Origin of the sequence: Pseudomonas sp. 273 (genome assembly GCF_029201425.1) — a bacterium.
Classification (GTDB): domain Bacteria; phylum Pseudomonadota; class Gammaproteobacteria; order Pseudomonadales; family Pseudomonadaceae; genus Pseudomonas; species Pseudomonas delhiensis.
Genome location: NZ_CP116775.1, coordinates 4,111,453 through 4,167,762 on the forward strand (window position 1 = coordinate 4,111,453; position 56,310 = coordinate 4,167,762).

The 56,310-nt window shown below is 66.0% G+C and carries 50 protein-coding genes and 6 pseudogenes (2 of these 56 cut by a window edge); 22 read left to right on the top strand and 34 right to left on the bottom strand.

The genetic code is table 11. From position 1 onward, the window contains the following. Both PKO50_RS18695 and PKO50_RS18700 read left to right on the top strand, forming a co-directional pair. A protein-coding gene (locus PKO50_RS18695; RefSeq protein ID WP_275626904.1) for a secretin and TonB N-terminal domain-containing protein crosses the window boundary here: on the top strand, positions 1 to 1,781 show its 3' portion. It extends 1,051 nt beyond the left edge of the window; 1,781 of the gene's 2,832 nt are visible here — the last part of the coding sequence; its start codon lies beyond the left edge, outside the window; the stop codon is at positions 1,779 to 1,781. Positions 1,782 to 1,860: 79 nt separating this feature from the next. Beyond that, complete coding sequence (locus PKO50_RS18700) at positions 1,861 to 2,853, top strand: cytochrome c peroxidase (protein WP_275626905.1); 993 nt, start codon at positions 1,861 to 1,863, stop codon at positions 2,851 to 2,853. 1,772 nt (positions 2,854 to 4,625) lie between these two features. On the opposite strand, the gene PKO50_RS18705 is transcribed toward PKO50_RS18700, so the two are convergent. Continuing rightward, positions 4,626 to 4,889, bottom strand: a complete 264-nt coding sequence (locus PKO50_RS18705; RefSeq protein WP_275626906.1) for a hypothetical protein — start codon at positions 4,887 to 4,889, stop codon at positions 4,626 to 4,628. A gap of 169 nt (positions 4,890 to 5,058) precedes the next feature. On the opposite strand from PKO50_RS18705, the pseudogene PKO50_RS18710 reads away from it, so the two are divergent. Further along, a pseudogene (locus PKO50_RS18710) lies at positions 5,059 to 5,634 on the top strand (LysR substrate-binding domain-containing protein). A gap of 110 nt (positions 5,635 to 5,744) precedes the next feature. On the opposite strand, the gene PKO50_RS18715 reads toward PKO50_RS18710, so the two are convergent. The 22 genes from PKO50_RS18715 to PKO50_RS18820 form a co-directional block, all read right to left on the bottom strand. Then, on the bottom strand, positions 5,745 to 6,959 hold the full coding sequence (locus tag PKO50_RS18715; RefSeq protein WP_109935899.1) for a multidrug effflux MFS transporter: 1,215 nt from the start codon (positions 6,957 to 6,959) through the stop codon (positions 5,745 to 5,747). Positions 6,960 to 7,046: 87 nt separating this feature from the next. After that, complete coding sequence (locus PKO50_RS18720) at positions 7,047 to 7,823, bottom strand: SDR family NAD(P)-dependent oxidoreductase (RefSeq protein ID WP_275626907.1); 777 nt, start codon at positions 7,821 to 7,823, stop codon at positions 7,047 to 7,049. Further along, complete coding sequence (locus PKO50_RS18725) at positions 7,824 to 9,068, bottom strand: MFS transporter (protein ID WP_109935897.1); 1,245 nt, start codon at positions 9,066 to 9,068, stop codon at positions 7,824 to 7,826. Positions 9,069 to 9,164: 96 nt separating this feature from the next. Further along, positions 9,165 to 9,371: a hypothetical protein gene (locus PKO50_RS18730; RefSeq protein WP_275626908.1), complete on the bottom strand. Its 207-nt coding sequence runs from the start codon at positions 9,369 to 9,371 to the stop codon at positions 9,165 to 9,167. Further along, a complete protein-coding gene (locus PKO50_RS18735) occupies positions 9,356 to 9,694 on the bottom strand; it encodes a nuclear transport factor 2 family protein (RefSeq protein WP_275626909.1) in 339 nt (112 codons plus the stop codon). Before PKO50_RS18735 ends, PKO50_RS18730 begins: the two co-directional genes overlap by 16 nt. 38 nt (positions 9,695 to 9,732) lie before the next feature. Further along, on the bottom strand, positions 9,733 to 10,695 hold the full coding sequence (locus tag PKO50_RS18740; RefSeq protein WP_109935895.1) for an NAD-dependent epimerase/dehydratase family protein: 963 nt from the start codon (positions 10,693 to 10,695) through the stop codon (positions 9,733 to 9,735). Next, entirely contained in the window at positions 10,692 to 11,678 is a 987-nt protein-coding gene (locus PKO50_RS18745; protein ID WP_109935894.1) for a fumarylacetoacetate hydrolase family protein, read from the bottom strand. The genes PKO50_RS18740 and PKO50_RS18745 overlap by 4 nt, the downstream gene beginning before the upstream one ends. Beyond that, on the bottom strand, positions 11,675 to 12,133 hold the full coding sequence (locus PKO50_RS18750; RefSeq protein ID WP_245323041.1) for a VOC family protein: 459 nt from the start codon (positions 12,131 to 12,133) through the stop codon (positions 11,675 to 11,677). Before PKO50_RS18750 ends, PKO50_RS18745 begins: the two co-directional genes overlap by 4 nt. Positions 12,134 to 12,150: 17 nt before the next feature. Continuing rightward, complete coding sequence (locus PKO50_RS18755) at positions 12,151 to 12,906, bottom strand: SDR family oxidoreductase (RefSeq protein ID WP_177412108.1); 756 nt, start codon at positions 12,904 to 12,906, stop codon at positions 12,151 to 12,153. A gap of 3 nt (positions 12,907 to 12,909) precedes the next feature. Continuing rightward, positions 12,910 to 14,193, bottom strand: a complete 1,284-nt coding sequence (gene hisD / locus PKO50_RS18760; RefSeq protein ID WP_109935893.1) for a histidinol dehydrogenase — start codon at positions 14,191 to 14,193, stop codon at positions 12,910 to 12,912. Between the two features lie 55 nt (positions 14,194 to 14,248). Further along, complete coding sequence (locus PKO50_RS18765; protein ID WP_109935892.1) at positions 14,249 to 14,797, bottom strand: carboxymuconolactone decarboxylase family protein; 549 nt, start codon at positions 14,795 to 14,797, stop codon at positions 14,249 to 14,251. Between the two features lie 64 nt (positions 14,798 to 14,861). Then, positions 14,862 to 17,264, bottom strand: coding sequence for an MMPL family transporter (locus tag PKO50_RS18770; protein WP_275626910.1), 2,403 nt, complete (start codon positions 17,262 to 17,264; stop codon positions 14,862 to 14,864). A gap of 15 nt (positions 17,265 to 17,279) precedes the next feature. Beyond that, the gene (locus PKO50_RS18775) at positions 17,280 to 18,398 is read right to left on the bottom strand and encodes a YCF48-related protein (RefSeq protein ID WP_109935890.1); all 1,119 of its coding nucleotides are present in this window, start codon (positions 18,396 to 18,398) and stop codon (positions 17,280 to 17,282) included. Between the two features lie 48 nt (positions 18,399 to 18,446). Further along, a complete protein-coding gene (locus PKO50_RS18780; protein ID WP_275626911.1) occupies positions 18,447 to 19,190 on the bottom strand; it encodes an SDR family oxidoreductase in 744 nt (247 codons plus the stop codon). Between the two features lie 228 nt (positions 19,191 to 19,418). Continuing rightward, positions 19,419 to 20,552, bottom strand: a complete 1,134-nt coding sequence (locus PKO50_RS18785) for an FAD-dependent oxidoreductase (RefSeq protein WP_275626912.1) — start codon at positions 20,550 to 20,552, stop codon at positions 19,419 to 19,421. 34 nt (positions 20,553 to 20,586) lie between these two features. Further along, complete coding sequence (locus tag PKO50_RS18790; RefSeq protein ID WP_275626913.1) at positions 20,587 to 21,750, bottom strand: prolyl oligopeptidase family serine peptidase; 1,164 nt, start codon at positions 21,748 to 21,750, stop codon at positions 20,587 to 20,589. A gap of 22 nt (positions 21,751 to 21,772) precedes the next feature. Continuing rightward, the gene (locus tag PKO50_RS18795; RefSeq protein ID WP_109935886.1) at positions 21,773 to 22,156 is read right to left on the bottom strand and encodes a Rieske 2Fe-2S domain-containing protein; all 384 of its coding nucleotides are present in this window, start codon (positions 22,154 to 22,156) and stop codon (positions 21,773 to 21,775) included. Between the two features lie 10 nt (positions 22,157 to 22,166). Continuing rightward, on the bottom strand, positions 22,167 to 23,099 hold the full coding sequence (locus PKO50_RS18800) for a VOC family protein (protein WP_109935885.1): 933 nt from the start codon (positions 23,097 to 23,099) through the stop codon (positions 22,167 to 22,169). 26 nt (positions 23,100 to 23,125) lie between these two features. Then, positions 23,126 to 24,988 carry an NAD(P)/FAD-dependent oxidoreductase gene (locus tag PKO50_RS18805; protein WP_275626914.1) on the bottom strand — a complete coding sequence of 621 codons (1,863 nt, stop codon included), beginning with the start codon at positions 24,986 to 24,988 and terminating at the stop codon, positions 23,126 to 23,128. A gap of 81 nt (positions 24,989 to 25,069) precedes the next feature. Continuing rightward, positions 25,070 to 26,440, bottom strand: a complete 1,371-nt coding sequence (locus tag PKO50_RS18810; protein WP_275626915.1) for a DUF1329 domain-containing protein — start codon at positions 26,438 to 26,440, stop codon at positions 25,070 to 25,072. Positions 26,441 to 26,458: 18 nt separating this feature from the next. After that, on the bottom strand, positions 26,459 to 28,135 hold the full coding sequence (locus PKO50_RS18815) for a DUF1302 domain-containing protein (RefSeq protein WP_109935882.1): 1,677 nt from the start codon (positions 28,133 to 28,135) through the stop codon (positions 26,459 to 26,461). Between the two features lie 66 nt (positions 28,136 to 28,201). Then, the gene (locus tag PKO50_RS18820) at positions 28,202 to 29,188 is read right to left on the bottom strand and encodes an SMP-30/gluconolactonase/LRE family protein (RefSeq protein WP_256595952.1); all 987 of its coding nucleotides are present in this window, start codon (positions 29,186 to 29,188) and stop codon (positions 28,202 to 28,204) included. A 602-nt stretch (positions 29,189 to 29,790) separates the two neighbouring features. Between PKO50_RS18820 and PKO50_RS18825 the strand changes: the two genes are divergently transcribed. Next, positions 29,791 to 30,696, top strand: coding sequence for a LysR family transcriptional regulator (locus tag PKO50_RS18825; protein ID WP_109935881.1), 906 nt, complete (start codon positions 29,791 to 29,793; stop codon positions 30,694 to 30,696). A 255-nt stretch (positions 30,697 to 30,951) separates the two neighbouring features. Next, positions 30,952 to 32,112 carry an HD-GYP domain-containing protein gene (locus PKO50_RS18830; RefSeq protein ID WP_109935880.1) on the top strand — a complete coding sequence of 387 codons (1,161 nt, stop codon included), beginning with the start codon at positions 30,952 to 30,954 and terminating at the stop codon, positions 32,110 to 32,112. Between the two features lie 396 nt (positions 32,113 to 32,508). Here PKO50_RS18830 and PKO50_RS18835 read toward each other — a convergent pair whose 3' ends face one another. From PKO50_RS18835 to PKO50_RS18855, 5 genes are all read right to left on the bottom strand, one after another. After that, the gene (locus PKO50_RS18835; protein WP_089394431.1) at positions 32,509 to 32,826 is read right to left on the bottom strand and encodes a DUF2149 domain-containing protein; all 318 of its coding nucleotides are present in this window, start codon (positions 32,824 to 32,826) and stop codon (positions 32,509 to 32,511) included. Then, positions 32,826 to 33,302, bottom strand: coding sequence for a MotA/TolQ/ExbB proton channel family protein (locus PKO50_RS18840; RefSeq protein ID WP_089394432.1), 477 nt, complete (start codon positions 33,300 to 33,302; stop codon positions 32,826 to 32,828). Before PKO50_RS18840 ends, PKO50_RS18835 begins: the two co-directional genes overlap by 1 nt. Next, positions 33,299 to 37,150 (bottom strand): cobaltochelatase subunit CobN, encoded by a 3,852-nt coding sequence (gene cobN / locus PKO50_RS18845; RefSeq protein ID WP_275626916.1) that lies wholly within the window; start codon positions 37,148 to 37,150, stop codon positions 33,299 to 33,301. Before cobN ends, PKO50_RS18840 begins: the two co-directional genes overlap by 4 nt. After that, on the bottom strand, positions 37,150 to 39,111 hold the full coding sequence (locus PKO50_RS18850) for a TonB-dependent receptor (protein ID WP_275626917.1): 1,962 nt from the start codon (positions 39,109 to 39,111) through the stop codon (positions 37,150 to 37,152). Before PKO50_RS18850 ends, cobN begins: the two co-directional genes overlap by 1 nt. A 179-nt stretch (positions 39,112 to 39,290) precedes the next feature. Then, on the bottom strand, positions 39,291 to 39,812 hold the full coding sequence (locus PKO50_RS18855; protein WP_346770482.1) for an OprD family outer membrane porin: 522 nt from the start codon (positions 39,810 to 39,812) through the stop codon (positions 39,291 to 39,293). A 9-nt stretch (positions 39,813 to 39,821) separates the two neighbouring features. On the opposite strand from PKO50_RS18855, the pseudogene PKO50_RS18860 reads away from it, so the two are divergent. Continuing rightward, positions 39,822 to 40,063, top strand: a pseudogene (locus PKO50_RS18860) (penicillin-binding transpeptidase domain-containing protein); the annotation flags it as partial. Between the two features lie 84 nt (positions 40,064 to 40,147). Here PKO50_RS18860 and PKO50_RS18865 read toward each other — a convergent pair. Then, positions 40,148 to 40,432, bottom strand: coding sequence for an AraC family transcriptional regulator (locus PKO50_RS18865; RefSeq protein WP_275626918.1), 285 nt, complete (start codon positions 40,430 to 40,432; stop codon positions 40,148 to 40,150). Between the two features lie 11 nt (positions 40,433 to 40,443). Next, a complete protein-coding gene (locus PKO50_RS18870; protein ID WP_275626919.1) occupies positions 40,444 to 41,040 on the bottom strand; it encodes a hypothetical protein in 597 nt (198 codons plus the stop codon). Positions 41,041 to 41,274: 234 nt separating this feature from the next. Between PKO50_RS18870 and PKO50_RS18875 the strand changes: the two genes are divergently transcribed. The 7 genes and pseudogenes from PKO50_RS18875 to PKO50_RS18905 all read left to right on the top strand — a co-directional run bounded on the left by PKO50_RS18875 (position 41,275) and on the right by PKO50_RS18905 (position 48,367). Continuing rightward, entirely contained in the window at positions 41,275 to 42,195 is a 921-nt protein-coding gene (locus PKO50_RS18875; protein WP_109935876.1) for a LysR family transcriptional regulator, read from the top strand. Between the two features lie 573 nt (positions 42,196 to 42,768). Further along, positions 42,769 to 44,606, top strand: a pseudogene (locus PKO50_RS18880) (amidohydrolase). Positions 44,607 to 44,652: 46 nt separating this feature from the next. Continuing rightward, complete coding sequence (locus tag PKO50_RS18885) at positions 44,653 to 45,927, top strand: OprD family porin (protein WP_275626920.1); 1,275 nt, start codon at positions 44,653 to 44,655, stop codon at positions 45,925 to 45,927. 159 nt (positions 45,928 to 46,086) lie between these two features. After that, a complete protein-coding gene (locus tag PKO50_RS18890) occupies positions 46,087 to 46,779 on the top strand; it encodes a hydrolase (protein ID WP_275626921.1) in 693 nt (230 codons plus the stop codon). 116 nt (positions 46,780 to 46,895) lie between these two features. Then, positions 46,896 to 47,168, top strand: coding sequence for a XapX domain-containing protein (locus PKO50_RS18895; protein ID WP_109935871.1), 273 nt, complete (start codon positions 46,896 to 46,898; stop codon positions 47,166 to 47,168). A 150-nt stretch (positions 47,169 to 47,318) separates the two neighbouring features. Further along, complete coding sequence (locus tag PKO50_RS18900) at positions 47,319 to 47,990, top strand: DUF1275 family protein (protein WP_109935870.1); 672 nt, start codon at positions 47,319 to 47,321, stop codon at positions 47,988 to 47,990. 209 nt (positions 47,991 to 48,199) lie between these two features. After that, positions 48,200 to 48,367 (top strand): hypothetical protein, encoded by a 168-nt coding sequence (locus tag PKO50_RS18905; RefSeq protein WP_158546436.1) that lies wholly within the window; start codon positions 48,200 to 48,202, stop codon positions 48,365 to 48,367. Positions 48,368 to 48,381: 14 nt separating this feature from the next. On the opposite strand, the gene PKO50_RS18910 is transcribed toward PKO50_RS18905, so the two are convergent. Beyond that, positions 48,382 to 49,347, bottom strand: coding sequence for a hypothetical protein (locus PKO50_RS18910; protein ID WP_275626922.1), 966 nt, complete (start codon positions 49,345 to 49,347; stop codon positions 48,382 to 48,384). A gap of 155 nt (positions 49,348 to 49,502) precedes the next feature. On the opposite strand from PKO50_RS18910, the pseudogene rdgC reads away from it, so the two are divergent. The 5 genes and pseudogenes from rdgC to PKO50_RS18935 form a co-directional block, all read left to right on the top strand. Further along, positions 49,503 to 49,781, top strand: a pseudogene (gene rdgC, locus PKO50_RS18915) (recombination-associated protein RdgC); the annotation flags it as partial. After that, positions 49,774 to 50,343 carry a hypothetical protein gene (locus tag PKO50_RS18920; protein WP_109935868.1) on the top strand — a complete coding sequence of 190 codons (570 nt, stop codon included), beginning with the start codon at positions 49,774 to 49,776 and terminating at the stop codon, positions 50,341 to 50,343. The pseudogene rdgC and the gene PKO50_RS18920, both read left to right, overlap by 8 nt. Further along, positions 50,336 to 50,521 carry an Arc family DNA-binding protein gene (locus tag PKO50_RS18925; RefSeq protein ID WP_275626923.1) on the top strand — a complete coding sequence of 62 codons (186 nt, stop codon included), beginning with the start codon at positions 50,336 to 50,338 and terminating at the stop codon, positions 50,519 to 50,521. The genes PKO50_RS18920 and PKO50_RS18925 overlap by 8 nt, the downstream gene beginning before the upstream one ends. A gap of 50 nt (positions 50,522 to 50,571) precedes the next feature. After that, positions 50,572 to 50,712, top strand: coding sequence for a hypothetical protein (locus PKO50_RS18930; protein WP_158546435.1), 141 nt, complete (start codon positions 50,572 to 50,574; stop codon positions 50,710 to 50,712). A gap of 314 nt (positions 50,713 to 51,026) precedes the next feature. Then, positions 51,027 to 51,928: pseudogene (locus PKO50_RS18935) on the top strand (DNA adenine methylase). Between the two features lie 29 nt (positions 51,929 to 51,957). Here the strand turns inward: PKO50_RS18935 and PKO50_RS18940 are convergent. Beyond that, the gene (locus tag PKO50_RS18940) at positions 51,958 to 52,353 is read right to left on the bottom strand and encodes a hypothetical protein (RefSeq protein ID WP_146219641.1); all 396 of its coding nucleotides are present in this window, start codon (positions 52,351 to 52,353) and stop codon (positions 51,958 to 51,960) included. Positions 52,354 to 52,481: 128 nt separating this feature from the next. Here PKO50_RS18940 and PKO50_RS18945 point away from each other — a divergent pair, with 128 nt between their 5' ends. After that, positions 52,482 to 53,153 (top strand): hypothetical protein, encoded by a 672-nt coding sequence (locus PKO50_RS18945; RefSeq protein WP_218281452.1) that lies wholly within the window; start codon positions 52,482 to 52,484, stop codon positions 53,151 to 53,153. A gap of 265 nt (positions 53,154 to 53,418) precedes the next feature. Here the strand turns inward: PKO50_RS18945 and PKO50_RS18950 are convergent, their stop codons facing one another. Continuing rightward, positions 53,419 to 53,793 carry a hypothetical protein gene (locus tag PKO50_RS18950; RefSeq protein WP_158546434.1) on the bottom strand — a complete coding sequence of 125 codons (375 nt, stop codon included), beginning with the start codon at positions 53,791 to 53,793 and terminating at the stop codon, positions 53,419 to 53,421. A 422-nt stretch (positions 53,794 to 54,215) separates the two neighbouring features. On the opposite strand from PKO50_RS18950, the gene PKO50_RS18955 reads away from it, so the two are divergent. After that, positions 54,216 to 54,428, top strand: a complete 213-nt coding sequence (locus PKO50_RS18955; protein WP_109935865.1) for a hypothetical protein — start codon at positions 54,216 to 54,218, stop codon at positions 54,426 to 54,428. Positions 54,429 to 54,551: 123 nt separating this feature from the next. Next, the gene (locus tag PKO50_RS18960; protein WP_109935864.1) at positions 54,552 to 54,935 is read left to right on the top strand and encodes a hypothetical protein; all 384 of its coding nucleotides are present in this window, start codon (positions 54,552 to 54,554) and stop codon (positions 54,933 to 54,935) included. Positions 54,936 to 54,985: 50 nt separating this feature from the next. Here PKO50_RS18960 and PKO50_RS18965 read toward each other — a convergent pair whose 3' ends face one another. Further along, on the bottom strand, positions 54,986 to 55,462 hold the full coding sequence (locus PKO50_RS18965) for a hypothetical protein (protein ID WP_275626924.1): 477 nt from the start codon (positions 55,460 to 55,462) through the stop codon (positions 54,986 to 54,988). Between the two features lie 623 nt (positions 55,463 to 56,085). Here PKO50_RS18965 and PKO50_RS18970 point away from each other — a divergent pair. Next, positions 56,086 to 56,310 (top strand): annotated as a pseudogene (locus PKO50_RS18970) (DNA cytosine methyltransferase) (its annotated part continues 42 nt past the right edge of the window); the annotation flags it as partial.

Consider the following 56,310-nt stretch of genomic DNA (forward strand, 5'->3'; position numbering starts at 1 on the left):
CGACCATTCCGCTCAAGGGCTACAACGCCAACTACAGCGACCCGGCCGAGGGCGTCGACAAGGACCAGACCCGGCGCATCGACAACTACTACCTCAAGGGCGTCTGGCAGGCCCGCGACGACCTCGCCTTCGAGGGCGCGCTGACCTACGCGCCGCAGGACAACCGCTACTTCATCGTCAACGGCCGCGACTCCATGCTCGACATCGAGTCCGGCGGCTACCAGGCCAGCCTGCGGGCGATCTGGGACGCCTCGCTGGCCAACGTCACCCAGACCTTCGGCTGGTCGCGCCTGGACAACTCCCGCGACAGCCAGACCAACTACTACAAGGGCTGGCGCTGGTCGCCGGAGAAGAACTGGAGCGCGCCCAACGCCACCAGTTCCACGATGCTCAGCTCCGAGGGCAACTACGGCGACATCGAGCAGCGCCAGACCAGCCTGACCTACAAGCTCAACGCCGACTGGCATCCCTGGCACCTGCTGGGCAGCGAGCACGAAGTGCAGACCGGCCTGGAGCTGGCCCGGCAGAACGCCTACTACGAGCGCCTGGAGGAATTCCAGTACGGCTCGCTGCTCAAGGGCAGCGACGCCTGCGTGGAAACCGACTGGTGCTCTTTGAGCCCGGCACCCTACTTCCCCAAGAACCAGGGCCAGGCGTTCACCCAGCTGAACGTCTACGAAGCCGGCAAGATCGAGCTCGACACCACCTCCTGGGCGCTCTACGCCCAGGACCGCATCGCCATCGGCCGCCTCACCCTGCGCCCCGGCCTGCGCCTGGACGGCGACGACTACATGGACAAGAAGACCCTGGCGCCGCGCTTCGCCGCCGAGTACGACCTGTTCGGCGACGGCCACACCCGCTTCAGCGCCGGCGCCAACCGCTACTACGGGCGCAACATGTTCGCCTACCGCCTGTACGACGGCCGCAGCGCCCTGCAGTACAAGATGACCCGCGCCAGCGGCGGCGCCGACTGGGGCGCCCCGGTGCGGACCCTGAACGACACCCGCTTCAACCAGCTGGACATCCCCTACGACGACGAGTGGACCCTGGGCGTCAGCCAGTTGGCCTGGAACACCGAGTTCGCCCTGAAGTACGTGCACCGCGACGGCCGCGACCAGATCATCCGCACCCAGGGCCGCTACCTCGGCCAGCCGGCCAGCGGCGACCTGAGCACCAGCTACTACACCTACACCAACGACGGCAGCAGCGAGAGCGACATCCTCACCTTCACCGTCACCCCGCAGCGCCGTTTCGAGCTGGCCGGCACAAGCAGCATGCTGCAGCTGGCCCTGGACTGGACCGACGTGACCAGTTCCAACGTCGACTACTCCACGGCGGTCAGCGAGGCCGACCTGGCCGACCCGATCATCCAGTACGACGGCAAGTTCATGCGCTACTCCGAACGCCCGGCGGACAACTTCAACCGCCCCTGGACCGCGCGCCTGACCACCATCACCGAGATCCCCCGGGCCAACCTCACCTGGAGCAACTTCCTGCGCTACCGCGCCGGCTACCGGCAGATCATCGACACCGGCGACAGCGTGGACTACCAGGGCACCCCGGTGGACGTCTGGGAAGAAAAGCGCCAGAGCGCCGTGGTCACCTGGGACCTGCGCCTGGCCTGGGAGCAGCCGACGGCGAAGGACCAGGCGGTGTTCGTCAACCTCGACGTGTTCAACGTGCTCGACAAGGTCGCGGTGAGCACGGTGAGCAGCACCTCCGGCATCCCCACCTACGAGGTCGGCCGCCAGTTCTGGGTGGAGGTGGGCTATCGCTTCTAGGACGCTGCTGGCCGCCGGGCTGCTGCTCGCCGGCCTGGCCCACGGCGAGGACTGCGCCACGCGCCTGGAGGCGAAGCCGGTGGACTACGCCTGCCTGCGCCAGGTCTACAGCCGGCCCGCTGCGCAGTGGCCGGCGCCCCATGTCGACCCCGGCGTGGCCTGGCGCGAGCTGGCGCCGCTGTCCGCGCCGCCGGCCCAGGACAAGCGCCAGGTCGACCTGGGCAAGCGGCTGTTCTTCGACCCGTTGCTGTCGCGCTCCGGGCAGATCGCCTGCGCCTCCTGCCACGAGCCGGACCTGGCCTTCGCCGACGGCCGCCGCGTGTCCTTCGGCCACGACCGCCAGGCCGGCACGCGCAACGCCCCCAGCGCGGCCATGGCCGGCCACTTCGCCAACCTGTTCTGGGACGGCCGCGCCGGCAGCCTGGAGCAGCAGGCGCTGATGCCCATCGTCGACGCCGCGGAGATGGCCTTCGCCATCGACCCGCTCCTCGAGCGCCTGCGCGCGCACCCAGACTATCCGCGGGCCTTCGCCGACACCTTCGGCAACGCGCCGATCGACGCCGCCCAAGTGGGCAAGGCGCTGGCGGCTTACCAGCGCAGCCTGACGCCCCGGCGCGGCGCCCTCGACCGCTTCCTGCTGGGCGACGGCAAGGCGCTGAGCGACACCCAGCTGCATGGCCTGCACCTGTTCCGCGGCAAGGCGCGCTGCCTGAACTGCCACCAGGGCGAGGCCCTGAGCGACGACAGCTTCCACAACCTCGGCCTGACCTACTACGGCCGCCGCTACGAGGACCTCGGCCGCTACCGGGTGACCGGCCGCGCCGAGGACGTCGGCGCATTCCGCACGCCCTCGCTGCGCCAGGTCGCGCGTACCGGGCCCTGGATGCACAACGGCCTGTTCGGCGACCTGCGCGGCATCCTCAACATGTACAACGCCGGGATGTTCCACCCGCTGCCGACGGCCCGGCAGAAGGACGACCCGCTGTTCCCGAAGACCTCGCCACTGCTCAGGCCCTTGCAACTGGATGCGCAGGAGCTGCAGGCATTGCTGGATTTTCTCCAGGCGTTGTAGGTGTCATCGGTGAGAGTGGTCTTGCCGAGAATCATGACGCCAAACAGTTCTTCATCTTCGAGGGGCACCATCAGAAGGTAGCGAAGACGTAGGAGTGCATTGTCGAAAACGACGATGGGCAATTCCTCCCGGATGATTCCGTGATCCAGGATACCGCTCAGGTCCACGCTCGACGGCGACATGCTGTCGGTGGTGTCCATCTCGCTGAACTCGTAACCGGACTCGATCGAGTAGACCGTTCCGTTGCTCATCATGAAGTCAGTCGGGTACACAGCCAATCACACCACGATGCCAGGCCACGATACGGGCGCAGCAAACCCTCGTCCGTGGTTTCATAGGACTCTAGAAATGACGAAGCCCGCTCAGGGCGGGCTTTATTCGTTGCTGACCGTCTATACGGCTATAGGCCGAGAAGGACCTGCGCCAGAGGGGTAACTGCCAGCGCCAGGCAGCCAAGAGCAATCAGCAAAATAGCGACGCCGATACAGGCGCGAATCCACCAGTCAGTGACAAGATCCATTTTCAGCCCCTCTCTCGGGTGAATCTCTAACTTTGATCGACTATCATCCAATCACGCTCTCCTCATGGTCTGTACATGGGGTGGATGAAAACTCCCGCGAGCCGGCCAAGCTCTTGGGGGTTTTGCTTTTTCTATGAAGAAATTTTGCACCCGATCTATCGCCAATTACAGGCGAAGGGGTTCAGCAGTTCTTCATGGTTTTCTACCAACCGACTCCCGCTAGAAGGGTTTCTCCTGCACGTTTTCTGCAATAAAAAAGACTGCCACACCCCTTGCGCACGCAACCGGACTCCCAGCCAGAATGGTCCTTACCCCACGAACGGTCTTTTGGAACCTTCCAAAATTCCGCGCGCCAAGCGTTAATTCTGCACTGGCGGTAGTACTCGATGGACTGCGCAGCCATGACGCCACGCCGCTTATCCTTGTCCGAGTAGTAAGCCAATCGACTTGCCTAGGCCCTGCCTGTCTGCGGCCTGATGTTGACCGCCCCACCTCTGACGTAATCGCTGAAACCAGTAGAGTTGATCACCACGGGAGTGGTCATGTTGCTAACACCCGTTACCAGAGTGCGCAGGTCGTTTATTTGCATCATCCCGACAACGCCAGTGACGCCAATAACGAAGCTGTGCGAGTCCTCGGCAATGACTGCGCTACTTCTTGTAAAGTGCGGCGAGTTCCTCTACAGCAAGCCCACTCAGTTCGATTGCCTTGACCAACCAGGGCCTCAGCGTCCTTCTGATTTACCAGTCGTGCAGTTCTCCAGAAACAATGCAGGGGCCGAAGCCCCTGGTTGTCGTTGTGGGTTGGATCAGCCGAGGAGCAGTCCGATGTGTTCGAACTTAATGGCGTGGCCCCAGGCCAGACAGACGTGATAGGCGGTCCGCAGAAACTGGCGATAAACCGGGTCTTGAGGGCCGGCCGATCAGCGGGTCGGTGATGGTCATCACATCATCCGTCATGTCGCCACCTTCCGGCATGGTGGGATTACGGGTCGCCAGCACAATTGCCAAGCGAGTGCGTCCTCGCCACGTTGTTCGACATCTAAAAGGCCGTCGGCGTATGTGTTGGCTCGGACGCAGCGGATGCGTCGCATCATCTAGCTGACCGTATCTCCCTCGACGCTGCAGCATGCACTTGCTGTGCTGTGCTGTGCTGTGCTGTCTACGAGCCAACTCGAGATATCGCTTACGCGCAGTATGCAATGCCTGAGCATGGCTTAGCGGCAGAGACCTGCCTGGGGAAACTTAGAAAATCAGTGCCATTTCCGCGGCCAAATCCTCAGGTGGAACAATAGAAAGACCGACATTAGAGCGAATGGCACAACAGCAGTTACCAACTGCCACTTCAGGGAAAGATCGAAGAGAAATGTCATCAGTGCGGCAAACGCAGATGCAATGGCCGGAATGGCAAGAGCAAGCGCCCATTCATGCCAGCGGCTTTTGTTGAGAACGACACCGAGAACGCAAAAAGCGATGGCAAGCAATAGCCATCCAAAAGCACCTAGATACACAGACATCTCCTTGAATTGAAAGCTCTTCCTTGGTGCCAGCAATCAACCTACTGACTGGCAGCAACGGTACTCATCTATCGGATTGTGCGTAACCCGCCCTTCCCTAGCGCCATCCGCGGCCCTGCAGCGAGGCGGCCTGGCCATCGGCATATTCGGCTCGTCGATCCTGGACCTGGTGCCCCAGGTGCTCAAGCGGTTCACCAGCGCCCACCCCGAGGTAAGGGTCGCCCTGCACCCAATGGACAAGGACGCGCAGATCCAGGCCCTGCGCGAGCGCCGCCTGACCATCGGCTTCAATCGGCTGGTTCCCGCGTAACCGGACATCGCACAGGAAGAGGTACGCCAGGAGCCGCTGATACTGGCCCTGGGGGAAGGCCATCGGCTGGCGCAGCAGGAAAGCATCGACCTGCAGGAGATTCTCGAAGAACCGCTGATTCTCTACCCGCGCGGCGTGCGCGGCAGCCTGGTGGTGCAGATCCGGCAGATGTTCGAGCGCTACGGGGCTCAGCCGGTGGTGGCGCACGAGGTCACCGACGTGACCACCAGCATCGCCCTGGTCGGTGGCGGCATGGGCCTGAGCATCGTGCCGCGGGCAGCGGTCAACCTGCGCCTGCCGGGGGTGATCTACCGTCCGCTGAATTGCCGCGGCGACTCGACCATCGAACTGATCTGCCTGTACCGCAAGGGTGATCAGTCGCCGGTGCTACGAGCCTTCCTGGAAGTGCTACGCGGCTTCAGAGATATCGAGTAGCACCCCGCTCCGGTTGCCAGAGCCCGTGGACGATGATTGGCTTGCTCCCAGGCATTCGCACAGCGTTTGGTCGGCGCGGCCAAGCGGCCACCCCCTCGATCAGAAGCCAATCAGCTCCTTGCCCGGCACAACCGACAACGCAGTGCCATGAACCACAGCCCGGTCGCCAGCAGCCCCGCCCCGGCCATGGCGACAGACATGGGGTACGCCGTGCCATCCTGCAAGGCGGCGACCAGGCTGCTGACGAGAAAGGCGAAGAGGAACTGCAGGATGCCTATGAGCGCCGAGCCCATCCCTGCCAGGCTGCCGCTGGCGCCCATGGCGAGGGCGGCGGCGTTGCCGGCGATCAGCCCGAGCGAGGCGATGCACAGCCACAATGGCAACAGCAGTAGCGCCAGCTGGCCCAGGCCAGCCACTGCGACCAGCGCCAGCCCGGCAGCCAGGTTCAAGCCGAGCGCCAGCCCCAGCAGGCGTTCCATCGAATGGCGGCGCAGCAGTTGCCGATTGACCTGGGCGCCGACGATCAGGCCCAGCGCATTGAGGCCGAACAGCCATCCATAGGCCTGCTCGCTGACAGAGAAGGTCTCCATGAATACGCTGGGCGAGCCGGTGATGAAGGCGAACATGCAGGCCTGCGCCAGGCCGCCGACCACGGCGGGTATCAGGAAGGCCGGGGTCCGGCACAGCGCCAGGTAGCCACGCCCCACGGCCAGCGGATGAATCGACTTGCGTCGCTGCGGCCCCAGGGTTTCCGGCACGTATCGCCACACCAGCCCCAGGCACAGGGCGGCGAACGACAGCAGGAACACGAAGATCGCCTGCCAGCCGGCGAACAGCAGGATCCACCCGCCAAGCAGCGGCGCGACTATGGGCGCAAAGGCCATCAGCGACATCAACAGCGACAGCACCCGGGCGCTTTCCAGCGGGCCGAACAGGTCGCTGACGATTGCCCGGCCAATGATCATGCCGGCGCAGCCGCCCAGCGCCTGGGCGAAACGCATGCCGCTGAACACCTCCAGGCTCGGCGCCAGCAGGCAGCCGAGGCTGGCGCCGAGGAACAGGACCACGCCCAGCAACAATGGCAGGCGGCGGCCGTAGCGGTCTATCAGCGGGCCATAGAAGAACTGCCCGACCGCCAGGCCGAGGAAGAACAGCGACAAGGTCGACTCCATGCCGCCATGGCTGGAGCCGAAATGCGCAGCCAGTTGTGCGAAGGCGGGCAAATACATGTCGGTGGCGAAGGGCGCGAAGGCGGCGAGCATCGCCAATACGACGATCAGGCGCCTGACGGCGTTGGGTGAACGGATATCTGCCGATGCCCGCATGCAGCGTTTTCCTTGTAGCGGATCCGATGGAGATTGGAGCGGCCTACGGGAACGGGGCGAGGCGCAAGCCGGCCCCCGCCCCAGGGGTCATCCGGCGGTGGCGCCGCCGTCCACCTTCAGGTCGCTGCCGGTGACCCAGGCGGACTCGTCGCTGGCCAGGTAGAGCGCGGCCCAGGCGACGTCCTCCGGCTGCCCGATGCGCTGGCGCAGCATCTGCTTGTCGAGCGCGGTCTGGAGGAACGCGGGGTCGCGCGCCAGGTGCTCGCGGGTGGCATTGGTCTCAATCAGCCCGGGCGAGATGCTGTTGGCGCGAATCCGGTGTGGCCCACCCTCCAGGGCCAGTTGCCGGGTCATCGCCAGCACGCCGCCCTTGCCAGCGCAGTGGGCCAGTGCCGGCGAGCCTTCCAGGGCCATCCAGGCATTGGCCGAGGCGAAGTTGACGATGGAGCCGCCGCGCCGCTTCAGATGAGGCCAGGCGGCCTGGCAGAGCAGGAAGACGATGTCCAGCTCCCCGCTCAGCGTCCGCCGCCACTGGCTCTGGTAGTCCATGTCCTCGATCCAGGCGAAGGCACCGAACGCCGCCGCATTGACCAGGACATCGATGCCGCCGTGGCTGGCAATGGCGAACTCCACCAGGCGCCTGGTGTCCTGCGGCTCGGTCAGGTCGCAGGGGTGCAGGCTGAGCAGCTCCAGCCCCTGTTCGCGGGCCATCGCCAGCGTCCGCTCGGCGGCCGCGGCATCTATGTCGCACCCCACCACCCGCGCCCCTTCCCGAGCGAACAGCAGGGCGCAGCCCTGGCCGATGCCGCTGCCGATACCGGTGACGATGGCGACCTTTCCGGCCAGACGTTGTCCCTTGGTCATTCAGGCGTCCTCCAGGTTGCGGGCCACCACGCGGACGATGCATCTCTTGCGCTTGTATCGGCACAGGCAGGCGACGAAGGCGGCCAGGACGACGGGCACCAGGGCCCAGCCCAGCCACCCCACGGTGACCGGCAGCGCGCCGCTGGCGCGGCTCAGGGCAACCACCAGGATCGGGCTGAGGAACATGCCGAGGCAGTAGCTGCCGTACCACATGCCGGTTCCCAGGCCGCGGCGGAACCAGGGCAGCTCGCGCATGTTCCAGATGGCCAGCGTCGGTAGCAGCAGGCCGCAGCCCAGGCCGTTGACCAGGGCGACCTCGAGCATCCCGCGGCTGTCGTGGACGCCGGGAATCAGCAGGAAGCTCGCGGCGATCAGGCCGAAGGCCAGTGTCAGGCAATGCGGCGTGCGCAGCCCCAGGCGCACCAGCAGGTGCACCGAGAGGGTGCCCAGGACGATCATCACGCTGCAGGCCGAGGCGATCAGGCCGGCGGTGCGTGGCGAGTGCTCGCCGATGCCCGCCAGCAGGTAGGCCATCTGGATCTGCAGGACCATGAAGGCGACCGCGCCGACGAAGGTGATCAGGCAGATACCCAGCAGCAGGTAGGGCCGGAAGACCTGCGGGCCGCCACGGCTTTCCTCCTCGGCCCGGGCCAGCTCCGCCGGCAGAGGCTCCCACAGCAGCAACTGGCAGAACAGCGCCAGCAGCAATGGCAACGAATAGACCACGTACGGCACGCGCCAGCCCAACTCGCCCAGGGCGCCGCCGATCATGAAGAAGAGGATCGCCGAGGTCGAGGCGAAGGTCGTCTGCAGGGCCAGGTACTTCTGGCGCTGGGCACCGCTGTAGTAGTCACCGATCAGCATGGTGCTGACGGTCACTATCACCGCCTCCACGCAGCCCAGCGCGACACGGCTGGCGATGATCGCATGCAACGATTGCAGGAACATCGGCAGAGTGCCGAGCACGCCGTAGCCGACGATTGCCCAGATCAGCAGGCGCTTGCGCCCGAAACGGTCGGCGAGCACGCCCACCAGCGGGCTGAGCAGCGCGACCAGCAGGCCGGGAATGGTCAATGCGACCGGAACCAGGAACTCGACGTGGGGCACGTCGGCGAAATGCGCCTGCATCTGGGGCAGGCTCGGTGCTATGACGATAGCCGCCATGGGGGACAGGCAGTTGACCAGCAGCAGCAGGTAGGTCGCCAGCGCCGCCTTCGGCGAACGGGCCAGGCTGGATGAGCTCATCGGACTCTCCGGTTTGTTCTTGTATCAGATCGAGTCGACAGGGGTGGCGGCCCTCGCCCGGGAACCCGGGACGAAGGCGCGCCGCAACCGCAGGCGCTAGTGCGGCATCCCCATGGAATGGGTGACGCCATCGGTGGTACGGCTGAAGCTGTAGTAGCCGACCTTGATGTCGGTGAACTTACCTTCGTCGTTGAGCTTGTAGAAGATCGGCCCATGGAACTGGAAGCGTTCGCCCTTGCGCAGCGGGCCGAACGGCGTATTCGCCGCATCCCTTGGCACGTCGAAGGTCACGAGCAGTTGCACGGCGAGGGTCTTGCCATCGAAGAGGAACTCCTCGAGGTTGACCTTCTCGTCCATCGCCCCCAGATCTTGCGGTAGTGCGCCTCCACCTCCGGGATGCTGTTGAACACCAGCCCGCCGTTGGACATACGCACGTTGGGCGCGTAGTACTTCTCGAACGCAGCCGGGTTCTTCTGGTTGAACAACGCCAGGTAGTGCTCGAAGCTCTGCCGGTCAACCACGTGTCCCTCCTCCGGCGCGCTGGCATCGGCGGCGTATGCGCCGGCGATTGCACCCAGGGCCATGGCGGTGACGGCGAGTACGGCGGCGAACTTGTTCAGTTTCATGGTCTTGCCTCTCTCTTTGTTGTTGTACGAGGAAAAATTCAGGCCGGCTCGCGCCAGGCCATGGCGTTGTCCACCAGCGACTGCACGCTGCCGTCGTGGCGGAAACCGATCGCTTGCGCGGCGCGGGCATCCAGCGGCGGGAGACAACCGAAGGCGGCCTCCAGCTGTGCGTCGGGCCGGTAGTCGACCAGCGCCCGGCGTTCTTCTCCGAAGCGTGCGGCCAGCCCCTCCACCACTTCCGCCACGCTCAGGCGCAGCACCGGCAGGGTATAGGCGCGTCGCGCAGCAACCTGCTCGGGCAGCAGCCGGGCCGCATGCAACAGGTTCCCGGCGCAGCAGCCGACCGACATCCACCAGGCCACCGCGCCGGCGGACACCGGGCAACGGAAGGGCTCGCCGGCGGCCAGCTTCCAGAACAGGTCGCTCATGAAAGCCGACAGCAGCCCCGAGGGCTCCGGCGGCCTGGCGACTATGCCGGGCAGGCGCAGGATGCGGCCATCCAGCAGGCCGCGGCGGCTGTAGTCCTCCAGGAGGATTTCGCCAACCAGCTTGTGCGCCCCGTAGGACAACCCCGGGCGCAGCGGCGAGGCATCGTCCACCTGCGCGGGCAGCGGCGAGCCATAGACCGCGATGGTGCTGGTGAAGACCACCCGCGGGCACCTCCCCTGCTGGGCGAGCCGCTGGAACAGCGCGAGGGTCGCGTGGAGGTTGACCTGCAGGCCCAGCTCGAAATTGCGCTCGGCGGCCCCGCCGGGAATGCTCGCCAGGTGGAACACCAGGTCCGGCGCCACCTCCAGCGCGGCATCCAGCACCGCCGGATCGGCGATGCTGCCACTGACCAGATGCAGCCGCGGGTCGGCCGGCAGGTGCTCGCCGCCCATGTCCACCACGCTCAGGCGCCGCAGCGGGGTCCCTTCCGGCAATGGCGAAGCAGCCGCCAACAGGCGCTTGACCAGCTCGCGGCCGACGAAGCCGTTGCCGCCGGTTACCAGTACGTTCATGCCCTGCCCTCCGTGGACACCAGGCGCTGCTCGATGGCGCCGAACAGCGACTGGCCGTCGAGGCCGAGCATCTCGAAGCGCAGCACCTCGCCGAAGCGCATGAAGCCGGTGCGCGGCTCACCCTGTTCGAGCTTCTCGATCGCCCGGCGCTCGGCCAGGCAGGCCGAGCCGACCTCGCGGTAGCCACGGTTGGAGAAGGTCCCCGAGGCCAGCACGGTGCCGGCGCGCAGGTTCCGGTTGTAGGCCAGGTGGGCGATCAGCTCGCCGAAGGAGAAGTCCATCTCCGCGCCATTGGGGTTGCCGAACCATTCCCCGTTGCGGCTCACCTGCAGGTCCAGGTGCACCCGTCCGTCGCGCCAGGCCTCGCCCAGCTCGTCCGGCGTCACCGCCACCGGGGCGAACACGGTGGCGGGCTTGGCGTTGATGAAGCCGAAGCCCATCGACAGCTCGCGGAACAGGTGCGCGCGCATGGACACGTCGTTGAGCAGCAGGAACAGCTTGATGTGCGCCTGGGCCTCCTGCGCCGTCACGCCCATGGGCACGTCATCCAGCAGCACAGCCACTTCTCCTTCGAAGTCGCAGTTGTCCTGCTCGCTCGGGAAGGGATAGTCGTCGCGGGGGCCGCGGAAGTCGTCGCCCTGGCGCTGGACCAGGATGGGCACGCCGCTTTCCTTCCTCACGTCGAGGTCATAGGCGCGCTCCATGATCTCGCCGTGGTTGAGGAAGGCCGAAGCGTCGACGAACTGGTAGGCGCGCGGCAACGGCGCCATGACTTGCGTCGGCTCGAAAACGAAGGCATCCGTCGCCGTGCCGGCGTTCAGCGCGGCGTATTCGGCCTGCAGCGCGGGCTCCAGCTCATCCCAGCGCTCGATGGCCGCCTGTAGCGTGGGCGCGGCCTGGGCAAGGCACGCACGGGCGAGATCGCGTGACACCACCAGCAGCCGGCCATCGCGGCTGCCGTCCCTCAGGGTCGCCAGTTTCATTGAGTGTTCTCCTTGCAATCGCTTGTGGATGACGCCCACAGCTCGGGGCACTGGATCAGCTCCAGCAGGTTTCCCGAGTTGTCGCGGATGAACGCCATGGGCGTGCCCTGCACCACCTTCTCGAAGACGATGTCGGCGCCCTTCTCCCGCAGCCCGGCGACCGTCGCCGGGACATCCCGCACGGCCAGGCACAGGTGCTTGTTGCCATGGGTGCGCACGTCCTGGTTGGGTTCGCGGCGCTCGGCCGGCAGCGGCGCGGCGCCCTCGACCTGGAACAGCTCCAGGCGGAAGTCGCCGCGGCGGACGAAGGCCACGTCCGCCGGGATGATGTCGATGAAGGCGCGCATCTCCAGTTCGAAGCCGAGCATGCGCTGGTACCAGCCGATGGCGGCGTCGATGTCCGGCACGCTGATGCCGACGTGATGCGGGCGTATCTCCGGCAGGGTCGAATTCATCGCTGCGCTCCTGTCGCTCAGCTCAGGGGGCGACCGCCATCCACAGGGATGACGGCGCCGGTGGTGAAGGTCAGATGGGTGGCCGCCGCCAGCACGGCATCGGCCACCTCCCGTGGTTCGGCCAGGCGCCGCAGTGGCGTGCGCTCGGCCTGCTCGTCGCGCCAGGCGCGGTCCATGCGCTGGACGAACTCGGTGTCGGCCAGCCCCGGCGACACCGACACCACGCGGATCGCCGGCGCCAGCGCGCGGGCCAGCGAGCGGGTCATGTTGTCCAGCGCCGCCTTGGACGCGCAGTAGGCGACATTGCTGCCCATGGCGCTCACCGCGGCGATGGAGGAGATGTTCACCACTATCGCGGCGTCGCTGCGCTGCAGCAAAGGACGCAGTGCCCGCAACGTGGCGAAGGGGCCGCGCACATTGGTGGCGAGTATCCGCTCGAACAGCTCGTCGTCGAGGCCATCGAGGTCGTCATGGGGGACGTAGCGCGTGGTGCCGGCGCAGTTCACCAGCAGGTCGCAACGGCCATAACGCCGTTCCACTTCCGCCGCCAGCCCGGCAAGCGCCACGCTGTCGGTCACCGGGACCGGTAACGCGCAATGCGCGCCGCCGGTTTCCGCCAGTTCCTCGACCAGACGCAGCGCGGGCTCGCGGGAGCTGTTGTAGCCCACCACCAGGTTCGCCCCGGCCGCCGCCAGCGTCCGGCAGATCGCCGCGCCTATGCCGCCGGCGCCACCGCTGACAACGGCCACCCGGCCCTGCAGGGATACGCCCATGGCTCAGGCCGTCTTCTTCAGGCGGCGCACGCGGATGTCCGCCTGCTCCTTGTGCCCGGCGAAGTGTTCGAGGGCGCACAGGCGCGAGCAGTATTCGCCGATCAGCACCGAGGCCTCGTCGGTCAGCACGCGCTGGTAGGTGTGCGTCTTGATGAACTTGCCCACCCACAGGCCACCAGTGTAGCGGCCCGCGCCCATGGTCGGCAGGGTGTGGTTGGTGCCGATGACCTTGTCGCCGTACGACACGTTGGTACGGTGGCCGAGGAACAGCGCGCCGTAGCGGGTCATGCGCTGGAGGAACCAGTCGGGGTCGCGGGTCATCACCTGCACGTGCTCGGAGCAGATGCGCTCGGACTCCTGGAGCATTTCCTCGTCGCTGTCGCAGAGGATGATCTCTCCGTAGTCGCGCCAGGCGACGCTGGCCACCGCCGCGGTGTCCAGGCGTTCGAGCACCTTCTCGATGGCCGCCGGCAGCTCCTCGGCGATCTTGCGGCTGGTGGTCAGGCAGAAGGCCGGGGAAGTCGGTCCGTGCTCGGCCTGGCCGAGCAGGTCGACGGCGACCAGTTCGGCATCCACGCTGTCGTCGCAGATCACCATGGTCTCGGTGGGCCCAGCGAACAGGTCGATCCCCACGCGCCCGTAGAGTTGACGCTTGGCCTCGGCGACGTAGGCGTTGCCCGGGCCGACGATCATGTCCACCGGCGCGATGCTCTCGGTGCCCAGGGCCATGGCGGCAACGCCCTGCACGCCGCCCATCACGTAGATTTCGTCGGCGCCAGCCAGGGCCATGGCGGCGATGATCTCGGCCGAGGGCTTGCCGTCGAACGGCGGCGCGCAGGCGATCACGCGCTTGACCCCGGCGACCTTGGCGGTCAGCACGCTCATATGCGCCGAGGCCAGCAGCGGGTACTTGCCGCCGGGGATGTAGCAGCCCACCGAGTTGACCGGGATATTGCGGTGGCCGAGCACCACGCCGGGCAACGTCTCCACTTCGACGTCGCGCAGCGACATCAGCTGCACCTGGGCGAAGCGGCGGATCTGCGCCTGGGCGAACCGGATGTCCTCCAGCGCCTGCGGGCTCAACGAGTCGATGCAGGCCTGGATCTCTTCCTGGCTCAGACGCAGCGACGGCGGGTTCCACTTGTCGAACTTCTCGGAGTACTCGCGCACCGCCGCCTCGCCGCGCGCCTCGATGTCGCGGATGATCTGCTCGACGGTGCCACGCACCTGGGTGTTGAGCTCGGCCTTGACCTCGGCCGGTTTGCCTTTCTTCAGATACTGGATCATTGCTGGTTTCTCCGTTTTCGGTTGCCCCTCGCCAGGGCGAGGGCTTGCTTGCTCATCAGGTCCAGGCCGCCACGCTTTCCACCTCGACGCCGAGGGTGACGACGAAGCGGGCGACCATGTTGTAGGTGGCGACCACGCCGACCAGCTCCACCAGGCGGGTATCGCCCAGTTCGCCGCGCAGCTGCGCCAGCAGCCCCGCCGGCGCGCGGCCCTGGCGGGTCATGTCCAGCGCCAGGCGCAGCACGGCCCGCTCCAGCGGGTTGAACAGCGCCTCGTGGCCGATGGCGCTCTTCAGGTCGCGCAGGGCGTTGAACTGCGCGGGCGTGCCGCCGGCCTTGAGGAACAGCGGGCCGTGGTGGTGCATCTCGTATTCGGCGCCGCACAGCCCGCACACCGCGCACAGCGCCAGCTCGCGCAGCTTCTCCGGCAGCCCCAGCTCGTTGCGCACCTTGCCCAGCAGCGAGCCCCAGCCTTGGGTGAAGGGCACGCTGTGCAGCAGCATGCGGTCGATGTTGAGCAGCGTGCCGCCACGGCGTTCGAGGATGGGGGCCAATACGTCCGGCGGGCCGGCAGCGTCCGAGGGCTTGTAGGGAATGCCCGGCATAGTCGATCTCCAGCGATCAGTCGGAGGGGGTATGGGCGGCCGGCGCGGCCGCCGTTCAGTTGGATCAGGCGGTGCTCGGCTGCAGGGCCTCGGCCTGTGCGGGCCGGGGCCTGGGCAGGAGAAAACAGGCCAGCGCCGGCAGCAGGACCATGGCGCCGAGCATGTTCCAGAGGAACATGAAGGCCAGCAGCACGCCCATGTCGGCCTGGAACTTGATGGCCGAGAAGGCCCAGGTGGCGACGCCCACCGCCAGGGTCAGGCCGGTCAGCAGGACCACCTTGCCGGTGAAGGTCAGCGCCGCGTAGTAGGCGTCCGAGAGGCTGTCGCCGGCACGCATGCGCGCCAGGGTCACCGAGAGGATGTAGAGCGCGTAGTCCACGCCGATCCCCACGCCCAGGGCGATCACCGGCAAGGTGGCGACCTTCACGCCCATGCCCAGGGCCACCATCAACGCCTCGGCCAGCAGGGAGGTGAGCATCAGCGGCAGGACCGCCACCAGCACGGCGCGCCAGGAACGGAAGGTGACGAAGCACAGCAGGATCACCGCGCCGTAGACCAGGAACAGCATCTGCCGCCAGGCCTGCTTGACCACGATATTGGTTGCCGCGTCTATGCCGGCGCTGCCCCCGGCCAGCCTGAAGTGAATGCCGTCCCCGTCGTTGGCGGCGGCGAAAGCCTCCACCGCGCCGACCACGCGCGACAAGGTGTCGGCCTTGTGATCCTTCAGGTACACGTAGAGGGTCAGCAGGTCGCAGGCGTCGTTGTACAGGCCGCGCGGCGCCCCGGCGGTGATGAAGTTGAGCATCGACTGGTTCTTGATCAGCTCGAACCATTTCGGGTTGCCTTCGCTGAGGCCGACGAGCACCTGGCGGTTCAGCCGCGCCAGCGAGTTGGTCGACTCCACGCCCGGCAGCTGGCGCAACTGCCACTCCAGCGCGTCGACCCGCTTGAGCACCTCGTAGCCGGCGCAGCTGCCGTTGCCGTCGGTTTCCACCATCACGGCGAAGAGGTCGCTGCTGGCGCCGAAACGCTGGTTCATGAAGACCACGTCGCGGTTGTAGCGCGAATCGTCACGCAGTTCCGGGGCCCCCGGGTCGAGGTCGCCGATCTTCAGCTGGTGGCTGCCCAGCGCCCCCACTCCGGCCAGCAGAACGGCAACGGCCAGCGCCAGCACGGCGCCCCGGCGGCGGGTGAAGCGGTCGAGCAGGCGCCACAGCGGATGGCGCGCGCCGGCCTGCTCGGCGCGCAGGCTGCGCGCGGCGGCACCAGCGCTGACGCCGCTGAACGAGAGCAGGATCGGCAACAGGATCAGGTTGGTGAAGATCAGCACGGCCACACCCAGGCTGGCGGCGACGGCCAGTTCCTGGATCACCCGGATGTCGATCACCAGGAGCACGGCGAAGCCCACCGCGTCGGCCAGCAAGGCGGTGAGCCCGGCGAGGAACAGGCGGCGGAAGGTGAAGCGTGCGGCGACGTACTTGTGGGTACCGCGGCCGATGTCCTGCATGATGCCGTTCATCTTCTGCGCGCCGTGGCTCATGCCGATGGCGAAGACCAGGAAAGGCACCAGCATCGAGTACGGGTCCAGGTCGTAGCCCAGGGTCCTGATCAGCCCCAGTTGCCAGATCACCGCGATCAGCGAGCTGGCGACGACCAGGGCGGTACTGCGCACGCAGCGGGTGTACCAGAACACCATGGCGGTCACGATGACCACGGCGATGGCGAAGAAGGTCAGCACCTCGCGCAGGCCGTCGATGAGGTCCCCGACGATCTTGGCGAAGCCGGTGATGTGCAGCTCGATATCGCCCTGCTGGTAATGCGTGCGCAGGTCCTCCAGGCGTGCGGACAACTGCGCATAGTCCAGCTTGCTGCCGTCGGGCAGGCGGCTGAGCAGAGGCACGTAGATCACGCTGGCGCTGCCGTCCGCGGCCACCAGCTGGCCGATTTCGCCGGAGCGGTCGACGTTGGCACGCAGCTGGCGCAGACTGGCCGGCGAGCCATCGTAGCCGTCGGGGATCACCGGGCCACCCTCCATGCCCTCCTCGGTCACGCCGGTCCAGCGGGTGTTCGGCGTCCACAGCGACTTCATGCCGGCACGGTCCACGCCAGGAATCAGGAACACCTCGTCGTTGAGCTTGCGCAGGGCCTCCAGGTAAGCCGCGCCATAGATGCTTCCGGAACGGCTGACCACGCCGATGCGTATGGCGTTGCCCAGCCCGCGCAGGTCGTCCTGGTGGCGCAGGTAGTTGGCGATGTACGGATGGTTGGCCGGGATGGTCTTCTCGAAGCTGGCATTGAGCTGCAGCCCCAGGGCTTTCCACCCCAGCAGCAGGGTTGCCAGCAGGCACAGCGCGATGACCGCGAGGCGATGGTTGAACAGGAGGCGCTCGACCAGGCTGCCGGACTGCCGATCGAAATCGGCCAGGCTGGCGACGATGGGGAAGCTGCTGGATGCGGGCTGTTGCATGACGACCTCGGCTCTTCAGTGCTGCGCCGGCATGGCCGGCTGGGCGATACCTTGCAGGCTGCTGACCAGCAGCTCGCCGGCGGCGTTGCGGAGCATTGCCGTGGGTGCCGGCAGCGCCGTGCGCGCCAGCGGCTCCAGGCGCGTGCCGGACGAGCCGCCCTGCCATAGCTGGCCGGCCTGGTCGAGGAGCAGCACACTACCGTCGCGCTGCAGCTGGCTGGCCACCACCGACACCGGCTGGGGCAGCGCCAGCCGGCTCCAGCTCTGGCCGTGGTCGTCGGAACGGAAGGCATTGCCGCGCAGGCCGGCGACCACCAGGCTGTCGCCGTGGGCGCTGACGGTGAAGTAGCTGCCCTGGTAGGGCGTGTTCAGGCGGGTGAAGCTGGCGCCATGATCGGCGGAGCGGAACACCCTGCCCTCCTCGCCGACGATATAGAGGTAGGCCCCCGCCCCGGCGATCGCATACAGATGCCGTGAGCCCGGGTTGTCGAGGCAGGTGGAAAGCGACTGCCAGCTGCGGCCGCCATCCTCGGTCCGCAGGATCAGGTTGTAGGCGCCGATGATGAAGCCGTGCTTCTCGTCGGCGAAGTGCAGGTCGAGGAAGGGCTTGTCCGGACCGTCCTCGACCAGGCGCTGGGCGTTGCCCACGGCACTGGACTGGCTATCGGCCCCATCGCGCGCCTGGGCCTCGTCCAGCACGAGCTGGGCTGCCTGGCCGCCGCGCAGCTGGACACTCCAGCTCAGGCCGCCGTCGTCGCTGTGCAGCACGGTGCCGAAATGCCCCACGGCCCAGCCCTGCTCGGGCGTGGGGAAGCGCACTGCGGTGAGGGTCACGCTGACCGGCACGCGTGCCTGGCGCCAATGCCTGCCGCCATCCTCGGACAGCAGGATCAGGCCGCGCTCGCCCACCGCCACCAGGCGCCTGCCGGTGTCCTGCAGGGCGAGGATGGCCGCCTGTTCGAAAGACTCCGCGTGCAGCGCAGGGCGGCTATCGGCATCGGCCAGCGGCAGGGCAGCCGGCGCACCGGCACCGAACGCACCGCTGACCAGAACCAGGGAAACGGCAAGGATCGATGAACACCATGGACGCGTGGCAACGCGGCGGCGCGAGCCGCTGGGCAAGGCAATCTGCATGACGCTGACTCTTGTAATTGTTATGGCGGTGGCGGCGGTGCGGCGTGATCAGAACACCGTGCCGCCGTCGGCGTTGAGCACCTGGCCGGTGATGAAATCCGCCTCCTCCGAGGTGATGAAGGCGAGCAGCCCGCACAAGTCTTCCGGTACGCCGTTGCGCTTGATCAACTGTTGTTCGCACACCGCGGCGAACAGCGCCGGCGGCAGGTTCTTCTCCGACGCCGCGGTGCGCGTAAGACCTGGGGAAATCGCATTGACGGTGATGCCCTGCGGGCCGAGCTCGGCGGCCAGGGCGCGGACCAGGCCGATACCGGCCATCTTGGTGGTGATGTAGGCGGCGAAGTTGGGCATCGGATTGCCCACGGTGCTGGAGGCGATCTGCACGATACGGCCGTATCCACGGCTGGCCATGTCCGGGGCGAAGCACTGGGCCAGCAGCAGCGAGGCCTCGACGTTCACCGCCTCGAAGCGCCGGAAGCATTCCAGGGTCAGTTCGGCGAAAGGAACCAGCGGCATGTAGGCGGCATTGTTGACCAGGATGTCGCAGCGCCCGAAGCGCTCCAGCACCTTGCCCGCGAAGCGTCGCAGGGCCTCGGCGTCGGCCAGGTCGAAGGCCTCGGCATGGACCTCGGCGCCCAGTTCGCGCACCGCGGCGATGGTTTCCTCGGGGAGGCTCAGGTCGGCCAGGGCCAGGTGGCATCCCTGGCGGGCCAGGCGGCAGGCGAAGTGGTGGCCCAGGGCGCCAGCGGCGCCGGTGATGACCGCGACGCGGCCGTGATGAGTACTCTGCACGATGAGTTTCCTCGTTGTTGTTCTTGTTATCGGGGCGCCCGCTTGGCCGCCCGGCTCTATGGCAACGACCTTATCGCCCGCCTATCCATTCGGGAAATCGTTTATCGGAATCCAAGGTATCCATGGAACAAATGAGTCAACGCTCCCCGCCAAAAAGCGAATGCCCGTGCCTACCACCTCCCTGGCAAGGGATGGGCGGACACGGGCATTCGGAGCTGACGGGGCCTCTCAGATGGGTGCGCGCAGGGCCTCTTGGGCCGTGATCATCACCCGGGTGTGCTCTTCCAGAGAGCCGCCTTCCTGCTCGATCTGCCCCAGCCGCCCGGAGGCGCGCACTACCAGGCTGGCGCGGTCGAAGTGGCGCCCGGCGTAGGCCGTCAGCGCGCCTTCCAGCGAGTGCCGCCGGCCCAGCTCCTCGGCCAGGACGATGGCGCCCTCGATGGCGATGCCCGCGCCGGACGCCAGGTGCGGCGTGGTGGCATGCACGGTGTCGCCCAGCAATACGATGCGCCCCTTGTGCCAGGGCGCCCCTATCATGTGCCCGGCCAGCGGCCGGTACAGCAGGCGGTGGTTGCGCAGCGAGCCATCGAGGATGCCCTCGCGGATCTCGGCGACCTGGCCGCCGAACTCCCCCAATAACTCGGCCAGCTTGCCCGGCCACTCCTCCGGCGGAATGAAGTCCATGCCTTCGCGCTTGTCGAGGACGAACAGGTAGCATTCGCTGTCGCTGATGGGGTTCACCCCGGCCTTGGTGGTACGCCCCATGTAGACCGTGGAGTTCTCCCTCTGCCGCGGCACCACGGCACGCCACGAACCCTGCCCGGTGAAGCGTGGGCCGGGGAAATCAGGCAATACGAGCTTGCGCACTGCCGAGTTGACCCCGTCGGCGCCTATCACCAGGTCGTAGCGTTCGCCAGTGCCGTCGCTGAACAGCACGTCCACCCCTGCCTCGTCCTGGCGCATGTCCCGGAAGCTCTGTCCCAGGCGTACGCGCACCCCTGCCCGCTCGGTCGCCCGGGCCAGGATGCGGGCCAGCACCGGCCGCAGAATGCCGGCCGCCCCCGGCAGGCCCTCGGCGCCTGGAATGGCGGCTATCGGCACCGTGCGGGTGACGTTGCCGTTGGCGTCACAGATGTCGATGGCCCGCCAGGAGCCACCTTCGTGCAACACCTCGTCGACCACGCCGATCTGCCGCAGGGCACGCAGCGTCGGCCCACTGATGGTGATGCCGGCGCCGTCAGGCGCCCAGTTCGGGTTGATCTCCACCAGCTCGACGGCGATGCCCTGCTTGCTCAGTTCGATGGCGGCGCACATGCCGCCGATCCCCCCACCGACAACGAGCGCACGCTGAATCAATGCCATGGTCTTTCTCCTGGATGCATCTGTGCCTGTAGGCTCATTCGGTGGTTCCGCCCAGTCGTTCCGCCAGCCAGTCGGCGATCAGGGCTCCGGCATTGCCGGGGTTGTCCAGCGAGCTGTGTTCGACGCCGCCTTCGCGGTCGGTGAAGACGATCAGCTCCTTGTCCGGGCTGTTGACCAGTTGCTCGAAGGTGAGATGGGCATAGCGCAGGGGGATCTGGCGGTCGTTCTCGCCGTGGGTGACGAGGAAGGGCACGCGGATGCGCTCGAGCACCCCGTCCAGGTGCATGTGCTCGGCCTTGGCGAAGAAGTCGTCGAGGTCGCGGGCGCCGAACACCCATTGCACGTGCTTCCAGTAGTGCGGCACGGGGTTTTCGCCCTCGCGCTTCAGGCGTGCCTGTTGCACGGCCCGCCAGTCGTGGTTGGCGCCCCAGACCGCGCCGCAGGCGAAGCGCGGCTCGAAGGCCACGGCGCGCGGGCAGTAGTAGCCGCCCAGGGAAACCCCGAGCGCGCCGATGCGACGAGGGTCCACCTCGGGGTGTGTCTCCAGCCAGTCGACCACCCGGCTCGCCCACACCTCGGTGTCATGCACCGCCGGCATGCCATGCAGGCGCAAGGCCTCGCCGGTCCCCGGCTGGTCGATGAACAGTGCCGACAGGCCGCGCTCGGCGAACTGGCTGCCCATGACGCTCTTCTGCAGCATCTCCTTGGTGCTGTCGAGGCCGTTCATGATCACCACGATGGGCGCACGGGCCCCGGGGGCGAGGCCCTCGGCGCGAACGTAGAGGCCGCTGATGCAGGCCTCGCCATAGGGAATCTCGACCCGCTGGCAGTTCTCGTGGCGCAGCTGGCGGCTCTGCTCGAAGAGTTCCAGCGAACGCTTGTACAACGCCAAACGGTGCTCATAGCCGTGCGCCTGCATGCGCTCGGCGATGGTGTAGTACAGGGCGGCGCGCCCCAGCTTGTCACCCGCGGAACGCTTGCGCCCACGCGCCAGGTCCGCGTCGGCCAGTTCGACCAGCTTGTCGCCGCCGCCCTTCCAGGCCTGGAAAAAAGCCTCGGTGCCGGGGTCGTCCCCTGCCCTGGCGACTTCCAGCAGGGGAGCGCACATCGCATCCACCTCCCCGATGTTGCCGCCGTGGGTCAGGGCGATCATCGTCGAGAGGCTCCAGACATAGTTGGTGGGAAAGTACTGAAACATGGGTTCGACCTTTAGCTTGAAATCAGGATTGCCTGGCCACGCGCCGCTGCGGCGCCGACGCGGCCGGGAGTTGCCGGGGAATCCACACGCCGCCGTCGGCCGCCACGCGCGCCGGCACCGGCGTCAGGCGCTGGCCGACGCAGGGTCCGGCGAAGCAGTGTCCGGCGCGGATGTCGAAGTGCGCGGAATGGGCGAAGCAGACGATGTGCTGGCCATCGCCGGAGAGAAACATGTCCTGCCGGTAGTCCAGCGGGCGATGGTTGTGCGGGCAGTCGTTGAGCCAGACGAACACCTCCTCGCCCTGGCGCACCGCGAATACCCGGTCGTCCCGCCCCTCGCGCAACAGGCCCCGGGCGCCGCCGTCGGGAATGTCCCGGAGCAGGCAGAGCAGTTGTTCATCCGGCATGGCCGCTTCCTCACTCACCCGGCGCCCATTTGTCGATGGCGTCGAAGAGGAAGATCTGCGAGTTGTCCGAGCCGGGGTCCATCGCCCGTGCCGCCCACAGTTCGTCGTGCTGGTCCATGTCGGCGTCCATTTCCATCACGGCGCCAAAGGGGCTGTTGAAGTACCAGAAGTAGTTGCTGCCCATGATGTGCCGTCCCGGCCCCCAGAAGCTGCGATAGCCCTTCTTGACGAAGCGCCAGCCCTGCTGCAGGACCTCGCCGGCCGAGCCCAGGTGGAAGGTGAAGTGGTTGCAGCCGACCATGTGCTCGTTCTGGCTCTGGATCATGAACAGCGTGTGGTGATCCAGGGTGCCGGCCGGGCGCATGAACGGGCCGAGGTGGTTGAAGCGGTCGGTGACCACGAAGCCCAGGCGCCGGTAGAAGGCCTCGGCCTTGTCCACGTCGGAGACGAAATACACCACGTGCGACAGCGAGCGCGGTTCGATATGGGCATCGGGGTCCGCGGCGCAGTCGTTGGGGGCCCGCCCCGGCGCCTGGCCCGGTACGTTGAAGCCCAGGTAGCGCGCCTGGATCGGTTGCCGGCGGGTGACCATGAAAGCCACGCCGAAGCCGCCGTCGTCCAGGCAGTGCAGGCTGCCATCGGCGTCGATGCGCAGCTCCCGGTCACGCCCGAGCTCGTCGCGGATCGCCGCCAGCGTGGCCTCGTCGGCCACGCCATAGACGGTCTCGCGCAGTGAAGGCGAAACCGCCCCCGGCGGCAGCGCCGGCAGGCCGGGCGCATCGCTGCGCCGCACGATGAGGCCGGTGCCGTCGAGGGCAACGTAGACGCCGCCGCCCGCCGGGTCGTAGTCCTGCACGCGCAGGCCGTAGTCAACCAGGTACTGGTGGGCGCCCTGGAGGTCTTCGACGCCGAAGACCAGGTATTCAAGACCGACGATATTCATGGTGCTTTGCTCCTGTCCCGGATCGCTCAGGACTGCTTGGCTTTGCGGAACGGCAGGCTGGCGAGAAACGCCATGTCCTTGAGGCTCAGCATCTTCAGGCCGGCCCGCGTGGCGGCGCCGTCCAGCCGTGCCTCCATGGGCAAGGTGCCGAAGCTCTTGCCCTTGATCACCAGCTCGTCGCCGACCCGGCGGATCGACTCGACGTGCATCAGTTCCTCGTCCGCCGGCCCGCGCAGCACCATGCCCTCGCGGGCGGCTGCGGCCTGGCCGACCGGTGGCGGCAGGTCCTCGCGCACGCCGGAGGAGACCGCACCGAAGTCCATGCCCAGTTGCTCGAACATCTTGATCGCGGTGGCCCGGCCGGCGCCGTAGACACCGCCGCCGGGATGCTGGAACGGACCGGCGAGGTACAGCCGCTCCACGCCGGGCACGGTGAACTGGCCGAGGTCCGGCGTCGGACGGTGGCCGGCGCTCTGGTAGAAGTAGGGCGCCACGCCATGCAGGTCGCCGCGCATCATGCTGTTGGGGCTGGAGCGCTCCAGGTCGACCGGGCTGACGATGCTGCGGGCGATGATGTTGTCGCCGGTCAGGTTGGTCACGAACTTGCGGTAGTGCTCCAGCGACAGGTCGCCGATCTCTTCCTTGAAGTCGTCCCAATGGCGGTCCTTCCAGCGCGGGTCGTTGACCTTGTAGGGCGCGAAGGTGATGCCATGGAACATGCCGGCCCCGGCGGGGACGCGGGTCTTGTCGCCGATGCTTTCGTCACCGCCGGCGCACAGGCGGCGCTGGCTGATGTAGCCGCGCTTGAGCTCGTCGAAATCGGCCAGCATCTCGTCCAGGGAGTCAGTGGCCATGAACTCCAGCATGGTGGCGTACCCCACCTCCTCGCCCGCGTGGTACTTGCAGTTCTCCTTCAGGTCGTAGTGGCTGACCATGATCGAGAACGGCGCCAGGGTCGCGCGTTCCGCCCGCGCCAGCACCGGCTCGGGCACACCCTCGACGAACTTGCGCACGACGTGGGGGTGGATGGCGCCGATCACCGCGTCACGGGCCTGGATGGTCTCGCCGCTGCTCAGGCGCACGCCGCTGGCGCGCCCGCCGCTGGTGAGGATCTGCGCCACCTCGGCGTTGCAGCGCACCTCGCCGCCGTGGGACTCGATGCAGCGCACCAGCGACTCGGTCAGCTTGCCGCTGCCGCCGATGGGTTGCGAAACGCCGTAGGTATGGATGATCCCGGGCATCAGCAGCACGCCCATGCCGGTGCCCAGTTCGTTGGGCGCCTGCAGGTTCTCGCTGACCAGGCGCAGCAGGTGGATCTTGATCTTGTCGCTCTCGTAGAGCTGGTTGACCAGGTCCAGGCAGTCGCGATTCATGTAGTCCAGCATCAAGCGGCCTTCATCGCTGCGGTCGAGCATCGCCACCAGTTCGCCCAACGGGGGCGGCGGCGCGTACAGGCCGGGCATGAACATCTGCAGGATGTTCTGGCTGAGCTTGACGAAGTTGCGATAGGTCTCGGCATCCTTCGGCGAGACCTTGGCGAAGCATTCGCAGGTCTTGTCGACGTCCCTGTAGGTGAACAGCGCCGACTGGTCCGGGAAGATGGTGGCGTGCGGCACCGGCGAGTAGTGGTACTTCAGCCCGTGCTGGCTGAGCAGGCCCAGTTCATCCTGGCGCAGCATCGGGTTGCCCTGGATCATGATGTGCACGCTGGAATGCTCGTCGTGCCAATAGCCGGGGGTATTGAGCTGGCGCGTGGTGACGCCGCCGCCGGGATAGCCCTTGCGCTCCAGCACCAGGACCTTCTTGCCCGCCTTGGCCAGGTAGGCCGCAGCCACCAGGCCGTTGTGCCCGGCGCCCATGGCGACGATGTCGTAGGGGGTATTGCTCATCTTCAACTCCTTGCTGAATCGGGAGGGAACGGCCGCTGGCGACCGTTCCCGGCCCCCTCGCGGGGGCGGGACTTCAGGTACTCAACGAACCCCTTCGCCGGCCATCGCTTCCGGGGTGAAGGTGGTTTCCGGATAGGTCGGCACGATCTTGTACTGCTCCTTGGAGTCGTTGAGCATGCCGTCGAAGTACCAGCTGCCGGAGATCAGGTCGTAGAACCCGAAGCTCTGCGGCGATGCGGTGGCGGGAATGTCGGGCATCACTATCGGATCGGCGAAGCCCATCTGCCAGAGCTGGCCATTGGCGTCCCAGTGGTCGGCCAGCACGGCGATCCAGGTGTCCTCGTCGACGTAGTAGCGCCGCTTGGGCGCCAGGTGGCGCTTGCCGGGGGCGACCGTGGCCTCGACCACCCAGACGCGGTGCAGTTCGAAGCGCATGTCCTGCGGGTTGATGTGGTGGTCCAGCAGCACTTCCTTGGAAGTGCGCTGCAACAGGCGGTTGGTGTTGTAGGGGATGTACATCTCCTTCTTGCCGACGATCTTCCAGTTGAAGCGGTCCAGGCGGCCGGTGAAGACGTCGGTCTGGTCGAACATGGAGATGCCCGCGCTGGCCGGCGTCGGTGTGTCGCAGCAGGCGTTGGGCAGCTTGCGCACGCGGCGCTGGCCGGTCAGGTAGACCCACGACTGGGTGCTGTCCGGGTCAAGGTTCTCGTGCCCGGTGATGGCCTCGCCGGCGCGGATCGGCGGTCCGTAGTTGAGCATGCGGATCATCCAGTAGTTGTTGCCGTAGCGGCTCTTCAGCTGTTCCGGCGAGCCTTCCTTGAGGTAGTACGGCATCTCGAACGACCCCGAGGCCAGCACGCTGGGCACGTGGTTGCCGTTGGCGGTGGTCTGCACGCCGCGCACGTCGACGTGCCAGGACGAACCACGCCAGCGCAGCAAGTGGTTCCACATGATCTCCTCGGCACTTTGCGGGATCGGGAAGGGAATGCCGCCATAGGCACCTTCCAGCTTGCCGTTGTCGAGCCTGGCGCTGCTGGCGTTCTTCAGGGTGTTGTCATACACCCACTGAGGGGCCGCGGCGGTGCGGTGGCTCGGGTAGACGTCGATGCGGAAGCTGTCCGGGTACTTCTGCATCATCGCCTTGACGCCTTCGGAGAGCTTGTCGGCGTACTGGCTCATGTTGCCCGCATTGATGCTCAGCAGCGGTTTCTCGCTGGCGAAGGGATCGGGGCGGCGGCCGCCGTTGACGAAACCGGGAATCGGCTGGGTGTAGCCGCCGGTCCAGGCCGGGATGCTGCCGTCGGCATTGCCGGCCTTCTCTCCTCCCAGGGGAGTCAGGTCCTTGTTCAGGCGCTCGGCCTCCTGGGGCGAGACGGCAGCCAGCGCCAGGGAACCGAAGGTCAGCAGTGCGCCTAGGATGGCCGTGCGCAGCAGCAGGGAGTGGGCGTTCATGTCAGTTCTCCAGCAGGATCAGAAGGTGCGACGCAGGGTCACCGCGACGAAATCGCGGTCCGCCAGGTTTTGCTTGTAGGAACCGTGGCCATCGGCATCGATAGCGTTGTCCACGGGGCCGAAGTAGTGGGTGTAGGAAACACCGAAGCGCCAGACGTCCAGGTAGGTGGCGTTCAGCCCCACGTTGAGGTCGCCGACATGCTCGCCGAGGAACGAGCCCACCACCGACGAGTTGCCGTCCAGGCCGTAGCCCACCCCCATCGGCACCGAAAGGTCGAGGCCCGGGTAGACCTGGCGGTATTTCGGCTCGTAGACCATGCGGATGTTGGTGGCGTCGCGGTCGGCATTGGGGTTCAGCGCGCTGCGGTTCTTGGTCACGCTGCTCAGGCGGTTCCAGGCGATCTCGCCCAGCAGGTCGGCCTCGTTGGAGATGAAGTTGGGCCCCAGGCTGGCCATCCAGTTGACCTGTGCGTGCACCGAGTTGCCCACCGCGTAGAGGACGTTGCCGTCGCCATCGGCGGTACCGGTAGAATCCACCTGGGCATCGCTGCTGAGCGGAGTGTTGCGGCGGATGGAGATCTCCCCGGCGACGTTCACCTCGCCGAAGGTGCGCGAGGCGCTGGCGCCGAAGGAACGGACGTCTTCCGGGTAGACCCAGCGATAGCTGCCGGCGCGGTAGCCCGAGTCGGTAGCGCCGGCGCCGACGCCCGGCAGGATGTAGATCTGCGGGGTCTTCTCGTTGTAGCGCACTGCGTACAGGCCATAGTCCACCTCGCCGACACGGAAGCGCAGTTGCACGCCGCCCTGCCCCGAGTCCTTAGCCTTGATATCGCTGATGCGGCGGAAGTAGCTGCTGCCGTCGCTGGCCAGCAGCATCCGTTCCGCACCGTTGCTGAGGAAGTCGACACCGGAGAAATAGCTGCCGGCGCCCGGCAGCAGGCTTTTCTCCCACTCCAGCTGGTAGTAGGCGCCAATGGCAACGTCCGGGGTGAGCTGCAACTGGCCGGACACCTGGTTGACCGGGCGCATCAGTTCCTTGAACTGCGTGTTGGGTACCGACTGCGCCTTCACCACATCGATCGGCGCCTGGGCGTTGGCGATGCCGTTGCCGCCGAAGAACAGGCTTTCGCCCCACAAGGTGGTATGTCGTCCGAGACGGCCGGTCAACGGCATGGAGCCCAGGTCGAAACGGCCGAACACGAAGGCGTCGAGCACCTCCGCGTTGCCGCCGTGCAACTTGCGCGTGCCGGAGGTGAACTCGTCATGGTCCACCGAGATGGCGTTGGCGGTGGCCGGCGAGTCGTTGTCGTTATGACCGTGGTACTCGGTGTCGTACCAGCCGGCGCCGCTCACGCGGAAGCCATAGCGCTGCTGGTAGGTCAGGTCGAATTCGCTGAGCACATCCAGGCGATTGGAGATCAGCCCCTTGTCGAAGTTGCGGTCGCCGTCATCGGTGTTGGGCCAGTTCGCCTGGGGCTCGCGAGTCAGCCGCGAATCCTGGCCCTCGACGCGGAAGGCCGCCGAGTATTTCGCGGTGGTGTCCCAGAGGATCTTCAGGTCCGGGTTGTCGGTATCGATCATGAAGGCTTCGCTGGGAGCGCTGCCGAGAGTGGCGAGCACCGCAAGGGCCAGGGTCTGGAGGCGCAGGCCCGGGAGCCCCGGGGCCTGAGGCTTCGCATGTAGCGTGGGTTTCATCGTCTTATCCTTGTTCTTGTTTTGGGACAATGCTGGTGTTGGCGTTCGGCGCCACGGCAGCAGGCGCTAGCGCCAGTGAATCAGCGCCTGGCCGGCCACCGGGGCGCGGAACCAGGGGATGCGGGTGCCTTGCAGGCTGCCCAGGTAAACCGTCTTCAGGTCGGGACCGCCAAAGGTCAGGCTGGCCATCCAGGGCGCGAGGGTGCCGCGGGCCGCGGCCATGATCTCGGGGGTCAGGGTCTTGTCGGCGTAGTGCCGGTTGAGCCGCGCGGTGGCCTGCGGGTCGCCATCGTCGAGCAGCGTCAGCACCTCGCCATCGGGCGTGATGGCAATCAGCTTGTCGCTCATCACCAGCGTCACCCAGAGGTTGCCGTAGCTGTCGAAGGCGAAGCCGTCGGGGAAGCCCTCCAGTTCGCTGGGCCCGTAGATTTCCCGCTCGCCCAGGGAACCGTCGGGACGCAGGCGCAAGCGCGAGATGCGCCGCACGTTGCTCTCGACCACGTAGAGCCATTCTTCGTTGTCGTCGAAACGGATCTCGTTGGTGCCGCCGAAACCCTCGGCGACGATGCGGATGCCCTTCTCGTCGATCACCCCGATGTAGCCATCGAGCACACCGGAATTGATCGAGTCGGTCCATGGCTGCATGGTCGTGGTCACGGTGAACCAGATGCGCCCCCTGGAATCGAGCAGAGGGAAGTTGGTCTTGCCCAGCGGGCGGCCATCCAGGTGGTCGTGCAGTACCTGCAGGCGGCCCTGGCGGTCCAGGCGCTCGATGCGATCCAGGCCCCAGTTGCAGATGATGAACTCGCCCTCGGCGGTCAGCGCCAGGCCATTGGGCAGCGAGGCGCCCTGGGACTGCACGTAGCGCTGCTCGAAGGACACCTCGGCAACCGCCGCCTGCTGCGGCGCCAGCAGCACCTGGCTGCCGTCGGCGCCGATGTGCATCACGCCTCCGCGGGCATCGGCGGCCCAGAGCGTGCCGTCGGGCTGCGCGACTATGCACTCCGGACGTTGCAAGTCATGCCCGATGAACTGGATGGCTTGCCGATCCACTTGCCATCCCTTGAGAGGATTGTGTCCACCCATCATGCGATACCTATGTGCTGGACTGCTGGCGCCGGCCGTGCAGCCGCCATCGACGGCGCAGCCGGACCTCGCCGGGCCTTTCGGCTGGCACCAGGTGAGTCGGGTAATGGAACCTGTGCCCGCGCTGCGCCCGGACGGGGCATCAGATCGACGGGTACGCGGGGGTCATGCCCAGGCGGCGTCCCGGCGCGGTCGCGCGCATTCGGGAGGCCCGGACGGATTCGGGAAGGAGTCGGTGAATGCCGGGCCAGAACTGGCCGGCAGCGAAGCGCAAGGGGCAAGGTCCTGCCCGGACGTACCTGAGGCGTGGCAGCGCATGGTCATCTCCGGTTTTCGTTCTTGTTCTGCACGCCGCGGCGATCGGCCTGGCGTCTTCCCCTGTCGGTTCTGCGACGGGGCAGTGACGAAATTACGCAACCCTGAACCATTCGGGAAATTTTTAATTGACATACAAACCATAACTGCGGTGGATTGTAAAAAGCCCCCGCCCCCGGACGGGTAAAACAACAACAATCATCTCGGCGCCCGCCATCGGCAGGCGTCCGACGTGCCGACAAGAGCCGAATCCGATGCGTTTCTACGGTCTGGACCTCAACCTGCTGGTCGTCCTCGACGTCCTGCTCACCGAGCAGAACATCACCCGTGCGGGCGAGCGCCTGCACCTCAGCCAGCCGGCCACCAGCGCCGCCCTCGCCCGCCTGCGCGACTACTTCCAGGACGACCTGCTGGTGCAGATCGGGCGCCGGATGGTGCGCACGCCGGTGGGTGACGGCCTGACGCTGCCGATCCGCGAGTTGCTGATTCAGATGCGTGCCACCCTGGAAAACCGCGCATTGTTCAAACCTGCGGAATCCAGCCGGAAATTCAGCCTCATCGTCTCCGACTACGTCGGTACCGTGCTGATGCCGGAGGTGAGCCGGCGGATCAACCAGTCCGCGCCCCTGTGCTCGATAGAGATGTTCCCGCCCCACAACGCGCCCACCGAACAGATCGAGCGTGGCGAGATCGACCTGCTGCTCCTGCCGGACCTGCAGATCACCACCGAACACCCGTCGCAGGCCCTGTTCCAGGATGAATTCGTCTGCGTGATGTGCCGCGACAACCCGCTGACGGAGTCGACCCTGAGCTTCGAGCAGTACAAGCAAATGAAGCACGTGCTGGTGCGCTGGGGCGAAAAGCGGGTTCCCACCGTGGACGAGTGGTTCCTGCACAAGTTCGACATCGAGCGCCGCTTCGACGTGATCACGAACACCTTCAACAGCGTGCCGTCCTACCTGATAGGCACCGAACGGCTGGCCACGATGCACCGCCTGCTGGCGGAGCGCTGGGTCACCTACCTGCCCCTCAAGATCCTGCCATTGCCCTGGACCGCCCCACGCCTGACCATCGCCATGCAGTGGAACAAGTACCAGCAGCACGATCCTGGGCTGACCTGGCTGCGCAGCCTGATCGTAGAGGTTGCTGCATCCATCTAGATGTCGACGTTTCCGGAAGCGAACCGACATGCAGCTTTATCGAACACCGGCCCCTGTCCTGCCGCAAGAATCAGAAAAAATCCTTGAAGCGTCCCGCAAAAACAGAAAACAAGAAATCCATTCCACTGATGCAGATCAATGAATTCGGCAAAAGTGATGTCATATTGATATTATTCGTAAAGAAAACTGCACAGAGAACAACGATTGCGTGCCAAAGACAGAGTAAGGATCGATGTTTGTGAATTGACCGTCGGAATGTATGTGCTGGAGCTCGACGAGTCCTGGGAAAACACCCCGTTTCTGTTCCGTGGTTTCCAGATCAGGACCATGAAGGAGCTGGAGCGGATCAGGCAGATAGCGAACCATGCCTGGGTCGAGGCCCGGTCCCTGCCCGAGGGTCCCTCCGGGGACCCCGACATGGCGCTCGTGCCGCTCATCGGCAAGGTGGACTTCAGGCAAGAGATCGAGCAGGCACAGCAGACCTGGTGCGAAGCGCTGGAGGTTTCCCGGGGCCTGCTGGACGCGGTGCGCCTGGGCCAGGCCCTGGACATCCCCGGGGTCAAGCGAACCATCGAGGGGTGCGTCGAGAGCATCCTGCGCAACCCCGCGGCAATGCTCTGGCTCACCCAGATCAAGAACAAGGACGACTACACCGCCGAGCACTCGCTGAGAACGGCCATCTATGCGATTTCCCTGGGCCGCAGGCTCGACATGCTGCCCCGGGAACTGGTCGACATCGGCATGTGCGGCATGCTCCACGACCTCGGCAAAATCAAGGTTCCGCTGCCGATACTCACCAAGAACGGCCGGCTGTCCGCGGACGAATACCTGATCATGCAGACCCATGCCGACAGCGGCCGCAAGTTGCTCATGAGCACCAGCGACGTGCCACCGGCGGCCGTCGATGCCGCCTACTGCCACCATGAGCGCCTGGACGGCAGCGGCTACCCCCGGGGCCTGCGGCACGACAAGATCCCGCAAGTGGCGAAGCTGGTGGCGATAGTCGACGCCTACGATGCCATCACCAGCGACCGGGTCTACAGCAAGGGGCGCTCCAGCCTGGAAGCGCTGCGGATAGTATTCGATGCAGCCGGCACGCACTTCGACGAGGAGATGGTCGCGCACTTCGTCAAACTCATCGGCATCTACCCGCCGGGGGAAATAGCCGAACTGAGCAACGGCGAAGTCGGCATCATCATCGGCTGCCCACCCGGCAACAAGCTCAAGCCCAAGCTGCTGAGAGTGCTGGACGCCGACAAACGCCCCTGCCGGGAACGGGTCATCGACCTGGCGACGAACCCGAAGGACGACCAGGGAAAACCCTACTACCTCTATCTGGTCCACCCCAGCGGCGCCTTCGGCATCGACATCGAGCATTACCGCAAGAAGGGTCTTCTCGTTCCCGAGAATCTCTAGCCGAGTTCAGATGACATGACGGCTCTGCATCAGGCTGCACCAGGTCAGGGTCGGTACCGCCAGTGGTGGCACGCGCCGATCCGACATGCATCAGCTCGGCCGAGTTCGTCACCGAGAAACCCCAGGAAGATCTACATCCGCCACGGCTTCAATCGCGAAGCCGGCGAAATAGCGGGAGCTTCGGAGCGCGCTCCGACTTGTCGGGCTGTCGCCGTTCCCCGAGACAGTCGCTGGAGGTCCGGCAGCGCGAAGCCGGCATGGACTGGCAGATCCAGGAAAGCCCGGTCCATTTCAAGGCAGACGCAGTTGGCCATCTGGGCAGAGCGAAGTTAAATACCCGCATTGACAGCAAGAACCTTCAGAGGGCACCTGCAGGTAGCGGGCGGCGGGGAGGGGTCACCGTGCAGCATCTTCCGGCACGTAGATCATCCGCCCGTCGGCCAGGCGGTAGGTCACGCCGGCGCGGGTGCCCTGGCCTTCGCCGATCTCGCCGCTGGCCTCGTAGCGCTTCAGCTCCTTGCCCTCCTTGACCAGCAGGCGCATGTCCGCCTCCCCGGGGTTCTCGACCACCACCACCTTGTCCTGGCTGAACGGGTTGAGCGGGTTCTGCACGATCACGATCAGCAGGATGCCGATCACCACCAGGAACAGGTCGATCAGGTTGACCATCGAGAGGATGGGGTCGTCCGCCTCGTCGTGTTCGAGAAAGCGCATCAGTTGCCCTCCTGCGCGCGCTCGACGGCCCGCAGTTCCTGGAGCAGCCAGCGGCGGCGCACGGTGAGGACGAAGAAGGTGATGCTGGCGCTGACCAGGGCGAGGATCACCGCGGAAAACGCCACCACCAGGTTCTCGCCGATACCCTGCGCATCGTTGCGGGTCAGCGCCAGCAGGGCCGGCCCCATGGGGATCATGGTCGCCACCAGGCCGAGCATCGGCGTGCTGCGCGAGGTCACGCGCAGCCATTCCAGGCGCTGCATGATCCACAGTTCGAGGTCGTCGCTGTTGCCGCCGTGGGCTCTCTGCCAGGCCGCCAGGCGCGACTGGTAGCGCCCGCTGCGGCGCTGCCAGGCTTCCACGGCGAAGCCGCCGAGGGCGATGAAGGCGTAGGCCAGGGCGGCCAGGATCAGCAGCAGCACCGGCAGCAGGAACAGGCGCGTCAGTTCGTAAAGGCTGGTTTCCAGGGCATTCATGGGCGGTTTTCCATCAAACGGCGGTTGATAACGACTTGCCGGCCGGCGCCGGCGATAAACAGGACCAGTAGCAGCGCCAAGGCCAGGCGGATGCTCGCGTCCGGCTCGCCCCCCTGGGGCGGCGCGACCTCTTCGAGCACGCGGCCGCTGACCGCCTCGGCGGCACCGGCGGCCGTGGCGCCATCGGCCGGCGCCGTGGCGGCGGACTCGCCGAAGCCGGCGGCCATCTGCTCGATGAAGGCCCGGGTCGTCGCTTCGCTCCCCTGCCCCGCGCCGGCGGCGGCCAGTTGTTGCCAGCGCTCCGCCAGTTCGCGGCGGGTCTGTTCGCTGGCATCCCAGTAGCCCTTGCGAATGGCCTCGGCCAGGCGCTCGATGATCTGCGCCTGGGCCCTCGGGTTGTGCTGCTGGAACCATTCGGCGAGGCCGAGCTGGCGGCGGTCCATGACGAAGGTGTCGTGCAGCGCCTGCCACTGGTCGGCACGGACCATGCTGCGGTCCGCCGCCTGCCAGCCCCACAGGTTGTTGGCCAGGTCGAGCATTTCCAGGCTGCCGGCGTAGCCTTCGCGCTGCATGGCGCTGATCCATTGCGGGTTGAGGTAGCGCCCGCGCAGCTCGTTGGCGAGGAATTGCGCCGCGCCCGTGGTTCGCGGCTCGCGCTGGCGCAGGTCGGCGATGTACAGCGCCGGGCTGGCGCCGTCCAGGTGGCGGACGGCCAGCGACAGGCCGCCGAGGAACTCGAACGGATGGTCGCTGGCGAGCACGCCGTTGAGCGTCGAGGAGCGCGACAGGATCGCCGCCCGCACGCCCTTCAGCTGTTCGGCGAACAGGTTGCCGCCGTCCAGCTTCACACCCCAGTCGCGGCTGCCGTAGGCGTACTGCAGGCGGCCGAGGAACTGCTCGGCGAGGGCCGAATCGTCGTCCCAGCGGGTGGAGTCCAGGGCCAGTTGCGGCAGGCCGGTGCCATAGTCGCCCGGCGCGTTGCCGAACAGGCGAAGGCGCGACAGCCGCTGCGCCATGTCTGGCGCCACGCCCTGCTCGCGCAGGCGCCGTTCCAGCGCGCGGCTGTTGGCGGCCAGCGGGTTGCCCGGCTCGTCCAGGCTGGCCAGGCGCTCGATGGCCTGCGCGAGCAGGCGCATGAAGCCGTCGAACTGGTCGCGGTAGACGCTGGTCACCTGCAGCACCACGTCCACCCGCGGCCGGCCCAGCTCCGTCGCCGGCACGATGTCCAGCGCCAGCAGGCGGCCGCCCGCATCCCAGCGCGGGCGCAGGCCGAGGGCGTGCAGCACCTCGCTTTCGACGATACCCAGGTGGCGCATGGTTTCCGAGGACCAGAGACTGAAGGCGAGCTTGTCCGGCGCCTGGCCCTGGTGCTCCGCCCGGTAGTTCTCCAGCAGTTGGCGGAACGCCTCGTCGCCGGCCTCGTAGGCGGCCCGGGTCGGTACCTTGTCCGCTTCGAAGGCATAGAGGTTGCGTCCGCTGGGCACCCCGGGGTTGCGGATCGGATCGCCGCCGGGGCCCGGCGCCACGAAGCGCCCGGCCAGGCCGGCGAGCAGCGCCTCGAGTTCGCCGGTCTCGCCGAGCTGGCGGTCCAGCACCCGTGCCCGCAGCAACTGCTCGCGCAGGCGCGGCTCGGCGACCGCGCCAATATCGCCGTCCTCGCGCAGGTAGCGTTGCAGGGTGCGGTAGGCGCGGCTTTCCTGCAGGGCCTTGAAGTCGCGGGCGAACAGCTCGTTGGGGTCGAGGCCGAGTGCCCGGTAGTAGGGCTCGCCCAGTTGCTGCATCACGGTGCTCAGGCGCAGCTCCGGCGCCGCGGCGACGCCGAAGGTGTGCAGGCCCAGCGGCATGGCCGCTCCGGCGAGCCCGTGCAGGTGGTCGTGGAGCTGCGCGAGGAACGCGGGGAAGTCCTGGCGCATCGCCTCCTCGCTCCAGCCCAGGTCGTCCTGCAGGTGCGAGGCCAGCACCGCGGCGCGGATCTGCTCGGCGCTGCGCTCACGCACGGCGCCCTCGTCCAGCTGCTGGTATTCGTGGATCAGGTGGTGCAGGTCGCGCAGTTCGTCGTACAGGCCCGCCGGGGCGAAGGACGGTGTCTGGTGGCTGACGATGACCGCACGCCCGCGCCGGCGCGCCTGGATCGCCTCGCCGACGTTGTCCTGGATGTACGGATAGAACACCGGCAGATCGCCGAGCACGCGCATGGGGTAGTCACCCGCGGCCAGCCCGCGGTCCTTGCCGGGCAGCCATTCCTGGGTGCCATGGGTGCCGAAGTGGATCAGCGCGTCGGCGGCGAAGCCCTCGCGCACGAACTGGTAGACCGCCAGGTAGAGGTGGTCCGGCGGCACCGCGCTGTCGTGGTAGGCCTCGCCCGGGCGGCCGGCGCGCGGTGGCTGCGGCAGCAGCAGGAGGTTGCCCAGGCGTGCCGCCGGGAACAGGAAGCGCCGCTGGCCGTCGATCTCGCGCAAGGCCCAGTGCTTGCCGGGCTCGCCCCAGCGCTGGCGCAACTGTTCGCGCAACGGGGCCGGCAAGGCATCGTACCAGCGCAGGTAGGCATCCAGCGGCAGGCTGGCGGCCAGGCCGTCGCGGTACAGCGCATCGAGGGTGTCCGGGCGGTAGTAGCCGCCGAGCAGGCGCTGCGCCGTGTCGATCAGCGCGGCCTCCGAGGTTGCCGGCACCAGGTAGCCGGCCCCGTGCAGCGCCTCGCCCAGCCTGGCCAGGCTGGCCGGTACGTTGAGATGCGAGGCGGCGACGTTCTTCTCGCCCTCGGGGTGGTTCCAGAACATCAGCGCCAGGTGCTTCTGCGCCGTCGGCAGGCGGCGCAGCCGCACCAGGCGGTCGAGCTTGCCGAGCAGGGCCTCGGCCTGCCCCGCCATCAGCTTCGGCTCGCCGTGTTCCAGGGCGCTGATCACCAGGGGGTCGCTCATGCCCCAGGTTTCCGGCACGCCGAGGAAGGCCGCCGCGGTGCGCGGCGGAATCCCGCTGGCGGCGGCGAGCCAGTCGGCCTCGCTGCCGTCGCGGTAGCCGAGGGTCTGCAGCACCGGGACGTCCAGGGCGAGGAACTCGGCGCGCCGGGCCGGGCCGTTCTGCAGGTGCTGCAGGTTGACCAGCGCCTGGATGCCGGCCCCGGCGAACGACCGTGTCAGCGCTTGCGCGTCGCCGTCGTCGAACCACAGCGCCAGGGGCGCCTGGCCATGCCGCTCGCTGCGGCGCAGCAGTTCGTCGATGGCTGCGGTCTGGGCGTCGGCGATGGCGCTGCGCGGGATCACGAAGGCGATCCGCGGCGCGTCCTTCGCCCAGCGTGGCGTGGCCCAGGCCAGGTAGTCGGCGAGGTTGGCGAACGGCGCCGGCGCATCGGGGTGGTAGAAGCCCGTTTGCGGCAGGCGCTGCGGCGCCGGCACGGCATCGGTCGGCAGCCCGGCGTGCTGGCGCTGGAGCAGTTCGAACAGGTGGCGCAGGTTGGCCTCGCCGCCATTGGCGTAGTAGCCGACCAGCCGCTCCGCCAGGGGCGCCGGCAGGTTGCCGAAGCCCGGCGCGCCGCCACCGACGCGGATCCAGGGCAACGGCCGGCGCTGCAACAGGTCGCCCAGTGCCTGCTCGACCTGCGCCCGGTCGCCGGGGCGCGGGGTATCGAGGATCAGCAGGTCGGCCCCGTCCAGCCAGCGGGCATCCGGTTCGCCGCCCTCGCCCAGGCGCAGGCCTTGCAGCTGCACGCCGGCGTCGCGGGCCCAGCCCGCCAGGCGCTGGTGCTTGCCCGGCAGCACGAAGTCGCTGCTGAGCACGCGCACCTGCGCCGGCTCCGCCCAGGCGCCGGCGCACCCCATCAGGGCACAGCAGAACATCAGCAGGCGGCGCATCAGAAGCTCGCCACCAGGCCGATGTGGAAGGTGCGCCCCGCCTCGGCGTAGGTGAAGTTTTCGTTCTGCTCGGCCAGGCGTTCGTCGCCGAGGTTCTCGATGCCGCCGCGCAGCGTCAGGTTGTCGCTGAGCTTCTGGTTCAGGTCCAGGTGCCAGAGGCTGTAGGCCGGCAAGGCGTAGCCGACGTTGCTGCTGTAGGCCACCTGGCTGCCGACGTACTCCGTGCGCAGCTGTGCGCTGAAGCGCGTGTTCGGCGTCCATTTCAGCAGGCTGTTGGCGAGGTGCCGGGAACGGTCGCCGAGACGCTGGCCGACGGTCTGGTTGCGCGCGTCCAGGTAGGTGTAGTTGAGTTCCCAGCGCAGGTCGGCCGGCAGGTCGATGCCGCCGCCCAGCTCGATGCCGCGGATGCGCGCCTTCTCGACGTTCTCGTAGTTGCGCACCTCGGCGCCGCGCACGCCGCAGCGTGACACGCAGACGGTCTGGATCAGGTCGCGCACGTCGTTCTCGAACAGTGTGCCCTTCAGCGACCAGCCCTCCCCTTCGTAGTCCGCGCCCAGCTCGTAGGAGGTGTTGGTCTCCGGCTTCAGGTCGGGGTTGCCGTAGATGGTGAAGCGGCCTCCCCCACCCACCGCCGCGTATTCCGGCGACAGCTGCTTCAGGCTCGGCGCCTTGTAGCCGCGGCCGACGCCGGCGCGCAGGCTGAGCGCATCGGAGTAGTGGTGCAGCAGGTACAGGCGCGGGCTGCTCTCCCAGCCGAACGCCTCATGCTTGTCGAAGCGGCTGCCGAGGGTCAGCGACCAGTCGGGGGCGAAGGCGATCTCGTCCTGCAGGAACAGCGCCTTGTGCCGCGCGCTTTCATCACCAGCGGCGTTCACCGTGCTGTCCTCCAACTGCTCCTTGCGCCATTCGCCGCCCACGCTGAACAGGTGCCAGTCGAACGCCGGCACGCTCACATGGCCATCCACCACCGTATCGGTCAGGCGCTGCGGGTCGCTGGCCGGCTGGGCGTCGGAGCGCGCGTTGTGCCGCTCCAGGCGGTTGCGGTAGGTGCGCAGCTGGCTGCTGCCCCAGTCCCACTCGCCGCTGTGGGCGAGCGACCACTGCTCGCGCTCGATCCGGTCGCGGGACTCGTAATAGCTCGAACGCGCCCCGCCGGTCTCGCTGTTGCGCCAGCGCCGCTCGCGGCCGCGCTGATGGCCGAGGTCGATGCGCTGGGCCTCGTCCGGCGTCCAGCTCAGGTTCAGGCCGCCGCTGTCGGCGTTGCGCCCTTCCAGCTCGGACAGGCGCCGATTGTCGGCATCCGGCGTCTCCTGCTGGCGGCGCGTCTCGCCGTTCAGGCTGAGCCCCAGCTTGCCGGGCACCAGCGGCCCCGCGACATAGACGCCGAGCTGCTGGTTCTGCCCGCCCAGGCCATCCTCGCGCACGCCGCCGTCGAGCAGGCCGCTGCCGTGCCAGGCATCGGTCGCCCGGCGAGTGATGACGTTCACCACGCCGCCCAGTGCCTCGGAGCCATACAGAGACGACATCGGGCCGCGCACGACCTCGATGCGCTCGATGCTTTCCACCGGCACCCAGCCCAGGTCGAAGTCCGAGTGGGCGATGGCGCCGGACGAGGACGCCAGGCGCTTGCCGTCCACCAGCACCAGCGTGTGTTCGCTGCTCATGCCGCGGATGCTGATGCCCCGCCGCTCCAGGCCGATGCCGTTGAACTGCAGGCTTTCCGAGCCCCGCAGGGCTTCCTGCAGGTCGCGCACCGGCCGTTGCTGCAGCGCTTCGGCGGTGACCACGGACACGCTGGCCGGCGCGTCCCTGAGCTTGCGTTCGGTCGTGGTGGCGCTGACCACCGTGGGTTCGAGATCGACCGGCGCGGCCATGGCCAGCCAGGGGAAGAGGCAGACAAGCGGCATGGAACGGGCCAGCCGCGGTGAAGGGAAATGGCACGAGTAGGGAGTCGGGGTCATGGTCTGGAAGGTATTGGAAGAATTAATTGACATGTTATAACGTAACACTAAAGTAAATCCATCAAAGTACGCAGGGAGCGTCGCCGGACACTCGGCCACTCGCTACTGCAGCATCAGGTCACGCTTCCAGTGCCGGCCACCCTCGCGATAGCCCAGGCAGGCATAACCGCCCCGCGGGTCTACATGGCTGCCATCGATTCCGCCACTCCGCACATAGGCCGCGGACAGTGACAGGCCGCGGGCACCAAGGGGCGCGAGGTCGAGATCGTGTTGAGGGCGTGGAAGTCCGACAGCTGCACGGCGTTGCCGAGGAAGATCGCGCCGCGCGTGACGTAGCCGAAGGGCGAATCACCGTCCACCTGCTGGTAGCCCAGGCCGATCCACTGCGGGCCGAAGCCATGGCCGCCAAGCAGGCCCCAGGCGGTGTTGTCACCACGCCTTGCCAGTATCGCGGCGGCGGTAGAGGTTGAGCTCCAGCGACAACGCCCTCCCCTCGCCCAGCGGCCGGTGCGAAATGCACGCCATCCAGCGGATTGTGCCCGGCCACCAGCAGCAGGCCGAATCAGCGCCCCCCTGCAAACATGCATGTGCGAATAGCTCGTAGAAGCGCTTGGGCCCCCATCGAGGCGATGCCGAAATCGGAAACGCATGCAGTCCGGCATGAGCACCAAAGCGAAGGGGCTTGGGGAGAGTCCATGCATGGGCGTTTAGCAATGCTGTCGTACGGCTATGGCCTGTCGGTAACCGCCGTGCAGCTGGCCCACGCCTACGCCACCCTGGCCAATGGCGGGCGGATGATGCCCCTGTCGCTGGGTGCCGCGAGCGCGCGCCGAGCCCCGAGCAGGTCATTCCGGAAAGGGTCGCACGTACTGTGGCGGCCATGCCCGAACAGGTGGTCGAGTCGCCTCGCGGCATCCATCGCGCCCGGGTGCCCGGCTATCACGTGGCCGGCTCGACCGCCCTGAGGCTGGGGGCAGTTCTGGAGGCAATGGAGAAATCGACCATTGAACCGCAAACGACTCGGCATCGCCCTGCGCTACCGCTCCAGGCGCTGGAAGCGCCGCCAGTTGGCCGGGGACATGCCGGCCAGGCGGAGGAATACCCGGGAGAAATGCGACTGGTCGGCGAAGCCGCAGTCCAGGCCTATCTGCGACAGGCACAGCGAAGTGTCGCGCATCAGTTCCTTGGCCTTCTCCACACGCCTCCTCAGCAACCAGTCGTGGGGCGACAGGCCGGTGCTGAGCTTGAAGGCGCGCGTGAAGTGGCTGCGGGACAGCGCACACTCCTGAGCCAGGCGGGCTACCGACAGGCCGTCGCTCAAATGGTTGGCGATCAGTTCCTGGGCACGCCGCAGTTGCCAGCCGGCCAGCCCCCTGGCCGACTCCCGCGGCGCGGGGCCTCGCCGTAGCGCGCGTTGAGGTGAGTGCACAAGGCGAGCATCACCTGGTCGATGAACAACTGGTTGACCTGGCCCGGCATGCCCAGCGCAGGCAGCAGGGCCTGCGCCAGGTGGTAGGCGACGGGATCGACCTGCCCGGTGATCCTGTCGAACGCCACGGGCCTCGGAACGCCCTCCTCGTAGAACAATTCGTTCATGGCGGTGCACGGCAGGGTGAAGCGGAGGTTGTCGTAGGCCGCCCGGTGCTGGCAGCGCACCTCGTCGCCCAGGTAGGCGATGGACATGCTCTGCCGCGCATGGCCGCCGTCGTACACCAGGCTGCCGCCGCGCCAGAGACGGTGCGAGGCGAAGTCCCGGAGCTGGACGATGACCGAGAACGCATCGTCGCAGGGGATCTTCAGCACCTGTTCGGCGTCCGGACGCTCCTCGCATTTGCGCAGGATCGAGTAGTTCCCGCTGCCGAGGGCCGCCGGCGCCCGCGCCTGCCCGTCCCGGGCCGCTTCCTGCCCTGCCTTTTTGTCCAAGCGCATGGCCTGCCCTCCCGGCTCGAATTCATCTGTCCAATTGCCCCGAAGCTCCAGAACGCCCCTTTGGGGCGATGCCTGGTGAGCCCGGTATAGAGCCCCTGCATTGCAGCGAGACGACAGACTGCAGAATAGACGCCCCGCCACCCGGCCACTCCCGGATCGTTCGAGGAAGATGATATTGAGCGCCTGGATGAGTACAAATAGAATCAATGGAATTCCATCAATTCCGAATCATGCATGAAACTCCTTCCCGACCTGGAAGCCTGGGCGATCTTCGCCCAGGTGGCCAACAGCGGTTCCTTCGCCGGCGCGGCCGAGGCGCTGGGCATCTCCCAGCCCACCGTGTCCAAGGCCATCGCGCGCCTGGAACGCCGCCTGGGCACGCCCCTGCTCCACCGCACTTCGCGCCGGCTCTCGCTCACCACCGCCGGTACGCAAGCCTGGGAACGGGCCTTGCGCATCCTCGAAGAAGGGCGTGCCGCGGAAGCCGAGGCCTCCGCCCAGGCCAGCATGGCGTGCGGCCGCATCCGCATGACCGCGCCGATGTCGTTCGGCCTGAAGTACCTCGCGCCGCTCGTCCCGGCGTTTCTTGAGCGCTACCCTGAAATAGAGCTGGACCTGTCCCTCGACGACCAGGTGGTCGACGTGGTGGCCGGGGGCTTCGACGTCGCCCTGCGCATCGCCGAGCTGCCCGACTCCAGCCTCAGGTCACGCCGGCTGTGCGCCGTCCGGCGGCCCCTGGTAGCCACGCCGGAATACCTCGACCGGCACGGCCGCCCGCGCCACCCGCAGGACCTGGCGCAGCACCGCTGCCTGCTCTACAGCAACCTGCCGACGCCGGAGGCCTGGAAGTTCCACCACCCGACCCAGGGCGACTGCAGCGTGCCGGTGCGCGGGCGGCTCAGCAGCAACAATGCCGACGTCATCAGCCCCGTGCTGCTGGCCGGCCAGGGCCTGGCGCTGCAGCCGGAGTTCATCGTCTGGGATGCCCTGAAGAGCGGGGCGCTGGAAGAAGTCCTCGCGGACTGGCACATCGCCAATATCCACATCAACCTGGTGACGCCGCCCGGGCCCTTGCGCCCGGCGCGGGTCACCGCCCTGCTCGACTTCCTGGGTGAACACCTGGCCCATGCGCCCTGGGCCCTGGACGGAGACTGAGCGGGCGCACAAACGTCCCAAATGCGCGCATCGCTACAAGACCGGGGGGAGCTGGCCAGCGCACAGTCTGCACTCCACGTTCCCACCGGAGACTCTTCGCCATGGGCTGCCCCCGGCCACACGCTGCCGCGCCCGGCCGATCACACCCTGATCGGCCACCGGTCGCAGATGCCCTTCGCCACCCGGTCCATCGACGCCTCCGAAGGCCACTGAACGCCATGCCGGCAGGACGGTGGCATGGCCTTCCCGCCGGTTGTCGCCAAGCGCCGTCCTGCCACAGCCCTGGCATCCGCTACCGTCCGGCTGCCCTGGCCGGGCGGCCACCTGCCCGTCGCGCTATTCGTCAGCCGTGCTGCTGACCTACCTGCTCGTGCCGGCGGCCGGCCGCCGTTTCGCCACCTGGCTGCCTGCCCGCCGACCGAGGAGCACCCGATGAGCCAAGACCCATCCAACCCCAGCCGCCGCCACTTTCTCGCCGCCGGCTCCGTGCTAGGCGCCGCGGGAGCTCTGCTGTCCGCCCTGCCCCTGAGCGGCGCGGCTGGTTCCACGCCTACCGAAACCCGAGGGAGCCCCATGATTGCCGACCTGATCCTGCACAATGGCCGCATCCACACCGTGGATCGCGAAAACCCCACCGCCAGCGCCGTGGCCATCAAGGACGGCAAGTTCCTCGCCGTCGGCACCGACGCCCAGGCCATGGCCCTGCGCGGCAGCGCCACCCAGGTCGTCGACCTGAAGGGGCGCACCGTCATCCCCGGCCTCAACGACTCGCACCTGCACCTGATCCGCGGGGCCTGAACTACAACCTCGAACTGCGCTGGGAAGGCGTGCCGTCGCTGGCCGATGCCCTGCGCCTGCTCAAGGAGCAGGCCGAACGCACACCTTCGCCGCAGTGGGTCCGCGTGGTCGGCGGCTGGACCGAATTCCAGTTCGCCGAGAAACGCATGCCGACCCTCGACGAGCTGAACCAGGCCGCCCCGGACACCCCGGTGTTCGTCCTCCACCTGTACGACCGCGCCCTGCTCAACCGCGCCGCCCTGCGCGTGGTCGGCTACACCAAGGACACGCCGAACCCGCCCGGTGGCGAGATCGTCCGCGACAGCAGCGGCAACCCCACCGGCATGCTCATCGCCCGGCCCAACGCGATGATCCTCTACGCCACCCTGGCCAAGGGGCCGAAGCTGCCACTGGAATATCAGGTGAACTCCACCCGCCAGTTCATGCGCGAGCTCAACCGCCTGGGCCTGACCAGCGCCATCGATGCCGGCGGCGGCTTCCAGAACTACCCCGACGACTACCAGGTCATTCAGCAATTGGCCGACGCCGGCCAGCTGAGCGTGCGCATCGCCTACAACCTGTTCACCCAGAAGCCCAAGGAAGAGCTGGCCGACTTCAGGAACTGGACCGGCAGCGTGAAGTACGGCCAGGGCAGCGACTTCTTCCGCCACAACGGCGCCGGCGAGATGCTGGTGTTCTCCGCCGCCGACTTCGAGGACTTCCTCGAACCGCGCCCGGACCTGCCACCGAACATGGAAGCCGACCTGGAGCCGGTGGTGCGCCACCTGGTGGAACAACGCTGGCCGTTCCGCCTGCATGCCACCTACAACGAATCCATCTCGCGCATGCTCGACGTGTTCGAGAAGGTCAACCGCGACATTCCCTTCAACGGCCTGCCGTGGTTCTTCGACCACGCCGAAACCATCACGCCGCAGAACATCGAGCGCGTGCGGGCGCTGGGCGGCGGCATCGCCATCCAGGACCGCATGGCCTTCCAGGGCGAATACTTCGTCGACCGCTACGGCGCCAAGGCCGCCGAGGCCACCCCGCCGATCCAGCGCATGCTCGCCGAGGGCGTGCCGGTGGGCGCCGGCACCGATGCCACCCGCGTGTCCAGCTACAACCCCTGGACCTCGCTGTACTGGCTGGTCAGCGGCAAGACCGTGGGCGGGCTGAGCCTGTACCCCGAGGGCCTGTCCCGCGACACCGCGCTGCAGTTGTTCACCCACGGCAGCGCCTGGTTCTCCAGCGAGCAGGGCAAGAAGGGGCAGATCAAGGTCGGCCAGTTGGCGGACCTGGCGGCGCTCAGCGCGGATTACTTCAGCGTCGAGCAAGAGCAGATCAAATGGCTCGAATCGGTGCTGACCGTGGTCGGCGGCAAGATCGTCCACGCTGCCGGCGAGTTCGACAAGCTGGCGCCGCCGGCACTGCCGGTGCTACCCGACTGGTCGCCGGTGGCCAAGGTCCCCGGCCACTGGAAACCGGCCGCGCCGCTCGCAGCGCAGGTGCACCAGTGCGTCGGTGCCTGCGCCGTGCACGCCCACGATCACGGGCGGGCGCGCCGGTCGAACGTGCCGGTCAGCGACTTCCAGGGCTTCTGGGGCGCCTTCGGCTGCTCCTGCTTCGCCTTCTGAAAGCCGGCGCGGGCCTGGCGGCCCGCGCCCCCAGCGAGAACCCGCGATGGTCCGAGCCCCCTACATCCTCCTGCCCTCCCTGGCCTGCGCCGCCTCGGTCACTTGCGCCGCGCCCCACGGCGGCCTGCTGGACGGCGCGCAGTGGTCGCTGCTCGGACGTAACTATTTCCTGCAGAACGACTACCGCACCCGGCCCTCGCCCAGCGGCCAGAGCCTGCGCCAGGAATGGGCCCAGGGCTTCATCGCCGACTTCCGCTCGGGCTTCACCCCGGGCGCCCTCGGGCTGGGCTTCGACGCCCACGCCTTCCTCGGCCTCAAGCTCGACGGCGGCCGCGGTCACGCCGGCACCGGCCTGCTGCCGCGCAATGCCGACGGCTCCGCGGCCGACGACTATTCCGACGTCGGCGGCGCGCTGAAGCTGGACCTCTCCCGCAGCACCCTGAAGTTCGGCGAGATGACCGTGGAGACGCCCGTCTTCGACACCGGCGACAAGCGCCTGCAGCCGGAATACGCCAGCGGCACCCTGCTCGAGGTGCGGGAGTTCGACAACCTGCGCATCCAGGCCGGGCGCTTCACCGCCTTCAGGAACCAGGACTCGGCCTACGCACACGGCGACTTCGATGGCTATGGCGCCAGCACCCGCGGCAGCGCCCTGAGCTTCGCCGGCGCCGACTTCGCCCCCAAAAGTGACTTCGGCGGCTCGCTGTTCGCCGGCCAGCTCGACGACACCTGGCGCCAGTACTACCTGAACCTGCACTACGGCCACGCCGGCCTGCTGGTCGATGGCAACCTGTACAAGACCCGCGACGAAGGCCAGGCCCGCGCCGGGGCGATGGACACCACCGCCTGGAGCCTGTCGGCGCGCCAGCGCTTCGGCGCCCAGGCCCTGACCCTCGCCTACCAGCAGGTCGACGGCGACACCCCCTTCGACTTCGTCGGCGGCGACTCCATCTACCTGGCCAACTCCATCAAGTACGCCGACTTCAACGGCCCCGGCGAGAAGTCCTGGCAACTGCGCTACGACCTCGACCTGGGCGTGCTCGGCGTACCCGGCCTGGGCTTCATGGCCCGCTACGTGCGCGGCAGCGGCATCGACGGCAGCCATGCCCCCGCCGATGGCGCCTACGCCGGGACGTACGGCCGCGGCGGCCGCCACTGGGAGCGCGACAGCGAGCTGCGCTACGTCTTCCAGTCCGGCCCGGCCAAGGACCTTTCGCTGTACCTCTCGCAGGTCAGCCACCGCGCCGACGCGGCCCAGGGCGGCGACGACATCGACCGCCTGTACCTGATCATCGAATACCCCCTCAAGGGCGCCCTATGAACCCTGCCCGCTCGGCCTCGGCAACGGGCCACGGAGCGTTCCCGCGGCATTCCCCGCGCGCGGCCTGGGCCGTGGCTCGTCGTCACGGACAGACCGCCGACCACCCGGCGCGGCATCTACGCCGCGCTCCATCCACTCGATCCATGAAGGAAGAGTCCCATGACCAACAAATACCTTGAACTCCTGACCCCGCAGAACAGCCAGGTCATCTTCATCGACCAGCAGCCCCAGATGGCCTTCGGCGTGCAGTCGATCGACCGCCAGGTCCTGAAGAACAACGTCGTCGCGCTGGCCAGGGGCGCCAAGGCCTTCAAGATCCCGACCACCATCACCACGGTCGAGACCGAAGGCTTCTCCGGCTACACCTACCCGGAACTGCTGGCGGTGTTCCCGGAAAACAGGATCCTGGAGCGCACCTCGATGAACTCCTGGGACGACCAGAACGTGCGTGACGCACTGGCCGCGAACGCGGCCCAGGGCCGCAGGAAGGTCGTCGTCTCGGGGCTGTGGACCGAGGTGTGCAACACGACCTTCGCCCTGTCGTGCCTGCACGACACCGACTACGAGATCTACATGGTGGCCGACGCCTCGGGCGGCACCTCGGCAGATGCCCACAAGTATGCGATGGACCGCATGATCCAGGCCGGGATCGTACCGGTGACCTGGCAGCAGGTGGTGCTGGAATGGCAGCGCGACTGGGCCCGCAAGGAAACCTACGAGGACGTCATGGCGCTGGTCAAGGATCACTCCGGCGCCTACGGCATGGGCGTGGACTACGCCTACACCATGGTCCACAAGGCGCCCGAGCGCGTGCAGCACGGCGAGCGCATCGGCCCGAACCCGGCCAAGTAAGGCCGCACCACGAGCCCCGGGGGGAACCGCATTGTCGGTCCCCCCAGGGCCCATCCCCGACCTTCATGCACGCTCCGGCCAGGCGCCCGCGCCCCGTCCCGGAGTCGAGGTGAACCATGAAACTGTATGTCCTGTCCCTGGGCGCCGGCCTGCTGGTCGGCGTCATCTACAGCCTGCTGAACGTACGCTCGCCCGCCCCGCCGCTGGTGGCCCTGGTCGGCCTGCTCGGCATCCTGGTGGGCGAACAGATCATCCCGGTCGGCAAGCAGTTGCTGAACGGCACAGCCTTCAGCACGGCCTGCGACAAGACGCAGGCCACCCGCCATGTGCTGGGCCAACTGCCTGGACGGCATGCGTCGGAAGAGGCGCCCGAACGGGAACGGACGTGAACGGCTTGGCGCCATGGGATAACGCCCCACTGCCCGGAGGGCTCGAGCGCATCCCCGGCACCTGCGGCAGCCAGAGGGCTTCCGCGATCCACCTTCGCGGTTGTTGTCCGCTCAATGCGCCCTGCCCGCCATCGTATCGAAGGAGCCACCATGGAACAGCCCGCCGTCTCACCCACGCTCGCCGGACTGCTGGGGTTCAACGCCGGCTATGTCGATACCGCCGGCTTTCTCGCCCTGCATGGGCTGTTCACGGCCCATGTCACCGGCAACTTCGTCACCCTGGGCGCGACACTGGTGCACGGGACCGGTGGCGCCCTGGCCAAGCTCTCGGCCTTGCCGATCTTTTGCCTGTGCGTGGTGCTGGCGAGGCTGATCCGCTCGCCGGGATGGCTGATGCTCGCCAAGATTCCCCTGCTGTCGGCCGCCGCCGCCATCCTGATCGCATCCGGGCCGTTTCAAGATGCTGACGCGGCCCCCGCTTTCACCGCAGGCATGCTGCTGGTCGCCGCCATGGCCATCCAGAACGCCCTTCAGCGCATGCACCTGTCAAGCGCGCCACCCTCGACGCTGATGACCGGAACCACCACGCAGATCATGCTCGACCTGGCCGACCTCCTGCGCGGTGTGGACGCCCCGGCGCGCTCCCTCGCCCTGGGCAGGATGCGCAAGATGGCATTCGCCATCCTGGTCTTTGCCGCCGGGTGCGGCCTGTCGGCACTCGCCTACGCCTGGGTGGGGATGTGGTGCTTCGCCGTGCCGCCCGCCATCGCCCTGGCTGCAGCGCTTGTCGGTTCGCGCGGTGGGGTGGGCCAGGTTTCGTAGCGTCCAAGAGGGGGCTGCCCATCAGAGCTCGTCGATGCAACTCGCACCACGGATTTTGGACCAGGTACCGGCCTGATGCCCAGGGAGAGCGGCCAGTCGTCCGCACAGTTCGAGCACAAGGCCAAACACATCTAGTCCGAGCAGCTATCGCAGTGGTGAGGGCAACTCATCCAGAGGGTGGGCTTTGGGATGACAACCGGAGGAATACCATGAGCAACACTGAACGGATGAAACTGACCAAGCTAGGAAAAATGATCATCACGAAGGGCGGAATCCGCATTCCTGGCTTCGATGCAGAGAACGTCAGTTGCCAAGAGGTCACAATCATGATCTTCGCCTGGGCTAGACTACCGGGGAGCTTCAGCGTGAGATTCTGAAGACGATAGAGCAACTAGATGGGGGAAGACTGATCATTGATAAAACCATGCCGCCTGACTCTTGAAGTCACGCAATGCAGGCTCCAACGACCTGCTGGACTCCGCATCAAGCTCGTCCCCAGCAGATTTAACAACTGGATGTTCTGCAACTCGAAAAAGCTCTCGCCATCCATAACGATGACTCTTGCCTTTGCGAGACTCGTATCCAGTTTCTGCGACCAGCGAGCATATTCCGTCAACTTCCGCGGACTGAGTTGTTCGATGTCGCTATCACTCATTTTCTGCAGCTCTTCCGTTGGGGTAAGAAGCTCTTGCCTTAGCGCCTGATGAAGGTCACTCATCCAGAATCTGAGCCCTGCCAACTGACCAGCGACTACCGTTTTCTTGGGCCATCCTTTAGCTAGCCACGCCTCAAGTGTCTGAACCTTCCCATCGGCGTTTTCTTTCGCCATATGGACGTATTGGCGCTCTGCCTCTTCCCTCGTCATGGGAATTCGAGTACCGAGAACAGGGTTATTCAGTTTGCTGCGACCAGTAAGAACACGAACAAGATTTGGATGACACCTATTCAGTAGGATCTTCAACCTGGATACACACTCAGCTGCAGACTTTAAGGAATCCAACTCACTCTGCAATGAACTAATCCGCATCTTGATAGCTCTGATCTGTTCAATATTTCGCTGATGACTCTGTTTCTTCCTGTACAGACTAGTCTTCTCGGTAAAGACGGCACCCAGATGCTTTTTACCACACACGTTCCCAATATTTGTTTCCAAGCCATCCGTAGTACTAATTAGGTAGCCGCGACGATGCGGTGTACGACAATTGCGAATTCCACACTTCACCGACTTGGTATCAGGAAAGATGTAGGCGCCGAGGATATCGAGAAGCTCTCGGCCAGCGCTTTCACCGAAGTCCAAGACCTCTCGATAGTTTGGCCGACTTTCAAGATCGTCGGCTGTCTTGATCTCTAGCGACATCAGTACACATCCCGTTGTGTTGTTGGAAGGCAAACTGCCACTAGCCTACCTCAGTCATCGAATACATCACCACTATCGCCTCCTCTAGGTAGACGGCAGCCGAAAGTACGGTCGGCCATCCGCCAGAACATGACCAGAGAGGAGATGCAACTGACCTGCCCACCGGGAAACTGGTCACCCAGGTAGCCCTAGCCTGCTCGGACAAGCTCAGCTTCGTGCTCGACGACAAGCCGTCAATCCAGCGCCTGCACTTCGAGGACCTGCTGCAAAAGTAGGCAGAAAAAGACGGCGGCTACGATGCCGCGGGCCAGTTCGACGCGAGCTTTGTCCTGATCATGCTCACCTTCCGCCAGCTCCTGCCTGCCATCTTCGATGGTCTTGGGCGGACAAGAAGTCCCCACCGAGATCTGACGCTACGGAGGTTCCATGGATGACTTCTACTACTGCTCCACCACCCCGCGCATCGTCGCCCTGGTACGCGCCTGGTACCTGCAGCGCGACGTGTTCGAGGCCCAGCGGAAGCATCTCGGCGAAGCCTTCGGTGCCGAGGCCTCGGTGATGCGCGGCATCGACTCCCTGCACATCGGCGGCCTGAAGCTGCCCCTGGCGCCCGACATGGACGTGCACTGGCGCCAGCCGGACAACCACGGGTATCGCAACCTACGCACCGCCGGCCAGCCGCCGAAGGGCTCCAGCAAGGCCCACCGCGCCGCGGTCCGCAAGGAACACGCCCGCCTCACCGCCCTCTGGCAGCAGCTGGGCCTCAACACCGGCAGCCTGCTGATGTGCGGCGGCGTCATGTTCGAGATTGGCGGAACCGCCTACTCCAACCTCGGCTTCCCCATCAACGAGCACGAGCACCTGGCCGCAACCGCCAACCACAAACCCTCCTACGGGTGGATCGAAGGCGCCGAGGAAATCCTCTCCAGAGCCTACTTCTCCGCCCGCGACCAGAAGAACCGCACTGCCACGCCCAAGGAGGCCGCCCATGCGTAACGGAAACTCCCACACTGCCGCCAAGTTCGTCGTCCGCCTGCCCGACGGCATGCGCGACCAGGTCGAGCAGCGCAGCAACACCGACCACATCAGCATGAACAGCTTCATCGTCCAGGCAATCGAGGAGAAGCTGGTCCGCGCCGCCGGCAAGCCGGACCTGGTCAGCCACTTCGGCTAACGCCTGGCGGCCTTGGAGCGACGCATGGACGATCGCGCAGGGCTGCTGTCGTGACCATCCACCACTGCTCGATCGACATCGCCAATGGCGTGATCCGCTACGCCAGGACGCCGCGTCGTCTGGATGGCCTGCTGAAGGAGGCCAGCACCGGGCTCAGCCTCCCGGGCGAGGAGGCTCTGCGCCTCGCCTAGGGCATGGCCGACAAAGGCCTCGAGGTCATGCCGATCGGCTGCGACCACTTCGACAGCAGGGCTATTGCCTTGGCCACGAGGAGAAGCCATGAAGCGACCACCCTCCCCCATGCAGGACGAAACGCTCGGGCACATCCGAGCGTTCTGGGCGGAGAAAGGCTAAGCGCCCACCGTAGCCGAGCTGGCCGCCGCGGCCGGCGTCTGCCTCTTCGCCATGCAGCAGCGCCTCGACGCCCTCGAGGAGAAAGGCCACATCAAGCGCGACGCCGGCGTCGCGCGCAACATCCGCCTCCCGTTACCCCTCCTGCGCCTGAATGCCGCGGCTCCGCCGGCGGCACGGCGGCGTTCGCCCTGGAGTGCCCACGCCCCCACCCCGCCCGATCCTCCGCTACCACGGCGGAAAGTGGCTGCTCGCCCCGTGGATCATCCAGCACCTCGCCCCGCACCACACCTACGTCGAGCCGTTCGGCGGGCCGCCTCTATCCTGCTGCGGAAGGCACGCAGCTACGCCGAGATCTACAACGACCTCGACGGGACTTGGTGAACCTCTTCCGCGCCGCCCGTGACCGTGGCGAAGAACGGCTCCAGACGCTGGCATTGACGCCATTCGCCCGGGAGGAATTCGACGCCAGCTACGGCGAGACGACGGATCCGCTTGAGCGCGCCCGGCGAATGGTGGTCCAGTTTCCAGGGCTTCGGCAGCGCGGCAGCCAGCGGTGAGCGCACGGGGTTCCACGCTTTGTCCAGCCGCACCGCTACTTCTCCGGCCATCGACTGGCGCAACTACCCGGAGACCCTGTCGGCGATCATCGACCGCCTGCAAGGGGTGGTAATCGAGTACCGCGACGCCCTGGACGTGATGGCGCACCAAGATCGGCCGAGCACGCTGCACTATGTCGATCCGCCCTACGTCCACTCCACCCGCAGCACCAAGGTCCGCCACAACGCCACCGGCAAGTCATACCGCCACGAGCTGAGCGACACCCAACACCGCGACCTGGCCAAGTTCCTCAAGGAGCTGCGCGGCATGGTCGTGCTCTCCGGCTACCCCTGCCCTCTCTACGACCGCCTCTACCGCGACTGGTACCGCCTGGAGCGCAACGCTCTCGCCGATGGCGCGCGCGATCGCATCGAGTGCCTCTGGCTCAACGAGGCAGCGCGGCGCGGCCTGGCGCAACTCGACATCTTCCACGACACCAAGGAGCTAGCAGCATGACCACTCCCAACGGTGTGCATGCAGTCCTTTTAATCAGCCTTCAGCGTCTTCTGGATTAGCTCTGCCGCATTCTGCATTTCCGGCGATATACCAGAATCGCGATTGTATTCGCTTTGGAGAACCTCTCTTTCCTGGGAAACCAGAGATTCTGCTATAGCTGGAGACAATTTTCTGTGGGAAACCAAGTCGAAAAAGTCCTTGGAAAAGACAATGACAAGTGGCTGTACGCCAAGCTTCGGATTAATGGTACCGAAGAACATCCCTTTTGCTCCGAGGACTCGCTGAAACACAGAACCGCCCTCCAGCCCTTTTGAAATAGCAGCAGCTTGTTCCTCGAAGGCATTCTCAGCGCCCTGTTTCAGCCCGGCTCTGTATGCAGCAATCGCAACCACTACTCCGACAACTGCAATGATCAGTTCTAACACGCCTTCCTCTCCTTGACCGGCCCATGCCGGGCCATTCGAACCTACCTTAAAGAGCATCAAATGGCCACTACTCGTAATGCCCTCGTTCCAGGTACTCTTAGTGCTCTTCCTGACGCCAAGGACAACTCATGACCTCGCCATTCGAGATCGCATTCGAAATCGGCCAGATCTACGATCGCCGTGCGGACATCCACGGGCCTTTCGGCGGAAGCAAGCAAAGCGGTATCGCGCCCTCCCTACGGGTGCCCGCGATCTTCCTCTTCACTGGCGACAGCGGCGAGCAATACGGGTACAGCGATCATTTCGACGATTTCGGCGTATTCCACTACTCGGGAGAGGGTCAGGTCGGCGACATGCAACTGACGGGAGGCAATAAGGCGGTCCTGCAACACGCTCAGACTGGGCGCTCGATTCATCTTTTCAAGGCACTGGGGAAGAAAGCCAGCAAGCGCTACATGGGGGAGTTTGTCTTCGCCGATCATCACTGGAGCGATGGCCTTGATCGAGAAGGCAACATGCGCAAGATCATACGGTTCTGCCTCGTTCCGGTCGGGCGAGTAATCGAGGGGGACGTCGAGGATGAAGTGAAGGCCGACTTCCCGAGCTCTTTGGATGCGGCTCGCGAGTTGGCACTGAAAGCCATAGTGTCCGGCGAAGACGCCAGCCAAGGCGCAGCGATGCGGAACATATATTTGCGCAGCGCTCATGTGAAGAACTACGTACTTCTCCGCGCCGCGGGATATGCGAGTCCTGCGATAAGCCAGCCCCCTTCCTCCGGAAAGATGGCCGTGCCTACCTAGAACCTCACCATATCAATCGGCTATCTGATGGAGGCCTGGATCATCCTCAGTTCGTCGGAGCTGTGTGCCCAACCTGTCACCGTGAAATCCACTATGGGGCCAACGGCGTGAAGAAGAATGAGCGGCTCCGCGCGCACGTGGAAAGCCTGGAAAAAATGCTCGCGAAGAAACTCGCTTGAGGTAGCTACGGGAACAGCAAGGCTATTCCCGTGGTGCTGTGGATTGCGCGCAGTTTGCTCGAACAGGTCCAGGCGAGATACAGGACTTAAGTCACGAATAATGCGATCACTGACACCACCAGCGCTACCAACGAAATCGGAATGGCGAGGCCCGAGTTCTTGTTCGCGTAATCAATCCACTCATCCCACCGATTCATTGACGCGCGGGCGTAGCCTTCAGGGGTTAGCGAGAACTGAGCCCCACCAATGCTCGTCATGTGTCCCGCGTTCCGCAGTTCTACGAGAAGGTCCACCAGCAGGTATCGAACCATGTTTCCGTCCTGCTCGCGAAGTTCAGGCATCCGATCCAGGTAAGCCTCTGCCTCGGTTGTAAGAACCGTGTATTCGTTGAGGTTTCTTGTCCCCTCTCCAAACTCTTCGACGTATTCCGCATAGAAGATCTTCAGCAGCTTGAGCTGCATCTTCTTCGTCACCTTCTTCGTTATGGCCATCGGCGTTCCCTCGCAAAAGGTCATGACGCTAACCCACTCCCTGCCGTTGCGCCACTACGGCGTCGTGGAGCGAATTTCAAGCATCCGTCGATGCCTGCAGTCGCCACCAATAGTCATGATCGTCCCTGTCATGCATCTGCTCCAGCACCGAAGAGCAATTCCCGCATCGATACGTGCGGAAGTATGCCTTTGGCCTAGCGAAATACTGCCAGGACTTCGAATCGATCATCACGAGACCTGAATGCGGACCAGTTCGACCTGGCCCGGAAAGCTGTTGCTGGCAGTCAGCACAGAGAGTCATGTTGTCTCCCTCGGGATACGCAAGGCATCAACCTATCCCCATCTTCTTACGACCTGCCAGCCATACCGACGAAGGGTGGCAAGGAGACCTCATGCCCGCAGAAAATGAGCCGCTGGCCATCACCGGAGTGAACCCCAAGACGCGCGAGTGCACCCTCATCGCGCGGTGCCACCCTGACGACGTGATGGAGGCCCTGGCCGCCGGCTTGGCCGTTATCCCCATCACCGCCGAACAAGCGCGCTGGGCCTTCGGCGAGGTCATCGCCGAGCCGTTCGAACTCGCCAAAGCAGGAGCGCCGTCATGAACCAGTTCGGCACCGAGAACATGGCCAGCCTTGCCGGCGACCTCCTCAGCTGACCGGCCTCCGCCGCCAGCGCCCGAAATAGAACCTCCCCACAAACTCCACGCCACCAGGCGAGGTATCCACATGCCCGAAAAAAGCATCCCCCCGCCGGCCTCAGCTACGCCCGGCAAGCTGCGCTACTTCGCAGCGCTCGACGACTGGCAGGCCATGCTGTCGACCTTCAGCAGCACCCGCAGCCTGCTGGCCGAGGCCCGCACCTGGCTGGGTGACGGCATCAACGCTGGCCGCCTGGCGCGCGATGTCTGGCCCGCCGGCCTGGCCGGACTGCTCGAGCGCATCGACACTGACACCGTCCCGAAACGCCGCCAGCCGGGCATCACCCGCGCGGAGGAGAACAACGTAAGTACAGAGGTGGCATCCATGTCTTCCGCCAAGACAGGAGCAATTGCATCTGCGCACACGCAAAGGTGCGCTTCCATGGCATGTCGAGGAACACGTTGCAACTGATCGGCGTACTCAGATGCCGACAACGAAAATCGAAACTCACATGCAACCAGTCACTGGGGAGACAATGAAAAATCCTCCCCTCGCTCACAAGAATCGGCAATTGCCTGCCCCCTCCAAACTCTGTCGCCAGACCTAATTACCGAACTAAATTGAAACGCGTTACCAATGGACCCAACGAAAAACTCATCTACATCCCCAGCACAATCACCACCCAAATAACTAAATGTTATCCTGCAAACCCAAAATCCTTCATAATCCTTATCATTTTCATCCATTAGCAGTCGATCTTGTAATTTATAAGAGTCCCTTTTCAAAGAATCTATTATTCGCATACCCTCATGATTATTTACTGCACTAAAAATAAACCTCCTTCCTTCTTCATGATTTATCCACGGATGAGATGCCAGAGTTTTTTGAACCTCGTCGCAATCTGGATAGTCTCCAAGCGCAACGGTTGGACCAGTTAGAAACGCCAAAACAGAACCCCAAAAAAACAGCTTATAGCCATTCAGGCCTATGATATTCATGCCGAGCCTCCAAAGCAGATTTCGTATACCTCAGTCTCGCGCCTCAAGCTCCCACGAAACCATGCATTGGTATCCTCCACTTACACTATCCTTATCACAGTCACACTGACTAATTTTTATCTTAGTCTTCGTTGAACTTAGTACTGCCTTACTCTCAGCTTTTGCTCTTGCATAGCTACTAGCGGACTTACACGCTGAAACACGATCAGCTCCGCTACCAGTTTCTTGACCGCTATCGGATTCCGCAAAAACATGAACAGAAAACAATAATAACGAATAGAAAATTAGGCGCCCCATATCACCACCTTCCTCGCAAGCTAATTAGACAAGACCAGAGGAAATCCGAACAAAATTCTCACTAAAACGATCCTAAACAATTGAAATTTCAGTCTAGCAAAACCCAACTGACCTGCTCAGAAATGAGCCTTTCCTTAGGACCACTACAGAGGGGAGTTTAGCTAGTCAGCTCATCATAGCTAGGCGACGGATGCATACAGGCAAACGCGGATCGTCGGGATCACATCGATACTGACCGGCATTTTTCTGAAGGCCCACCGGTTCACACACATCACTTTCGCCATCCACTGAACTCGCGGCGCGGCGGCACTCTACCTGGAGAAACCATGACCATCAGCTACGGACCGGTCTGCAGCGGCATCGAGGCCGCAAGCGTGGCCTGGCACCTGCTGGGCTTCCGCGCCAGTTGGTTCGCAGAGATCGAACCCTTCCCATCCGCCGTGCTGGCCCACCGCTGGCCGGCGGTGCCTAACCTCGGCGACATGACCAAGCTGGCCCGCGAGGTGCTGCTGGGCATCATCGCCGCACAGCTGATCCTGGTGGGCGGCACG

What these genes read in the sequence shown, in the direction of transcription:
- PKO50_RS18945 (WP_218281452.1), top strand. Translation starts at nt 52,482, where the DNA reads ATGACCTCGCCATTCGAGATCGCATTCGAAATCGGCCAGATCTACGAT.
- PKO50_RS18740 (WP_109935895.1), bottom strand. Translation starts at nt 10,695, where the DNA reads ATGAACGTACTGGTAACCGGCGGCAACGGCTTCGTCGGCCGCGAGCTG.
- PKO50_RS18715 (WP_109935899.1), bottom strand. Translation starts at nt 6,959, where the DNA reads ATGCGGGCATCGGCAGATATCCGTTCACCCAACGCCGTCAGGCGCCTG.
- PKO50_RS18825 (WP_109935881.1), top strand. Translation starts at nt 29,791, where the DNA reads ATGCGTTTCTACGGTCTGGACCTCAACCTGCTGGTCGTCCTCGACGTC.
- hisD (WP_109935893.1), bottom strand. Translation starts at nt 14,193, where the DNA reads ATGATCCAGTATCTGAAGAAAGGCAAACCGGCCGAGGTCAAGGCCGAG.
- PKO50_RS18905 (WP_158546436.1), top strand. Translation starts at nt 48,200, where the DNA reads ATGAGCAACACTGAACGGATGAAACTGACCAAGCTAGGAAAAATGATC.
- PKO50_RS18855 (WP_346770482.1), bottom strand. Translation starts at nt 39,812, where the DNA reads ATGCATGGACTCTCCCCAAGCCCCTTCGCTTTGGTGCTCATGCCGGAC.
- PKO50_RS18745 (WP_109935894.1), bottom strand. Translation starts at nt 11,678, where the DNA reads ATGAAACTGGCGACCCTGAGGGACGGCAGCCGCGATGGCCGGCTGCTG.
- PKO50_RS18725 (WP_109935897.1), bottom strand. Translation starts at nt 9,068, where the DNA reads ATGAGCTCATCCAGCCTGGCCCGTTCGCCGAAGGCGGCGCTGGCGACC.
- PKO50_RS18765 (WP_109935892.1), bottom strand. Translation starts at nt 14,797, where the DNA reads ATGCCGGGCATTCCCTACAAGCCCTCGGACGCTGCCGGCCCGCCGGAC.
- PKO50_RS18790 (WP_275626913.1), bottom strand. Translation starts at nt 21,750, where the DNA reads ATGTTTCAGTACTTTCCCACCAACTATGTCTGGAGCCTCTCGACGATG.
- PKO50_RS18950 (WP_158546434.1), bottom strand. Translation starts at nt 53,793, where the DNA reads ATGCAGCTCAAGCTGCTGAAGATCTTCTATGCGGAATACGTCGAAGAG.
- PKO50_RS18885 (WP_275626920.1), top strand. Translation starts at nt 44,653, where the DNA reads ATGGTCCGAGCCCCCTACATCCTCCTGCCCTCCCTGGCCTGCGCCGCC.
- PKO50_RS18960 (WP_109935864.1), top strand. Translation starts at nt 54,552, where the DNA reads ATGCCCGAAAAAAGCATCCCCCCGCCGGCCTCAGCTACGCCCGGCAAG.
- PKO50_RS18705 (WP_275626906.1), bottom strand. Translation starts at nt 4,889, where the DNA reads ATGTCTGTGTATCTAGGTGCTTTTGGATGGCTATTGCTTGCCATCGCT.
- PKO50_RS18895 (WP_109935871.1), top strand. Translation starts at nt 46,896, where the DNA reads ATGAAACTGTATGTCCTGTCCCTGGGCGCCGGCCTGCTGGTCGGCGTC.
- PKO50_RS18735 (WP_275626909.1), bottom strand. Translation starts at nt 9,694, where the DNA reads ATGAAACTGAACAAGTTCGCCGCCGTACTCGCCGTCACCGCCATGGCC.
- PKO50_RS18850 (WP_275626917.1), bottom strand. Translation starts at nt 39,111, where the DNA reads ATGACCCCGACTCCCTACTCGTGCCATTTCCCTTCACCGCGGCTGGCC.
- PKO50_RS18835 (WP_089394431.1), bottom strand. Translation starts at nt 32,826, where the DNA reads ATGCGCTTTCTCGAACACGACGAGGCGGACGACCCCATCCTCTCGATG.
- PKO50_RS18900 (WP_109935870.1), top strand. Translation starts at nt 47,319, where the DNA reads ATGGAACAGCCCGCCGTCTCACCCACGCTCGCCGGACTGCTGGGGTTC.
- PKO50_RS18910 (WP_275626922.1), bottom strand. Translation starts at nt 49,347, where the DNA reads ATGTCGCTAGAGATCAAGACAGCCGACGATCTTGAAAGTCGGCCAAAC.
- PKO50_RS18840 (WP_089394432.1), bottom strand. Translation starts at nt 33,302, where the DNA reads ATGAATGCCCTGGAAACCAGCCTTTACGAACTGACGCGCCTGTTCCTG.
- PKO50_RS18805 (WP_275626914.1), bottom strand. Translation starts at nt 24,988, where the DNA reads ATGAGCAATACCCCCTACGACATCGTCGCCATGGGCGCCGGGCACAAC.
- PKO50_RS18810 (WP_275626915.1), bottom strand. Translation starts at nt 26,440, where the DNA reads ATGAACGCCCACTCCCTGCTGCTGCGCACGGCCATCCTAGGCGCACTG.
- PKO50_RS18875 (WP_109935876.1), top strand. Translation starts at nt 41,275, where the DNA reads ATGAAACTCCTTCCCGACCTGGAAGCCTGGGCGATCTTCGCCCAGGTG.
- PKO50_RS18770 (WP_275626910.1), bottom strand. Translation starts at nt 17,264, where the DNA reads ATGCAACAGCCCGCATCCAGCAGCTTCCCCATCGTCGCCAGCCTGGCC.
- PKO50_RS18755 (WP_177412108.1), bottom strand. Translation starts at nt 12,906, where the DNA reads ATGGGCGTATCCCTGCAGGGCCGGGTGGCCGTTGTCAGCGGTGGCGCC.
- PKO50_RS18870 (WP_275626919.1), bottom strand. Translation starts at nt 41,040, where the DNA reads ATGCGCTTGGACAAAAAGGCAGGGCAGGAAGCGGCCCGGGACGGGCAG.
- PKO50_RS18965 (WP_275626924.1), bottom strand. Translation starts at nt 55,462, where the DNA reads ATGAATATCATAGGCCTGAATGGCTATAAGCTGTTTTTTTGGGGTTCT.
- PKO50_RS18720 (WP_275626907.1), bottom strand. Translation starts at nt 7,823, where the DNA reads ATGACCAAGGGACAACGTCTGGCCGGAAAGGTCGCCATCGTCACCGGT.
- PKO50_RS18800 (WP_109935885.1), bottom strand. Translation starts at nt 23,099, where the DNA reads ATGAATATCGTCGGTCTTGAATACCTGGTCTTCGGCGTCGAAGACCTC.
- PKO50_RS18920 (WP_109935868.1), top strand. Translation starts at nt 49,774, where the DNA reads ATGGATGACTTCTACTACTGCTCCACCACCCCGCGCATCGTCGCCCTG.
- PKO50_RS18815 (WP_109935882.1), bottom strand. Translation starts at nt 28,135, where the DNA reads ATGAAACCCACGCTACATGCGAAGCCTCAGGCCCCGGGGCTCCCGGGC.
- PKO50_RS18795 (WP_109935886.1), bottom strand. Translation starts at nt 22,156, where the DNA reads ATGCCGGATGAACAACTGCTCTGCCTGCTCCGGGACATTCCCGACGGC.
- PKO50_RS18785 (WP_275626912.1), bottom strand. Translation starts at nt 20,552, where the DNA reads ATGGCATTGATTCAGCGTGCGCTCGTTGTCGGTGGGGGGATCGGCGGC.
- PKO50_RS18890 (WP_275626921.1), top strand. Translation starts at nt 46,087, where the DNA reads ATGACCAACAAATACCTTGAACTCCTGACCCCGCAGAACAGCCAGGTC.
- PKO50_RS18955 (WP_109935865.1), top strand. Translation starts at nt 54,216, where the DNA reads ATGCCCGCAGAAAATGAGCCGCTGGCCATCACCGGAGTGAACCCCAAG.
- cobN (WP_275626916.1), bottom strand. Translation starts at nt 37,150, where the DNA reads ATGCGCCGCCTGCTGATGTTCTGCTGTGCCCTGATGGGGTGCGCCGGC.
- PKO50_RS18775 (WP_109935890.1), bottom strand. Translation starts at nt 18,398, where the DNA reads ATGCAGATTGCCTTGCCCAGCGGCTCGCGCCGCCGCGTTGCCACGCGT.
- PKO50_RS18750 (WP_245323041.1), bottom strand. Translation starts at nt 12,133, where the DNA reads ATGAATTCGACCCTGCCGGAGATACGCCCGCATCACGTCGGCATCAGC.
- PKO50_RS18830 (WP_109935880.1), top strand. Translation starts at nt 30,952, where the DNA reads ATGTATGTGCTGGAGCTCGACGAGTCCTGGGAAAACACCCCGTTTCTG.
- PKO50_RS18925 (WP_275626923.1), top strand. Translation starts at nt 50,336, where the DNA reads ATGCGTAACGGAAACTCCCACACTGCCGCCAAGTTCGTCGTCCGCCTG.